Raw genomic sequence first — 43593 nt, forward strand, 5'->3', positions numbered from 1 at the left:
AGTCGGAACGGCCGACTTCCCGCGCCGAGTTGGTGGGCGGAGCGTCAGCCCGCCTTGGGGAAGGCCGCCTTCAGGGCGGAGCCTCGGGTGAGGACGGCGACGGGGACCAGCGCGAGGGCGGAGAGGCCCTGGAGGACCGCGTACCAGATCGGGCAGAGGCCGGGGATCGCGTCGACCGCGATGATGGCGATCGGCATGACGATGGACAGGGTGCGGACCCGGTCGAAGGCCTTGAAGGAGCCGCCGGCGGCACGGGTGGCCAGCCGGTGGAGGAACGGGGCCATGGCGAGGAAGATCACCCCGCGGATCCACATGAACGGGGTCGTCGGGTGGCCGGTGGCCGCCATCACGGCCACTGTGCCGAGGACGACGGCGCCGACGGCGCCGAAGAGCACGATGCACTTCTTCACCGTGGTGAAGGTGTCCTGGTCGGTCGTGGTCGCCATGGTTCTTTCCCCTCCGTGTCGTTGTGGGAACGACGCTACGGAGCGGACGGGCGGCCTGGTATGGGTCCAGCCCCACAACGGGGTGGGGCTGGACCCACCCCCCGGAGGGAACACCGACCGCCCCTTGCGGGAAGCAAGGGGCCGCCGACGCGACTGCCGCGCACAGGAAGTCGGCATGGCCGACTTCCTGTGCATGGAACGACCGTCCAGGTCGCGCTCGGCGCGGCACGGGTGCAACTGCTGGTCGCCGACGACAAGAACGAGTCCTGCCTCGCGGTGCAGGACGTCGAGGGCAACGAGTTCTGCCTCGACCGAGCGTTCCTGCCGGGATCCGGCAAGCAACTCGGCCGGGATCTTGCGGGATTCGGTCGGCGCAGGGCCCTGGGAGGCGTGGCTAGTGTGCTCGGGAGTGGACGTGAACGAACGTCCGTGACCTGGGGGGTGGGGGAATGACTCCACTGGGCTTGAGCGTGGCCACCTGGTGGTGGATCGTCGCACTGACGACGGTGCTGTTCTGGACGCTGGCGGTACCGCCGCAGCCGACGCGGACGTACCGGATCATGGTGTCCCTGGCACCGCTGGCCGGAGCGCTCTTCCTGATCGGCCGCTACCACACGAACGGGATGAACCCGGCCGGTGCGCTGTCCATGTACTCGCTGGCGATGCTGTCGATGGCCCTCGGGACGGCCGGGCACCTCGGGAAGCTCGCTCGCCGGCAGCTCGCGGCCGACAAGGCCGGCGACACGGACGAAGTGCCGCTCACCTGGGGCTTCATGGTGCAGCTCTTCCTGTGCCTGACCGCGGGCATGGTGGTGTACTTCGTGATCCAGCCGTAGGCACCGCCCGCATCGACCGGTGGCCCCTCGCGAGGCGCGAGGGGCCACCGGCACGAACTACCGCTACGTGCGCGGGAAGTCGGACCGGCCGACTTCCCGCGCTTCCCAGGTCTCCTTGAGGAGCTCGTACTCGACTTCGCCGTGCTCGGACCCCGGGATCGACTCCGGCCAGTCCCCGAAGTAGCTGCGGAGGAACGACAGGCCCGACTTCTCCATCACCCGCCGGGAGCCCATGTTCACCGCCATGGTGTTCGCGGTGACCCGCTCCACCCCGAGGTCGGCGAACCCCTTGTCGATCAGGGCCAGCGAACCCTCCGTGGCACAACCCCTGCCCCAGGCCGACCGGTTCAGCCGGTAGCCGAGTTCGACCACGGCGGGATCGCGGTCGTCGAGCGGGCGGAGCTCGAACCAGCCCAGAAACGTGCCGGTGGTCTTCTCCTGGGCCGCCCAGAAGCCCCGGGTACCCGAACACGGGTGGACGTGGAGGAGGCGGGGCAGGGTCCGCGTACGGATCGCCTCGCGGTCCGCCGGCTTGCCGCCGTTGATGAAGCGCATGACCTCGGGATCGTCGTCCAGCGCGAAGAGGTCGTCGACGTCGGCCTCGGTGAACGGCCGCAGCAGGAGACGCTCGGTCTGCAGGAAGGGATGCATCCAGCGATCTTCATCGGGTGCCGCCGAACCGGCCATCGATTTTCCGGCGGCCCCTTGCGGAGGAGCAAGGGGCCGCCGGAACGGTTCACTGGGCGCGGGAGGTGGCCAGGCAGTCGAACTCGCCCGCCTTCGCGCCCTGAAGGAAGGCAGCGAACTTGCGAGCGGTCGTACGGACGATGACGTCGCCCTCGTCGGACTCACGAAGTTCGATCACCCCGCCGGCGGGACGGACCTCGATGCATTGAGAGTTCGCAGCCGAGTAACTTGACTTCTGCCAGGTGGAGTTAGGCATTTTTTCTTTCCATATCCTTCTTGATGGATTGAATGAACTCCCGGGAATCCTCCTCCGAGAGCGCCGCTGAATCGATCCCGTCAAGCAGGGAGCGGAACTGGGCAATATGAGCCGGCGCGTCGAAAATCACACTGTCGAGGCCCGAGTCCATCTGTACGGTGTCAAGCTCGGGGATCGGGCCTTCAACATAGGTGAAGTTCTCATGGTTGACCGGAAGAGTGTCCACCTCGAACAGTACGACTCGGATCGAGATGCTCGACCGTTCGGAGTCCTCAATGAGGCCACCGAGCTGCTCCGCTTGGATCTTGGGCCCACTGAATTGCATACGTAGCGCAGCCTCATGGATGAAGGCCGAGTACGGAGTCTCCCCAGAGCGAACCACGCTCTGCCGCCGTATGCGGAAGGCGGCCCTCAGGTCAACTTCGTGCTGAGGAAGGAGCGGGAATCCTCGGGCAAAGACCGCAGAAGCGTAATCAGTGGTTTGGAGCAGCCCCGGGATGAAGGCCATGGTGTAAGTGGAGAGCGCATGGGCACGATTCTCCATCTCGGCCATCTCAAGGAAGTCCTGCGAGAGGTTTCCGCGGTACTCCTCCCACCAACCGCCCTTGTCCCGGTCCGTGATGATGTCTGCGAGCGCGTCGATCAAGGGCTCGTTGACGCACATGCACAACGCGGCGATCGTACGCAGGCGTTCGACGCTGATGCCGGTCTTGCCGCTCTCCATCTGGGTCACGTGGGCGGGATTGATGCCCAGTGCGCGGGCGAGTTGGCTGCCGCCGAGGCCAGCCTGTTCCCGCATCCTGCGAAGTTCGGCACCCAACCTCAACTGGCGGAGCGTTGGGTTCGATCGAAGGGCCATGGGACCAGTCTGCCAGCCCCGTTCGGGGGAACTTCTCGCCGATCGCCACAAATCTGTGGCGACGCGCGCTATCGTCATCCTCAGAACGATCCGATGGATCGTCAGACACGCTTTGGTTCAGCGCAGTAGGCGCCTGCTGCCCGCCCGCCGAAGAGCAACCACCCCCTGGCCTGGCTCACGGCTTCCCCCTCCACACTCATGCCTCTCGGAGGTTCCTGTGTGCACCCTGAACACCCCCTCCCTCACCCTCACCCGGCAGGCCCTGCGGGACGTCCTGACCCGCGCCGCCTGGGACACCGAGACCATCTTCAACGCCGAACTCGCCCTCGGCGAACTCATCGTCAACGCGTGGCGGCACGCCCACACCGCCTCGCCCGTCGTCTACTTCTCCCTTGACGACCGCACCCTCCGGGTCTGCGTCGCGGACGAGAGCGCCAGCCTCCCCCACGAACGCCCGCTCCCCTCCTCGCCGAGACCGGCCGGGGCCTCCAGCTCGTCTCCGGGCTCACCCACCGCTGGGGCGTCGACCCCCACAAGCGCGGCAAAACGGTCTGGTACGAGCTGGACTCCGTCGCGTGACCCGCGAACCGGTCGCGCCGGACGACCCCCGGATGCGGGACTTCACCGCCGCGCACATCACGGTCCTGCTCGGGGAGCTGCACCGGCGCGGTCTCCCGTACGGGCTGCTCTGGGGTTCGGCCTCCGCCGGTGAGACCATCCTCGACGGGCGTCTCCTGGTGGACTTCGGCAACGCGCCCGTCAGCACTCTCCTCAACCTCCTCCACCTGCTCCGGGACCTGGACCGGGAGTCGGTGTGGAACCGGTGAGGCGCCTCGTACCGCGCTGAGCACATGCGAAGGCCCCCGCCCACCGAAGGGGCGAGGGCCTCGCGGTCGTCCGTCGGCTCCGGGTCAGCCGCCGGACGGGTTCCTGGGAGCGCCGCCACCGGCCCCGGCACCACCGCCACCGCCGAAGCCACCGAAGCCTCCCGCGCCGGCGGCGCCTTCGACGAGCTGGCTGGCCGTGTAGCCACCGCTGGCGTCGGGGGTGCCGACGACGGTCACGCTCTGGCCGGGCTGCAGGTCTCCGACCTTGCCCTCCTTGTTGAGCTGGACCTTCGTCGCGTCGCCGGTGGTGACCTTGATGGTGTTGCCGTTGGTGTCGGTCAGGTACACCGTGTTGCCGTCGACGGCCTTGACCGTGCCCCGGGCGAAGCCGGCCTGCCCGCCCTGGCCCTGCCCGCCCTGGCCCGCACCCTGCCCCTGCCCGCCACGGCGGGAGCCGTTCTGCCCCTGCCCGTAGCCGCCGCCCGGAGCCGCCGCGGCAGCAGCCGGCCGGGCGGAGGACTTCCCGCCGCCCGGGGTCCCGTTGTTCTGCTGGTACCAGGCCCCGCCCGCGAAGGCCCCGCTGGCGATCACGCCGCCCGCCAGCACCAGGCTGAGCCAGGGCAGCTTCCGCCGGGGCGGCGCGGCCAGTTCGGCGCTCACATCGCGGGCGTCCGGCGGGGTGGCGAGCAGGGCGACCTGCTCGGCCGGAGTGCCGGTGTCCGGGCTGACCGTGGCGATCTCTTTGCTCATGACAGTGGAGTCCTACTCGTGCCGGAGGGCGTCGATCGGCCGCAGCGAGGCGGCCCGGTTGGCGGGGTAGCTGCCGAAGAACAGCCCGATGGCGACAGCGATGGCGAACGCGCCGAGCACCGATTCGGGGATCACCACCGGCTTGATGCCGACGATGCTGAAGTGCGAGCCGGCGATCCCGGCCGCCACACCCAGCCCCGCGCCGATCACCGACAGCAGCGTCGACTCGGTGAGGAACTGCCCGAGGATGACCGCGCGCGGCGCGCCGAGCGCCTTGCGGATGCCGATCTCGCGCGTCCGCTCGGTGACCGTCACCAGCATGATGTTGGTGATGCCGATCCCGCCGACCAGCAGCGAGATCGCCGCCACCGCGCCGAGCAGCACGGTGAAGGTCTTGGTGGTGCTCTCCCGCGCCGTGAGCAGCGAGGCCTGGCTGGTGATCCGGAAGTCCGCCTTGGCGGGGTCGGCGATGGCGTGCGTGCCGAGCAGTACCCGGGTGATCTCGGACTGGGCCGCCGTGGTGCTGTCGGCGTTCGAGGCCTGCACCAGGATCTGGTTGACCGAGCCGAAGCCGGTGAAGGCGTTCTGCACCGTCGGGAGCGGGGCGACGACCACGTCGTCCGGGTCGGTGAAGCCGCTGCCGCCCTTGGCCTGGAGCACGCCGACCACGGTGAACGGCGTGCCGCCGAGGACGACGGACTTGCCGACCGGGTTCTCGGTGTCGAACAGCTGCTTGGCGGTCGTCGCGCCGAGCACCGCGACCTTGCGCGAGTTGAGCACGTCGTCGTCGGTGAAGTACTCGCCGTGGGTGACCTTCTGGTTGGCGGTCTCGAAGTACGACGGGTAGGTGCCGACGATCGAGCCGGGGCTGTACGAGATGTTCCCGTACAGCGCCGTCCCGCTGGTGGTGACCACCGGGGCGACCGACTTGATGGCGCCCGAGTCGCCGTCGCTCGCCAGCGCCTTGGCGTCGGCGACCGTGAGCTTCTTGACCGCGGAGGTGGCCCGGGAGCCGCCGTTCGCCGAACCGGAGCTGACCGTCAGCGAGTTGGTGCCGAGCGAGGTGATCGAGTCCTTGACCGCCACGGACGAGCCGTTGCCGACCGCCAGCAGCAGAATCACCGAGGCCACGCCGATCAGCACCCCGAGCATGGTGAGCGCCGAGCGCACCTTGTTGGCGGCCAGGCCGCCGACCGCGAAGCGGAGCGTCTGCCAGAGGATCACGCCGACACCTCCGCGACCGCGGTCTGCGCGAACGCCGCATCCAGGAAGGGCGGCGGCCCCTCCACGGGCGCCTGCCTCAGGTCGCTGACGATCTGCCCGTCGACCAGCCGCAGCACCCGCTTGGCGTGCCGGGCGACCTCGTCCTCGTGGGTGATCAGCACGACCGTGCGGCCGGTGGCGTTGAGCCCGTCGATCAGGGCGAGCACCTCCTCCGTCGAGCGGCTGTCGAGGTTGCCGGTCGGCTCGTCGGCGAGCAGCATCGCGGGCGCCGTCACCAGCGCCCGTGCCACCGCGACGCGCTGCTGCTGGCCGCCGGAGAGCTCGTTGGGCTTGTGCCCGGCCCGCTCGGCGAGCCCGACCAGCGACAGCGCGGCCATCGCCCGGCGGCGCCGTTCGGCGGTGCGGACGCCCGCGTAGGCGAGCGGCAGCTCGACCTGGGCGAGGGCGGTGGTGCGGGGCACCAGGTTGAAGGACTGGAAGACGAAGCCGATCTTGCGGTTGCGCACCAGTGCGAGCTGCTGCTCGTCCAGGTGTCCGACGTCGGTGCCGTCCAGCAGGTAGCGGCCGGCGGTCGGGACGTCCAGGCAGCCGAGGATGTTCATCAGGGTGGACTTGCCGGAGCCGGAGCTGCCCATCACGGCGACGAAGTCGCCCTGCTCGATGTCCAGGTCGACGCCCTGCGGCTCGCCGGTCGCCGGGTCGGAGGGGCCGCGCAGCGCGTGCACGGTGGCGTCGCCGTGCCCGTACGCCTTGGTGAGCCGGCGGATCCGGATCACCGGGACGGGATACGCGGGGACGCGCTTGTCGATGACGTGACGCATGATCGGTCTCAGCCCTTGCCGCCGCGACCGGCCCCGCCACCGGCGCCACCGCCGCCGCCGCCCGGGAAGACCCCGCCGCCCGCGGCCCCGCCGCGGTTGCCGCCGAGGCCCGGGAATGAGGCGTTCGGGAAGCCGTTGCCGCCGCTGGTGGTGGGGAGTTCGACCTTGTCGCCCTCCTTCAGCCCGGAGACCACCTGCACCGTGCTGTCGCCCTCGACCCCGACGCCGACGGTGACCCGCTCGGAGGCGCCGTCCGGCTGCACCAGGGTCGCGGTGCGCGACGTTCCGGTGCCGGACAGGGCGGAGGTGGGCAGCGAGAGCGCGTTGTCGGCCTCGCCGGTGATCACCTGGACGGTGGCGCTGAGGCCGGTGCGCAGCGTGCTGGTGTCGCCGGTGATCTGGAGCGTGGCCGCGTACTGGACGGCGGCGGAGCCGGCCGCGCCGCCGGAGCCGCTGCTGGTGGGCAGCGAACTGACCGACAGGACGGTCGCGTTGAGCTTGGTGTCGGACTGGGCGTTCAGGGTGACGGTGGCCGCCTCGCCCTTCTTCAGCTTGAGCGAGTCGAGCTCGGAGAAGTTCGCGGTGACCTGCATCCCGGTCGGGTTGGTGAGCACGATGAAGCCGCTCGGAGCGGACGTCGAACTCGCGCCGCTGCCGGTTGACTTGGTGGAGGAGGACGAGGAGGAGCCGGAGCCCGTGGCCCCGACGGTGTCGCCGACCTTGCCGGAGACCGAGGCGACCGTGCCGTCCACCGAGGCGGTCAGGGTGGTGCCGGTCAGCGCCGCCTGGGCGTTGGCGAGGCCGGTCTGCGCGGTGGCGACCTGCTGCTGCGCCTGGGCCACGGCCGCGTCGTCGACCTTGGTGGTGGTGATGGTGGTGGTCTGCGGGGCGGGCGTACTGCTCCCGCCCGCCCCGCGGCCACCGCTGCCGGCCCCGGCGCCCGGAGAGGCGGCGGAGGTGGCGCCCGGCAGCTGCTCGGTGGTCGTGGTGGTGACCCCGGCCTGGGCCTTGGTGAGGTTGGCCTGGGCCGTGGTGAGCGCGGACCGGGCCGCGTCCACCTGCTGCTGGGCCGCCGCGGTGTCGACGGTGGCGAGCACCTGGCCCTTCTTCACGGCGTCCCCGACCGCGACCTCGACCGCGGTGAGCCTGCCACCGGTGGTGAAGTCCTGGGCCGCGTCGGTCGGTGAGACCAGGGTGCCGGATCCGGACACGGTGGCCAGGACGGTGCCCTTGGACACCGTCGCGGTACGGGCCACGGGCTTCGCGGAAGCCGGGCCGGAGCTGCCGCTGACCGTGGCGTACACCAGGGCGGCACCGCCCAGCAGGGCCACGCCGAGCGCGGAATTGACGAGGACGGCGCCTCGCCGCCGTGGGAGCACCTTCATGCGGGACAGCTTCCCGGGGCCCTCTTGCGTCGTCCTGGACGCCGGCTGGGAGAAGCCTGACCGGCCGGATCCGGGCATTGCGGACAGAGCGCCCCTCCCGTGCGGGCGCCTTGGCCGCCCCGTGGGCGGCCGTTGGCGCAACTCCCAGCGGGCTCCCAGCGACCTCCAGGCATCCGGCAGGACGTTCTGAGGGCGTTCTCACGGAGTCGGGCCGGGCCTGCGGCAGCCGTGCGGAACGCGGCCGCACGGCCCGCGACACCCCAGGGGTGCGGAAACGCCGCAGGGGCGCACCGGAGGACCGGCACGCCCCTGCGATCACCAACAGGACGTCAGAGCGACTTGCGGAAGGCCTCCGCCACCGACAGGAAGATCGAGTTGCCCTCGGCCTCGCCGATCGACACCCGCACGCCCTCCGGGAACGGCCGCACGATCACGCCGGCCTCGGCGCACGCGGCGGCGAACTCCGGCGAACGCTCGCCGAGCCAGAGCCAGACGAAGTTGGCCTGCGAGTCCGGGATCTCCCAGCCCTGGGCGCGCAGTCCGGCCACCACCCGGGTGCGCTCCTCGACCAGCGCCTCGACCCGCTCCAGCAGCGCCTCCTCGGCGCGCAGCGAGGCGATGGCGGCGTCCTGGGCGATCCGGCTCACGCCGAAGGGGGTGGCGACCTTGCGCAGCGCGGCCGCCACCGGCTCGTGCGCGATGGCGAAGCCGACCCGCAGGCCCGCCAGGCCGTACGCCTTGGAGAAGGTGCGCAGCACGCACACGTTCGGGCGGTCCCGGTAGAGGTCGATGCCGTTGGGCACCTCGGGGTCGCGGATGAACTCGATGTAGGCCTCGTCCACCACGACCAGGACGTCGCCGGGGACGGCGTCCAGGAAGCGCTCCAGCTCGGCGCGGTGGATCACGTTGCCGGTGGGGTTGTTGGGGTTGCAGACGAAGATCAGCCGGGTGTTCGGGGTGACCGCGGCGAGCATCGCGTCCAGGTCGTGGTCGCCGTTCGCCTTGAGCGGCACCGGGACGGGCGTCGCCCCGGACACCGTGGCGACGATCGGGTACGCCTCGAAGGAGCGCCAGGCGAAGACCACCTCGTCGCCCGGGCCCGCCGTGGCGAGCACCAGCGACTGGGCGATGCCGACCGAGCCGGTGCCGGTGGCGATGTGCTCGGCGGGCACCCCGAAGCGCTCGGCCAGCACCGAGGTCAGCTCGGTGACCCCCATGTCGGGGTAGCGGTTGAGCGAACCGGCCGCCTTGACCGCGGTCTCCAGGACACCGGGCAGCGGCTCGTAGGGGTTCTCGTTCGAGGACAGCTTGTAGGCGTCCGCGCCGGCCGGCTTGCCGGGCTTGTACGTGGGGATGCCGTCGAGGGTCGGCCGCAGCCGCGGGCCCTGCGCTGACGTACCACTGCTCACGGTCGTACTCCGTTTCCAGTTGCGGAACTCTCCGGTGCGCTCGCCCGCCACGGACGGGGTCGCCTCCGTGCCCGGACCTCGTGACGCGCCCGGACTCCCCGGTCGGGTGCTTTGCACGATACCGACCGCCCTCACCCGTAGGAGTGAGATGCCCGGTCGGGTTACAGGCGCAGATCAGCCATTCTGCCCGGTTCCTTTGGCACATGTCAGAGGTAAGAGGCCTGGTTTCAGGCGGGTATCGAAGGGGCGCACCCCGGCTCACTCTTGGAGAAACGTATCTCCGGGGGCTTCCGATGCGCCGGTCACAGACCCTTGTCAGGAGCCATACGATCGGTCCGCCATGACAGCAGCAGCCAACCAGAGCGGTCGGCGTCCCACCACCTCACGGCGTCTGGAGCGGGCCGGCATCCGGGATGTGGCAGCAGCCGCCGGAGTGTCGATCACCACTGTCTCCGATGCGCTGAACGGAAAGGGCCGCCTGCCCGACGAGACCCGCAGCCGGGTGCGCGAGGTCGCCGAGCGCCTCGGCTACCGCCCCTCCGCGGCCGCCCGCACCCTGCGCACGGGACGGTCCGGCCTGATCGGCCTGACCGTCACGACCTACGGTGAAGAGCCGTTCACCTTCACCGAGTTCGCGTACTTCGCCGAAATGGCCCGGGCCGCCACCAGCGCCGCCCTGGGCCGCGGCTACGCGCTGGTGGTGCTGCCCGCCTCCTCCCGCCACGACGTCTGGGGCAACATCGCCCTGGACGGCACCGTGGTGATCGACCCGCCCGACCAGGACCCCCTGGTGAGCGAGCTGTACCGGTCCGGCGTGCCGGTGGTCAGCGACGGCAAGCCCGGCAACTGCCCGGTCACCGCCTGGGTCGACAACGACCACGAGGCCGCCGTGCTCGGCATCCTCGACCACCTCTCCGAGGCCGGCGCCCGCCGGATCGGCCTGCTCACCGGCACCAGCACCGACACCTACACCCGGCTCTCCACCGAGGCCTACCTCGGCTGGTGCGCCAAGGTCGGGCAGGAGCCGGTCTACGAGACCTACCCGGCGCACGACCCGGCCGCCGGCGCCGTCGCCGCCGACCGGCTGCTCGCCCGCCCCGACCGGCCGGACGCCGTCTACGGACTGTTCGACCCCAACGGCACCGACCTGCTGGCCGCCGCCCGCCGCTACGGCCTGCGGGTGCCGGACGACCTGCTGCTGGTCTGCTGCAGCGAGAGCGACGTCTACGCGACCACCGAGCCGCCGATCACCACGCTCTCGCTCAAGCCGCGCAAGATCGGCACCACGGTGGTCAACCTGCTCATCGACGCGATCGAGGGCGTGGACTCCGGGACGGGCGTCGACATCGCCCGGCTCTTCCCGCCGCGGTTCCGCACCGCCGGCACCGGGCCGCCGCCCGGCACCCTGATGCCGACCGAGCTGATCGTCCGCGCGTCCTCCCAGCGCCGGAGTCCACGCACCACCGTCAGCCCGCCCCGGGCCCCGGGCGAGGTATAGACCACCACGCCGCAGCGGCCCCGAGGCGGGGCCGCGCAGCCCCGCCACAGCCGACGAGACCATGCCGAGCCGGGACAAAACGGACCTTGCGGGACCGCCCGGCTGACGCTCCGGAGGATTGGATACCCACCAGGTGACGACGCCGGGAGAGTGGTCTTCCTATGATGGGCGAATGACACCCGAGGACCGCTTCCCCGGGCCCGAGCACCCCCACTCGGTCCCCCGCCACCAGCCGGACCTCGACGTGCTGCCGTACGGCACCTATTACGAACCCGACGCCGCCACCGGCTACCCCGCCGCGCCCTACGAGGGGGAAGGCCACGACGGGGAGACCTACAGCGGCTACGGCGGAGCCCGCTACCTGGAGCAGCACTGGCCCGCCGACGGCCAGGGCCACACCGTGCACGCCCAGGGCATCGGCATGGACCAGGCCCCGGCCTTCTCGCACCAGGGGCAGCAGGGACATCAGGAACACCGGGGACAGCAGGAGCACCAGGGACACCAGGGGCAGGGCGGCTACGAGGACGGCCCCGGGTACGAGGAGCGCACGGGCTACGCGGGCGGGGAGCAAGGCGGCTACGAGAGCCGGGAGCAGGCCGGCTACGACGGCCAGGACCAGGGCGGCTACGACGCGCGGGAGCAGGGCGGCTACGACGGCCGGGACCAGGCCGGCTACGAACCCACCCTGCCCGACCAGCCCTCCCCCGCACTCGGGCTCGACGGCCGCGACGACCCGCCGACCATCGAACTCGGCCCGCCGCTGCCCGACCCCGCCGCGCCGACCTACCCGTACCCGGCCCCCGGCCCCGGCGAGCCCCCCGGCCCGGTCTACGTCGTCGGCGACGTGCACGGCTACCTGGAGGAGCTGCGCGCCGCGCTGCACGGCCAGGGCCTGATCGACGCCGACGGCCACTGGTCGGCCGGCCGCGCCCGGATCTGGTTCCTCGGCGACTTCACCGACCGCGGCCCCGACGGCATCGGCGTCATCGACCTGGTCATGCAGCTGGCCGCCGAGGCCGCCGCGGCCGGCGGCTACTGCCGCGCCCTGATGGGCAACCACGAACTGCTCTTCCTCGGCGCCGCCAAGTACGGCGACGAGCCCGTCCAGTCCACCGCCGGCACCGCCTCCTTCCTCGCCGCCTGGCGCCTCAACGGCGGCCAGCAGAGCGACCTGGACCGGCTGGAGGCGCACCACATCAGCTGGCTCTCCCGGCTGCCCGCCATGGCGGTCGAGGACGGCCACCTGCTGCTGCACTCCGACACCACCGCGTACCTGGAGTACGGCGAGTCCATCCCCGACGTCAACGACGCGGTGCACGGCCTGCTCGCCGACGGCAGCGTGGACGAGTGGTGGGACTGCTTCCGCCGCTTCACCAAGCGGTTCGCCTTCCGCGGCGACGCCGGCCCGATGGCCGTCCACGAGCTGCTGGACACCTACGGCGGCAGCCGGATCGTGCACGGGCACAGCCCCATCCCCTACCTCACCGGCGCGGTGCACAACGACGACGGCCAGCCGCCGCACATCCCCGGGCCGTACGTGTACGCGGACGACCTCGCGGTGGCGATGGACGGCGGCGTCACCATGGAGGGGCGGCTGCTGGTCGCCCGGCTGCCCATCGGCTGAGGCGCGCGGCCGTCCATCGGCCGGATCGCTCGCACGGATCGCCCATCGGCTGCCGACCGATCGTCAACCGACCATCGCCGTAGAACAGTTGTTCCCGGCGCTCGGGCGGTCGCACGCACGCGTCCCGGGGCGCGAAATTCCGGAAACCGACTGTCAGCCCGACCGCGCCCGCCCCTACCATGAGGCACACCACACCCGGCCGCCCGTCCGGCGGCCCGCCTCCGCGCCCGTTTCGGCGTCCTGAGGGCCGCGCGCCCCCGGGACGGAGCGAACGGGGTCCGCACGAACGGGGTTCCCATGTCCAACCCCCCGCCACTGCTCGCCGAGGACCGCCCGGAGTACGAGCGCCTCCTCACGGAAGCCCTGCGCGACCGCACCGTCCTCACCGCCCTGCGCACACCCGGCGCACTCACCACCGACCAGCTGCGCATCCGCGCCCTGCGCGACGCCGACCGCGTCAACGCCGCGGCCGCCACCGAGTACACCCACTACACCCGGCTGCGCGAGAGCCTGCACAGCACGCCCCCACCGCCGCCCGGCAGCGAACCGGCCGCCCCCGGGCTGCTCAGCCAGCTGCGCTCCGGGGGCGGCGGCGCCGGACTGTTCCCCGTCCTCACCGTGCTCACCCCGATCCTGGCCTGGGCCGCCGCCCTGTTCCTGCTGCTGATCGGCTACCTGCTGCGCGCCGCCGGTCCGAACCTCGCCCTCGCCCGCTCCCTGGTCACAGCCGGGTGGGTGGCCCTCGCCGCCGGGGTCGCCGCGATGGCCATCGGCGTCATCGGGCTGCTGCTCACCGCCCTGCGCGAAGGCGCCGCGACCGCCCCGGCCGGCACCGACCCGGAGCTCGCCGCCGAACTCGGCGACGCCCACCGCGAGTGGCGCGGCGCGCTGCGCGAGCGCGGAATCCTCCCGTACCTGCTCGACGCGCTGCCGCCGGTGCCGGACCCGGCGGCCCGGCCCGGCTACGACGGCCCCGGCCACGACAGCCCGGGCTACGAGGGCCCCGACTTCAGCAGCCCCGGCTACACCTCGCCCGCGTTCACCAGCCCCGGCCCCGAGGGGCTGACCGACCCCCGGGGCCGCACGACCCGCCCGGCCGCCTTCACCCCGCCCGACTTCACCGGCCCCGGGTACACCCCGCCCGACTTCACCGGGCCCGACGAGGTCCGCTGAGCCCTCCGCGACGCCCCGGGTGCCCGGGGCGCTTCCGGGGGACATCCCCACCCCCGGTCCGGGTGCGACCACCATCGCCCCGGACTCCGCCGCCCGCCAGGCTGGAACCCACAAGTGGAGAACGACCGGGGGAGAGCGGCGATGAGCACCGGACCCGTCCGACCAGCACGCACCGGAGCGGCGCTACTGCTCACCGCCTTACTCGCGGCCCTGCCGGGGCTGCTCCTCACCGGCGGACCGGCGGGCGCCGCGGCCGTGAGCGGCACGGCGGGGAACGGCACGGCGGGGAGCACCACACCCGCGAGCGCCACACCCGCGAACACCACGTCGGCGAACACCACGTCGGCGACGGGCGATCCGGTCGCCGGCCCGGTCGACTTCACCGGCGCCGACGGCACCGTCCTGCACGGCCTGCTGCTGGCCGCCCCCGCCGCGACGGCCGGCACCCGCGGCCCCGGGCTGGTCATGGTCCCCGGGGCCGGGCCGGGCCCGCTGGCCGAACTGCGGGCCGCCGCCGAGGCGTACGCCCGGCACGGCGTCACCACGCTGGTCTTCGACAAGCGCACCGACGGCTACTCGATGACCCACCGGGACTACGGGCAGCTGGCCGAGGACGCCCTGGCCGCCGTCCGGCTGCTGCGCGCCCGGCCGGAGGTCGCGCCGGACCGGGTCGGCCTGTGGGGCCTGTCCGAGGGCGCCTGGGTGGCCTCGCTCGCCGCCACCCGCTCCACCGAGGTGACGTACCTGGTCACCGTCGGCGCGGTCGGCCTCACCCCCGCTCGCCAACAGGCCTGGGCGTACCGGGGCTACCTGCGCCACGCGGGCGTCCACGGCTCGCTGGTCGACGCGCTCTCGGACACCTCCGTCCGACAGCTCACCGCCGCCGGGCTCTTCCCGGAGGCCGACTACGATCCGGTGCCGGTGTGGGAGCGGGTCCGGCAGCCGGTCCTGGCCGAGTGGGGCACCCTCGACCGCGAGGCCGCCCCCGAGGAGAGCGCGGCGATCATCCGCCGGGCCCTCGACCGCGGTGGCAACACCCACTACACGCTGCGGACCGTCCCCGACGTCCGGCACAATCTGCACCTCACCGCGGACGACGGCTACGACCGGCCCGACCGGCTCCCGGCGGACTACGACGAGGCCGAATCCGCCTGGATCCAGCGGCTCGCCACCGGCCTGCCCACCGCCTCCGCCGACCCGGCCCCGCAGCAGGACATCCACAGCCGCGCGCTCGATCCGCTCCCCTGGTACGAGTCCACCTGGGTCGAGGCCGTCGCCACCCTGCTGTGCCTGACCGGCTTCGCGGGCTACGCGCTGACCGGCGCCGCCCGCCGCCTGCGCCGCCGGCCGCACCCCGCCGCCCTGCCCCGGGCCGCCCGCTGGGCCGCCCTCACCGGGACGGCCGCCCTCCTGGGCGCCCTCGGGTACCTGCTCTTCCTGATGGTCACCGCCGCGATGTTCCCCGGCCCGGTCCTGTTCGGCCGCCCGGTGGTCTGGCTGGCCGTCCAGCTGCTCGCGCTGTTCGCGCTCGGGGCGGCCGCCGTCGCCGCGGTCGGCGCCCGGCGGGAGCGGGCGGCCCTGGCCGCCGCCCCGGCGGCCGACCGGGTCCGGCTGGGCGCCCTGCTGCTGGCCGGGGTGGTGTTCCTGCCCTGGGCCCTGTCCTGGGGGCTGTTGCTGCCCTGACCTCGTCACCGCGGCGACCTCCTACCGCCGCGGCCTCCCGACCGCAGCAACCTCCCGCCCCCGCGGCCTCCCACCGCGGCGACCGCCCGCTCCCCCGCCCGGGGGAGCGGGCCCGCCCGGTTTCAGCCCGGGTGAGGACGCCCCCGCCCGCGCGCTCCGGGAAGGTCGGAGCCGGTGGCGGACGGACGGCGTCCGCCCGGGCCGGAGGCGGAACCATGGGCGCACGGACGATCGCGGCACGACTGCACGGCACACCCGCACCGGGCGTACCCCGCTGGGCGGTCCGGACCGGCTACGCGATCACCCTGGCGGTCCTGCCGTCCTGCCTCTGGCGGATCGGCGGCTTCATCCTCGGGCTGCCGCTGCTCGACCACGGCCCGACGCCGCCGGAGCAGGACCCGGCCCCGTTCGACGGCGGCTGGGCGTACATCCTCGCGCTCAGCGTGGTCAGCGAGGCGCTGGCGCTCCTCTGCTTCGGCCTGGTCGCCCGCTGGGGCGAGGTGTGGCCGCGCTGGATCCCCGTCCTCGGCGGCCGCCCGGTCCCGGTGCTCGCCGCCGTGGTCCCGGCCGGGCTGGGCTCGGCGGTGCTGATGGTCTTCCCGTACTCGATGGTGATGTTCTCGCTCGGCCTGACCATCCGGGGCGACCGGAACATCGGGCTGATCACCCACGGCTGGCAGACCGTCGTGTTCTGGGCCGGCTACCTGCCGCTGGCCGCCTGGGGACCGCTGCTCGCCGCGCTCACCGTGCACTACTACCGTCGGCGCAGGGCGGGTTGAGGTGCCTTCCCCGCTCCGGCCCCTTCCCCACTACCTTTCCCCGTTCCGCCCCTTCTCCGCTCCGGTCATGCCGGGTACGGCGCGGCGGCCCGCGCGTTCTTCAACGCGCCCGCCCACCAGGACAGCTGGTCGAGCAGGACCTTGGCGTAGCCGGGAGCCTGCGGGTCGTTCGGGCGGCCGTCCGCCCAGGCAGTGAAGTAGTTCGGGAAGGCCAGGCCGTCCCGGATGGTCACCGCGTGCAGCTCGGTCAGCACGTTCTCCAGGTGCAGCACGGCGTGCCGGCCGCCGGCCGCACCGCCGTAACTGACGAAGGCGACCGGCTTGGCCGTCCACTGGGTGAAGTGCCAGTCGATCGCGGCCTTCAGCGAGGCCGGGTAGCTGTGGTTGTACTCCGGCGTGACGACGACGAAGGCGTCGGCGCCCTCCAGGGCCTCGGTCAGCTTCGCCATCCCGGCCGGACGCGGATAACCGTCACCCGCGAACTTCGGCGAGGCGGCCGGAAGTTCGAGCGGCAGATCGACCTCGGCGAGGTCCACTGCCTCGACCTCGAAGCCGCCGTGCGAGGCGGCCTGCTCGGCCACCCACGAGGACACCACCGGGCCGAACCGGCCCTCCCGGACGCTGCCGAGGATGATCACCAGCTTGTGCGTGTTCGTCTCCATGGCGACCACTCTCCGCCCGCCGCACGGCCGCAACCAGGCCGTGCCCAGGCTGGCCCCCGCAGGGCCACCCTCCGCGCGACGATCAACCGTACGCTCGCCATATGGGCACACCACTGGGGGACTTCATCCGCGCCAAACGGGACAGCATCCAGCCGGAGACGCTCGGCCTGCCCGACCACGGCCGCCGCCGCTCACCCGGCCTGCGCCGCTCCGACCTGGCCGTCCGGGCCGGCATCAGCGTCGAGTACCTGACCCGGCTGGAGCAGGGCCGCGACCGCAACCCCTCCACCGCCGTGGTCAACGCGCTCGCCGACGCCCTCAGCCTCGACCCCGCCGAGCGCAACCACGTTCGCTACCTCACCAAGATCACCGGCGGCGCGTGCACCGGCCACACCCGGCCCGCCCCCGCCCGGCGCGAGCTGCGCCCCACCGTCCGCGAGACCCTGCGCCTGCTCGAACCGGGCATCGCCGCCGTCACCAACCGCCTCGGCGACATCCTCGCCCACACCAGCGGCTACGCGGCCGTCCTCGGCGCCGCCGGACTGCTCGACGCCCCGGCCCCGAACCTCACCCGCTACGTCTTCACCGACCCGCGCGCCCGCACCCTGTTCGCCGACTGGGACGACATCGCCGACGAGCAGGCCTTCGACATCTGGCTCGGGCCCTCGGTCGAGTCCGCCGAATGGCTCAGCACCGAACTCGCCCCGCTCGCCGGCCCCGAGTTCACCCGCCGGGTCGGCAACCACCTCGTCCCCCGCCGCGGCCCGCTCCGCCTCCACCACCCGTCCGGCCCCGAACTCCGGCTCCACCGCGAGACCCTGGAGTTCACCGACGACGCCCAGCAGCTCCTCGTCCTGCTCCCCGCCGACGACGACACCGCCGCCCACCTCGACCGCCTGCTCGCCCCGGAGCGGCCCCGGCTGCGCGCGATCTCCTGAAGCCCCCACCGGCCACTCCGCCGGCACCGATTACCCCGCCGGAACCGGTCACTCCACCGCCACCGTGCACAACGGCGTCGCCCGGTCGACCGACTCCGCGACGGCGTCGGTGGCCGCCCGGACGAAGGCGCGGACCCGGGCAGTGGTGTTGCTCTCCAGCCAGACCGGGCCGCGCTCGATCGGGGGCGCGTCGTGGATCGGCACGTACGCGACGTCCGGGCGCGGGTAGTAGCGGCGGGAGTGTTCGCCGACCGGAAGGACACCGCGGCCCATCGCGACCAGGCTGAGCATCTCGGAGAAGGTGCCGCCGGACGGCCCCTTGGGCACCGGGCGGCCGGACGGGGTCCGGCCGGGGGTGCGGTCGCGCTTGAAGCCCGCCGAGGTGACCTCCGGGTACTGCACCACCGGGTGGTCCGCGAGCACCTCCAGCGACACCGACCGCTCGCCGGCCAAGGGGTGCCCGGCCGCCACCGCGAGGACCCGCCGCTCGGTCAGCAGCACCGGCCCGCGGGCCATGCCGTCGAACGGGTAGGAGGCGATCAGGACGTCGATCGAACTGTCGACCAGGCTCGCCCGGGAGTTGGAGAGCTGCACCTCCCGCACGTCCACCCGGCAGTCCGGATGCCGCTCGCCGAACAGCGCGGCCGCCTTGAGCAGCACCGGCGCCGTCCACTCGCCGAGGAACGCCACCCGCAGCTCCCCGGTGACGCCCCGGTTCGCGTCCTCCGCCCGGCGCAGCGCCGCCTCCATCGCCGCCACCACCGGGGCCAGGTCGTCCGCCAACTGCCGCCCCACCTGGGTGAGTCGGACCGACCGGCTGGTGCGGTCGAACAACTGCCCGCCGATCCGGCGCTCCAGCTTCTTCACCACCTGGCTGACCCGCCCGGTGGTCAGGTGCAGCCGCTCCGCGGTCCGACCGAAGTGCAGCTCCCCGGCGAGCGCGAGGAAGACCTCGATCTCCAACCGCTCCAGCATCCCGCCCCACCCCTCGATCGTTGAATCCGGCTCAACGATCCTACGGCGATCACGCATTGATCACCCGCCCGGCCGAGAGGATCGTTGAACCCGTCCCCGACAGCCCCACCCGAGCGGAGCCGATCACCCATGCGCGTCGTAGCCTTCGACCACCTGGTCCTCAACGTCGCCGACGTCGAGCGTTCGCTGGCCTTCTACGCCGGCCTCCTGGGCCTGGAGCCCGTCCGCGTCGACGAATGGCGCGCCGGCAAGGTGTCCTTCCCGTCGATCCGGGTCAGCGCCGAGACCATCATCGACCTGGCCCACGGCCCCCGGCACGAGTCCAACGTCGACCACTTCTGCCTCACCGTCGAGCCCCTCGACTGGCAGGAGGTCATCGACGCGGGCACCTTCACCGTCCTGGAGGGCCCCGTCCCCCGCTACGGCGCCCGCGGCACCGCCACCTCCGTCTACGTCCAGGACCCGGACGGCAACACCGTCGAGCTCCGCTGGTACCCCCAGGACGCGGCCAACTGACCGTTCACCCCCCGGCGCACGGCCAACGGACAGCGTGCCCGCCCCGGGCCCACGGGGGTGGCCCGGGGCGGGCACGCCGGAAGCGCCGCACCCGTCAGTTCCGGCCGGCGAGGTGCTCGACCAGCCGGTCGAAACTGGAGTTGAGCCCCGCCTCGGCCTCCGGGCCGCGGAACATCTCCGGCACCCCGGTCTGGTGCAGCACCACCCGGGTTCCGCCCCCGTCGAGACCGGTGAAGGTGAGGGTGGAGCGCATGCCCGAGCCCTCCTCCACCATCGCGAAGAACTCGCCGACCCGGATCTCGGTGATCTCGGGATCTCCTCCGTGGTCACGTCCGTCGCTCGCACAGGGGTAGACGCCGGGTGTCCCGGAAACTCATCGCTCGCCGTGAAGGTTTTCGACGACTTCTCCCGACGACCTCTCCCGTTGGTGTTCTCCACCGGCGTTCTCCATCGAGGCCGGGAGGTCTTCATCGAGGACGGCTTCAGCCGTGAATCCGGCCGGGCGCGACGACGACCAGCGGTCGGCCGAGCAGCAGCTCCGCCGCCGGAGTGTGGTTCCCGGTCGCGGAGGCTCCGGCCATCGCCGAGGCGGCCGTTGTCGGGTCGGTGCCGGGCGGCACCACCAGCAGGAGGAAGTGGTCCTGGAGGCCCCGGGTGACGCTGATCGTCGCGTCGCTGCCGGCGAACCAGTTGATCCTCACCACCAGGCCGTTCGCGGCGACGGACCGGGGCACACCGTCCCAGGCCTCGGTGTCGAGGCCGACCCGCAGGATGCGCCCGAAGTGGGCGCCGAGCGCGGTGATCAGGTCCGGCAGTTCGGCGAGGACCTCGTTCGAACGGGGCCACCAGGCCCCGTCGAAGACACCCTCCCGCGACATCGTCGGCTCCAGCTCCAAGCGCGGCAGCAGCGGGGCACCGGGCGCCGTCCACGGCCCGGGGGAGGAAGGAATGGGGAGGGGGATCGGCATCATCTGAGGCCGCCCGTCCGGTCCACGAGGGACCCGTCATGACCCAGGGCGACGTCGACGCTGATGCCGGTGTCCGGAATGTCCTCGGTTACTCCCCACGCTACTCCGCCGTAACCTCCCCCGGGCCGACCACCGCAGGAGTAGCCTCGGAGACATCCAGGGCATCCCGCATCCCGGTCCCCGTTCCGGCTTCGTTCTGGGTGCAGGACAGCCCGGCAGACCCCGCCCCGGCGGGCGGCCGGAGACGGGAACGGTGAATGCCGTGACCACTCGCACGCCCCAGCCCGCACGGCCCGGCCACGGCCTCACGGTCGCCGACGCCATGGAACCCTGCGACTACCAGATCGCCGACGACAGCACCGTCGACCAGGCCGACGACATCCTCCGCGGCGCCCACCTGGACTACCTCCTCGTCCGCGGCCACGACGGCCGGTGCGAAGGGCTGGTCACCCGCACCGGACTCCACCCGTTCCTCACCCGCTCCTGGTACACCGAGCGGACCGCCGTCAGCGCCACCACCCACCAGCGCGGCCCGTTCGCCTGGCCGACCATGGGCCTGACCCTGGCCTCGATCGCCATGCGGATCAAGCACCTGGCGGTCTGGCCCGTCGTCGACGAGGACGGCTACATCCTCGGCGTGCTCACCGCGGACCGCGCCACCGGCCTGCTCACCGCCGCGCCCGCGTGACCCACGGCACCCGGCCGGCCCCGCACCAGGCACCTGCCGACCCTGCTCCGGGAAGCCCGTCCGGCTCCCGGAGCAGGGTCGACGACGCGCATGGTCAGTCGGCGAGCGGAAGATAGACCCGGTTGCCCCGGGCCGCGAACTCGGCCCACTTCTCGGCCATGCCCGCCAGGGCCTCGGCATCGAACCCGCTGGAGACGGCCGTCGATCCGTCACCGTGCTCGTCGCGGATCTTCTGGGAGATCTTCATCGAGCAGAACTTCGGGCCGAGACCAACACCTTGTCGCTGGACCGACGCCCCGATGGGCCCACCCACGCGACCGCAGGACTGGCCTGGCGCGCCGCCGCGACGGACAAGTGCCGGGTCAGGCCGATCAGCCCGCGAACAGGCCGGGAACACCGATCCGACCACCGTTCCGGCCAAGGGCGTGGCGCTGTCTCGAACGGCCTTCCGGCTACCCGGGACAGCGCCACGCGTGGACGAGCGTCAGTCCGTCGGCGGGAAGTGGACCCACTCCTGACGCGCGCCGCCCATCACGGCGAGGGCTAGTGCCGACGGCGAGCTGCGGCTCGTCCGCTGCGCCTCACGAGGATGAGGATTGAGCCTCCCAGCACGACGGCGGCCGCCGAACCGACCGCCATGACGATCGACTTGTCGGAGCCGGTGGCAGCGAGTGCTTGCCCCGACTCGTGCGGACGCACGACCGGCACACCCTGTTCGTGACCGCCATTGCCGTTGCCGTGGTCGGCCGGAACGTTGCCGTGGTTGCCCTGTTCGTGACCGCCATTGCCGTTCCCGTGGTCGGCCGGAACGTTGCCGTGGTTGCCCTGCTCCTTCCCGTGATCACCTTGCTCATGGCCGCCGTGACCCTGACCGCCGTGACCGCCTGGAGACTGGGGCGGTCCGGCCGGACCAGCAGGACCGGCAGGACCGGCCGGACCAGCAGGACCGGCAGGACCGGGTGAGCCGTTGGCACCCGGCGAACCGTTGGCACCCGGGGAGCCATTCGCCCCGGGCGAACCGTTAGCCCCTGGCGAACCGTTGGCACCCGGCGAACCGTTAGCCCCGGGCGAACCGTTGGCACCCGGCGAACCGTTAGCCCCCGGCGAGCCGTTAGCCCCTGGCGAACCATTCGCACCGGGGGCGCCAGGAGCGCCATTGGGACCAGGTGCACCGGGGGCGCCGGGAGCACCGTTGGGCCCGGGGGCGCCCGGAGCGCCCGGAGCGCCCGGAGCGCCCGGGGAGCCCGCCACCCCCGGAGCACCATTGGGACCGGGTGCACCGGGGGCACCGGGCGAACCATTGGCACCGGGGGCACCGGGAGCACCGTTGGGGCCGGGAGCACCCGGAGCACCCGGAGCACCGGGAGCACCGTTGGGGCCAGGAGCACCCGGAGCACCGGGCGAACCATTGGCACCAGGGGCACCGGGAGCACCGTTGGGGCCGGGAGCACCCGGAGCGCCCGGGGAGCCCGCCACCCCCGGAGCACCGTTAGGTCCAGGTGCCCCCGGGGAACCGGCAGCACCGGGAGGACCGGCGGGCCCGCTCGGTCCGGGCGGGCCGCTCGGTCCGGGCGGGCCACTCGGTCCGGGCGGGCCGACGGTGCAGGCCGCCCTCGTGATGGTGTTGTCGTCCAGAGTGACAGCGCCGTTGCGCGCCAGGGCACGGCCTTCGATCACCGAGGCGTGGTTCACGCTGATGGATGTGAGGGCCAGGATGTTGCCCTTGAAGAAGGAGTCGACATCGATGGTGGCGGAGCTGCCGACCTGCCAGAACACATTGCAGGGCTGTGCTCCGTTGACCAGGCTGACGACGCTCGACGGAGCTGTGATGAGGGTGGAGCCGATCTGGAAGATGAAGACGGCGTTCGGGTCGCCCATCGCGTCGAGGGTGACGGTCCCGGTGAGGTTCAGCGACGAACTCGCCTTGTAGACGCCGGGCGTCAGCGTCAGCCCTCCGATGTCGCCGGGCGAGGTCAGGATGGCCGTGGGGGCCCGGCCGGCGGCATCGTTGTAGGCGATGACGAGGTCGGACTGGGCCTGCGCCGCCTGCGCGTCGTTGACGTGCTGAACCCCGTTCACGGCTCCGGGGGGAAAGCCCGTCACGCTGGTGCCCGGGAAGAGTCCCAGGTCGCCGTTGATGACGCTGGGGCCGGTGTTGGTGACGGTTGAGCCCGCCAGGATCGCATAGCTGGTATCAGTCCCCAGCCCCACCGGTGCGGTTGCGGCGTGCGCGGGGCTGGGGACCAGGCCGGCCGTCGCGAGCAACGTCAGTCCGGACAGCAGGACGGACGCCCCCGCGAGTCGAGTGCGTCTACGCCCTCGTCCCGGTGGAGCGGACAACATGGCATCGACTGCCATAGGACAGGACCCTTTCTTGTCGCCGTTGAACTCCGTCACCCGAAGAGGGCATTCGGAGCGCCGCTGGTGGTTTCCGGTCAGGCCTCACGCCCTCGCACTCGCGCCGGAGGGCTTTCGACGATCGGGAGCCGACCAGGGCAGGTGATGGAGAGTCACCAACTCACTACACCGTGCAACAACAACATGAAAAGAAGAGAGTGATAAAGATGCAACGGAGTGACGCACCAGCGCCGATCGGGGAATGGCCCCCATCCCGCAGCGTCATTCGTCTACGTACCAAATGGCGGGTTTGTCCCTCCACTGGCAGCCGACGGCCGGCAGCTGTCGGCCGGGGGGATGGGGGCTACCCGGGTCGCCGCCAACGCCATAGCAGTACCGTTTTTTCCTCTTGGCCGCGCCCGGGCCGGTGAATCACGTATCGCCCCGTGATCCCAATCGTTGGCCCGATCATGAACGACCTAACGAATCCGCAGGAAGAGGCGCTCACTGCGGCCGCCGGCGACGCCGGCACGGTGGCCGAGCGCTGCCGTGCCGCAGGTGGCCTGCTCAGGGTCACCCTCGGTGAACTGCGCGCGGAAGTCGGCTACCGAAGACTCGGCAAGTACGTCCTGGAAGAACTGGCCGAACGCCTTACCAAGAAGGGGCTCGGTTGGTTCCCGGCGTGGCGGCTCTCCCCGAGGGAGAACGGCGAGCCGCGGAAGGAACACGACCTGTGGGTGTTCCTCCGGGACGGCGGCCTGCGCTGCCAGGTCATCGACGCGGTCCAGGCTCCCGACGGCTCCGACGTCCCCGCGGTCCTGAACGGCCTGCTCACCGGCCGTCCCCAGAATCTCTCCCCGGAGCGCAAGCTCGGCCTCATTCGCGAAATCCTCGGGCTCTGACCTACACCCGAGAATCCGCCCACCGGATTCCACCCGCGCACCCGAACGTGCGCGGCGCTGTGCCGGACACCACCGTCGGGGTCCCAGCACAGCGCCTCGGCACCTGCCGTCAGTCGGCCAGCGGGAGGTAGACCCGGTTGCCCTGGGCCGCGAACTCGGCGGACTTCTCGGCCATGCCCGCCAGGGCCTCGGCGTCGAACTCGGTGTCCACGGCGGTGGAACCGTCGCCGTGCTCGTCGCGGATCTTCTGGGAGATCTTCATCGAGCAGAACTTCGGGCCGCACATCGAGCAGAAGTGCGCGGTCTTGGCGGGCTCGGCGGGGAGGGTCTCGTCGTGGAAGGCGCGGGCGGTCTCCGGGTCGAGGGCCAGGTTGAACTGGTCCTCCCAGCGGAACTCGAAGCGGGCGTCGGAGAGGGCGTCGTCCCAGGCCTGGGCGCCGGGGTGGCCCTTGGCCAGGTCGGCGGCGTGGGCGGCGATCTTGTAGGTGATCACACCGGTCTTGACGTCGTCCCGGTTGGGCAGGCCCAGGTGCTCCTTGGGGGTCACGTAGCAGAGCATCGCGGTGCCCCACCAGGCGATCATCGCCGCGCCGATGCCCGAGGTGATGTGGTCGTAGCCGGGGGCGACGTCCGTGGTCAGCGGGCCGAGGGTGTAGAACGGCGCCTCGTCGCAGATCTCCTTCTGGAGATCCATGTTCTCCTTGATCTTGTTCATCGGGACGTGGCCCGGCCCCTCGATCATCACCTGGACGTCGTGCTCGCGGGCGATCCGGCCGAGCTCGCCGAGGGTCTTCAGCTCGGCGAACTGCGCCTCGTCGTTGGCGTCCGCGATCGAGCCCGGGCGCAGGCCGTCGCCGAGCGAGAAGGTGACGTCGTAGCTCGCGAGGATCTCGCAGAGTTCCTCGAAGTTGGTGTAGAGGAAGTTCTCCTGGTGGTGGGCCAGACACCAGGCCGCCATGATCGAGCCGCCGCGCGAGACGATGCCGGTCTTGCGGCGCGCGGTGAGCGGGACGTAGCGCAGCAGCACGCCGGCGTGGACGGTCATGTAGTCGACGCCCTGCTCGCACTGCTCGACGATCGTGTCCCGGTAGACCTCCCAGCTCAGCTCCTCGGCCCTGCCGTCCACCTTCTCCAGGGCCTGGTAGAGCGGCACGGTGCCGATCGGCACCGGGGAGTTGCGCAGGATCCACTCGCGGGTGGTGTGGATGTTGCGGCCGGTGGAGAGGTCCATGACGGTGTCCGCGCCCCAGCGGGTGGCCCAGGTCATCTTCTCCACCTCCTCCTCGATCGAGGAGGTCACGGCGGAGTTGCCGATGTTGGCGTTGATCTTCACCAGGAAGTTGGTGCCGATGACGGCCGGCTCCACCTCCGGGTGGTTCACGTTGACCGGGATGACGGCCCGGCCGCGAGCCACCTCGGCGCGCACGTACTCCGGTGCCAGGCCCTCGCGCAGCGCCACGAACTCCATCTCCGGCGTCACCACGCCCCGCTTGGCGTAGGCGAGTTGGGTGACTGCGGTGCCACCGCGACCGCGCAACGGACGACGCGGCCGGCCGGGGAAGACGGCGTCCAGGTTGCGCAGGTTCCCGCCGCGCGGCGAGGTGTGCTTGATCCCGTCGTCCTCGGGGCGCGGCTCGCGGCCGTCGTACTCCTCGACGTCGCCGCGCTGGCGGATCCAGGCGTCCCGCAGGGCGGGCAGGCCGCGCCGCACATCGGGCTCGAAGGACGGGTCGGTGTACGGGCCGGAGGTGTCGTACAGCGGGACGGACCCGCCGTTGGTGAGCCGCACCTCGCGGTACGGAACGCGCAGGTCGGGGCGCGACCCCTCGCGGTAGGCCTTGCGCCAGGCCGGGGTCGGGTAGCCGGTGCGCTCGCTGCTGGGGGCGCCCTGGGCAGACTGCGGCTGTGCTTCGAACGTGGTCATCTGACCTCTACTCCCTACGCCGGCATTACCCGGTCAGGTTCCTGCGGTCGACGCAGCCGTCGGTCCGTCCGTCGACGTCCCGGTCAGCGTCCTCTCAGCCCGGTGCTCCGAGCTCCCGCGTCGCAGGCGGTGTTGCCTGCACACGACGCCCAACACCGTAGCGAGCCGATCGCCGCAGGTCCAGAGCGCCCCACCCCGCCCGGTCGGCCGCGCCGACCGGGCCCCGCGGCCGGACCTGTCCCACCCCGCCCCCATACCCCCGGGGCTGGACGTCCCCGACCACGCCACCGTCCCGGTCGGCTCCGGGGGCCGGTTCGACATCGCCGACAACGCCGGCACGACCGACGTCGTCGTCGACCTCTTCGGCTACTACCGCAACCAGTAGCCGATCGGACACCGGAGAACGGCCGAGGCCCGGTCCCCCCTCTCGTGGGGGCCGGGCCTCAGGGCGGCGTTACGGGGTGGTGGGTCAGCTCTTGGCGGCCTTCTTCACCAGGACCACCACGGCGGCGGCGATGCCGACCACCACCAGCAGCTTGATCACGATCGAGAGCAGGGCGCCGACGACGCCGAACACGAAGGCGACGATGTTCCAGGCCAGCACCAGGACCAGCACCGGGATGACGATGTTGCGCACCCAGGAGGGCAGCGACTTCCAGAGCTCAGCCATGTCGGTTCCTCTTCTCCCCTCGGGTCGGCCGCCGTCCGGTGCCGCATCCCGCTTGCTTTCGGTACTTCGATCGTACGGTGGCGCGAGTGCCGGAACGAGGCCCAACGGCCCGGAGAGAACCCCGAGATCACCCCGAGCCCGACCCCCCGGGTGACCCCCGAGAATTCCTCCGGCGGCGTACAACCCCCGGCGTTCCCAAGCGTCCAACCAGTGCCGGGAGAACGCCCGTCCGGTGCCATCGACCAGGGGGGAACCTGATCATGCGGGCCAGAACAGCCATGTCCACAGCCGCTCTCGCGGCGCTCAACCTGACCGTCGCGGCCCTCGCCGCGGTCCCGGCGAGCGCGGCACCGGCGGCCGCGACCACCGCCGCCGACATCACCGCACCGGCCGGGTTCGTCGGGATGTCCCCGACCCGGATCCTGGACACCCGCGACTACACCCAGGTCCCGGAGATCCGCACCGTGCGGCCGCTCCAGGAGAGCCAGTACTTCACGACCCCGATCGCCACGTTCTGCCGCAGCCACCCCCCGCGGGACTGCACGTCCGTCGTTCCGACCGACGTCACGGCCGTCGTGGTCAACGTGACCGTGACCAACCCGACCGCCGACAGCTACCTCTCGCTCGGCCCCACCGCCGGTGCACCCGGCACCAGGCCCGCCACCTCCAGCATCAACTTCAAGGCCGGCCAGACCGTTTCGAACCTGGTGACGGTCGCGGTCGGCCCGGTCAGCCGCGCCGCCCCGTGGCTCACCGTCTACAACAACGTGGGCACCGCCGACGTCGTGCTCGACGTGGTCGGCTACTACCGGACCGCGGCGACCGACAAGTACGGCCCGCTGGCCCCGACCCGGATCGCCGACAGCCGCAGCGACGGCACCGGCCGGCTCGGCGGCGACGCGGTGCGCACGTACCAGGTCGCCCGCCCGGAGCTGGGCACCGCGGACGCGAAGGCAGTGGTCCTCAACGTCACCACGACGGACGGTTCCTGGGACAGCTTCGTGACCGCGTACCCGAGCGGAACGCAGCGGCCCGCCAACGGCTCGAACGTCAACTTCCCGGTGGGATCGACGGTCGCGAACCAGGTCGTGGTGCCGGTCGGGGCGGACGGGAAGATCGACATCTACAACCGCGCCGGCTGGGTGCACGTGATCGTGGACGTGGTCGGCTACTACGGCCCGTCCGGCACCGCGCTCTTCAGCGCGCTCAGGACACCGGTCCGCAACCTCGACACCCGGGTCGCCGGCGGCAAGCTCCAGCGGGGGGCGACCACCGCAGTCCGGGCCGTGCCCACGGACGGCTCCGTCCCGAACGTGCTGGGTGTCGAGGCCAACGTCACGGTCACCGACGTCACCGACTCCGGCCACCTCACGGTGTTCCCGGGCGGGGGCCAGCCGCCGAACACCTCCACCGTCAACGTCGAACCCGGGCAGACCGTCGCCAACTCGGTGACCACCGGGGTCACCGGCGGGGGCACCTACTCGGTCTTCAACCACGGCGGCCCGGTGAACGTCGTCGCCGACCTGACCGGCTACTTCGTCACCGGCTGACCCGGCACCGCCCGTCGTCCCGGCAGCGCCCGCCCGTCGTCCGTACGGCACCTGGACGGCGGGCGGACGACCGGCGGACGCACCCGCGCGGCTTCAGACCGGCCAGCGCTCTCCGCGCCAGGCGGCGTCCCAGAACATCCACTCGTAGCGCGAGGTGGTCACGAAGTGCTCGACCACCTTGCGGCGCTCGGCCGCGGACAGCTCCTCACCGAGCCGGTCGGTGAGCGCCAGCACCCGGCGGACCACCGACTGGAAGGCCTCGTCGCCGTAGGTGGCGATCCACTTGGCGTACAGCGGGTCGGGCGAGCCCTGGGCGAGCAGCGTCTCGCCGACCCGGGCGTAGATCCAGTAGCAGGGCAGCACCGCGCCGACCGCCTCGGCGAAGGAGCCGCCGTAGACGGTGGCCAGCAGGTAGCTGGTGTAGGCCCGGGTGGTGGGCAGCAGTGGCTCGGCGGCGGCCTCCTCGGCGCTGCCGCCGAAGGCGGTCAGGAACTCGGCGTGCATGCCCTGCTCGGCGGCGAGTGCGCCGACCGCGTCGTCGGCGAAGGCCCGGACGTCCTGCTCGCCGGGCGCCTTGGCGGCGCAGACGGCGAGCGCGCGGGCGTAGTCGCGCAGGTAGTGCGAGTCCTGGACGACGAAGTGGCGGAAGGCCGCGCGCGGCAGGGTGCCGTCGGTGAGCCCGGCCAGGAAGGGGTGGGCGAGGATCTCGGCGTACACCGGCTCGATGGCCGCCCAGAGTTCTTCGGTCAGCGTCTTGGTGCTCATGACGCCGACCCTAACCGGCAGGACGCTCAGTCCTCCGGCGGGGAGAACACCACCAGGACGCGCAGCTCCTCGGTGATGTGGTGGAACCGGTGCGGGGTGCCGGCCGGCACGTACACCACGGTGCCGCGACCGACCGTGGCGGTCTCGGCGCCGACGGTCAGCTCGGCCCGGCCGCTGATCACCTGGTAGATCTCGTCCTGGTCGTGCGCGGTCTGGGTGTCGGTGTCGCCGGGGGCGAGCGCGTACAGCCCGGCGGACATCCGCGGTTCGCGCAGGAACCGCAGGTACGCACCGTCGTTGGCCGCCCGTTCGGCGTCCAGTCCGTCCAGCCGGAAGATCTTCACCGCCGCCGTCCTCCCTCGTTCTCGGGCCCGTCCGTCCACCTCCCGGACCAGGGGCATTCAACACCACCCCGCCGTCCGGTGGTTCCGCCGGGACGGGGGTACCTGCCAGGCTTGGGCGGCATGAAGGGTTTCGTCATCAAGACACTGATCAACGCGGCGGCCATCTGGGTCGCCGCCTGGATCGTCAGCGGCATCCAACTCGCCGAGGGCAACGCGGACTGGCAGCACAAGGCACTGACGGTGCTCGGCGTCGCCGTCGTGTTCGGCGTGGTGAACTGGCTGATCAAGCCGGTGGTCAAGCTGTTCTCACTCCCGCTGTTCATCCTCACGCTGGGTCTGATCACCTTCGTGATCAACGCCCTGATGCTCCTGCTCACCTCCTGGGCCTCCGGGAAGCTGAGCCTGGACTTCCATGTGACCAACTTCGTTTCCGCACTGGTCGGTTCGCTGATCATCAGCCTGGTCTCGTGGGGCCTGCACCTGGCCCTGGACGACGACTGACCGGCGGCGCGCGGACAGCCGAAAGGGGCCCGCACCCGGGTGTTCCACCGGGTACGGGCCCCTTCGCCGTTCTCGCCGCGCGGCCTGCCCGCGCCGGACCGCTCACCCCGCGTTCTCACGCCCCTTGAGCAGGTCGGCGAGCTGGGCGTCGATGTCCCGCCCGGTGAACTCCTGTCCCATCGGCACCAGCCGGTCGGTGCGCGCCAGGAAGGCGATCAGCGGCGCGGACGACGCGCACAGCAGGGCGTCGCCGTCGGGGGAGCGCAGCACGATGCGGACCTCCGAGAGCTCCTCGCCGACCGGGCGGATGTGCACGTCGCCCTCGCCCGCCGGCCCGCTGATCCCGTCGAGCAGCAGCTCCCGCGCGAAGTACCAGGTGACCGGGGCGTCTCCGGGGAGGTGGAAGGTGAGCCGGACGGCGTACGGATCGTCGGCCTCGTACGCCAGGTCCACCGGGAGGCGGAAGGAGAGCTCGTGCGAGACCACGAGGTTCATCACCAGGTGACCCTGGACTGTGCTGTGCTGCATGGCGCCAGTACCTCTCGTTCTGCCCGCGCCGTCGGTCTGCTGGTCCGATGGCGGCCGGACATGTTTTCGACGGTTTTTGTGACGGTTTATGCAACCAATCCACGTTCGATCATCATCGTCCCGTTTGGGGATGTAGCGGACAAGGTGTGCTTTTTCAAATGGTGAACGAGCCGGAGCTGGTCCAGACCAAGTGATGTCAGGAGATGAACGCCGGGCTCATCGCCCCCACCCCGCGCCGCAGTTGACGGGCGACGGGCCCCAGCCGGTCGGCCCGGCCGACCGGGAGCGACAGGGCCGTGGTGGCGACCACCGGGCCGATGGCGATCGGGACGGCCGCCCCGGACTCCCGCGCGATCCCGGGCACCCGGGCGATCCCGAACGGCCGCGTCCGCTCGGACGGCCGCGAATTCCCGCAGGGGCTGCGCCTTCCCGAACGGCTGCGTCTTCCCGAGAGGCCGTGCGCTCCGATCCATGCCACCCAACCCCCAGCCCGAGTCCCTCGTACAGGTCCGTGCCCAGAACGGGCATGCGGAGCGAAACCTCCGATTTGCCCGATAGCTGCTCATTGCAGCACAGCGGGGCCCCGAACGGACGCACCCGACCGGTCGGCGTTTCGACCCGTTCCCGGTGCGTTTCGCCCTGTTCCCCGGGTTTCGCCCCCGCCCGGGCGCGGGAGAATCCCGCACAACGCGCCAGTCCCGGAGGTGGCCATGGGCCCCGAGAACCGCACTCCGCCACCGCGCCCCGTCGTGAAGCGCACCGCGCGGGCGATCCTGCTGGAGCTCGACCCGGACGATCCGTACGGCCCGGCGTCGATCGTGCTGATCCGGCGGGTCCGGCCGGACTCGCCGCACCCGTACTGGATCACCCCCGGCGGCGGGGTCGAGCGCGAGGACCGGACGGTGGTCGAGGCGCTGCACCGCGAGGTGGACGAGGAACTCGGCGGCAAGGTCGTGGACGTGGTGCCCGCCTTCGTCGACACCATCAGCCACACCCTGCCCCAGCCACCGGCCGGGGGGACCGCCGTCGACGACGGCACCCTGCCGCACCCGCACGGGGTCAAGGTGCAGCACTTCTTCGTCTGCCGGCTCGCCTCGATGGACCTCAGCCGGCGGCACGGGCCCGAAGTGACCGACCCCAACGGCGAGTACGAGGTGGTCCGGCTGCCGTTCACCCGCGAGGGCGTCACCTCGGTCAACGTGGTCCCGCCCCGGCTGCGGGCGTACCTGGCGGCCAACATCGAGGGCATCCGCGCGCTCCTCGCACCCGACCTCGGGTGATCAACCCGCGGTCGGGTCGCCGACCGGGTCGTGCCGGATCCGCTCGGCCGGCACCCCGGCCCGCAGCAGTGCCCCGACGCCCGTGCGCACCATCGCGGGAGGCCCGCTGAGCACCGCCTCGCGCCCGGTCCACGGGCCGAACCGGCTCACCACCTCGGGCAGTTCGCCGGTCAGCGGCCCGCCGGGCAGCAGACCCCCGGGCAGCAGGACACCCGCCGGGGCGCCGCCGGACAGTACCGGACGGACCGTCAGCCACCGGTTGCGCGCTGCCAGTTCGCGCAGCTCGCCCAGCGCGTACAGCTCCTCGGCCCGACGGGCGCCGTAGAACACCTCGACCCGGCGGCCGGGCACGCCGTGCTCGACCGCCTCCTCGACCAGGGCACGGATCGGCGCGATGCCGGTGCCCCCGCCGAGGCAGAGCAGGTCCGGTCCCGCCGTGTGGTCGACGGTCATCGAGCCAGCCGCCGGGCCGAGCCGCAGCACGTCCCCGGGCGCGGCCCGGTGGACCAGCGCGTTGCTCACCCAGCCCGCCTGGACGGCCTTGACGTGGAAGGTCAGCAGCCCGTCCGGGCGGGGCGCACCGGCGAAGGAGTACTGCCGCCAGACCCTCGGCCACCAGGGCGTCTCCAGAGCGGCGTACTGCCCGGCCCGGAACGGGTACGCCTGGTCCGGGCGGACGGTGATCGCCGCGACGTCCCGGGTGCGGCGATCGTGCCGGACGATCTCGCCCTGCCACCAGGGCGGCGAGGTGCGGGCGTCCTCCTCGGCGGCCTCGATCACGGCCGAGGAGATCATCCGGTAGGCGCGGCGCCAGGCCGATTCGGCCTCGGCGTCCCAGTGGCCGCCCGCGTACCGGGCCAGCGTCGCCACCAGGCACTCCTCCACCGCGGCGTCGTGCCCGGTCAGCGTGCCGTACCGACGGTGGTCTCGGCCGAGCCCGGTCAGCGTGGCGCGCAGGGCCACCGGCTGGTCGATCTCGCGCACGACGGCCAGCAGGACGCGGAACAGCCGGTCGCGGTGGACGTCCATGGCGGCGGGGAAGGAGGGGCGGAGCTCGGGGTGGCGCAGGAAGAGCAGCGCGAAGAAGTGCGCGGTGGCCCGGTCGGCGTCCGGCTCGACGGCGGCGAGGCCGGCCCGGACCAGCGCGACCTCCCGGCCGGTGAGCGGCGGTCGGCAGGCGGTCCCGTCCTGGCCGGCAGCCGGGAGAGCGGCGGCGGGCGGTGCGGCCGGGAGCTGCCCGGCGGGGGTCCGCACGCCCCAGGCCTCGCTCCACCGGTCGCCCGGACCGGCCCAGTTGAGGCCGGGCGCGTCGGCGAACAGCGGGCGGAAGGGGGTGGGGTCCGGAGCGAGGACGGGGCCGGTGGCGGGCGCGGCGCCGGAACCGGGGCCGGTGGCGGGCACGGCCGGGGGGTGCGGCGGCCGGGCCGGAATCACCGGCCGGACGGGCTCCAGCAGCGACACCGGAGGCAGCACCGTCGTCGGCGCCTCCGCGGCCGCCAGGTCCGGCAGGTCCGGCAGGTCCGACAGGCCCAGCGGCGTCGGCGGCCGGACGGCCACCTCCCGTGCCACCTCCCGCGCCGGGGCGCGCCCGGACGCGCCCGTCGGCAGGCCCGGGACGGAGGCGGCCCCCGCCGAGCCGTGTCCGGTGCGGACCAGGACTGTCCCGCGGGACTTCACCGCTACGTTTCGAGTACCCAAGAGAATCGTTTCGCCTCCGGCCGGCTGCGCCACCACTCGGCTTGTCCCTACTGGCGCCAGGGCAGCGTGGCACGGCCGGAGCGCTCCTCCGACGAATCGCGCGAAGCCCGGACATCCGGGCCGGGGACGCGCTACTCTCCCCGGTCCGCGGTCGCCCTGGGTGCCCATCCGCACACCCGGGGCGACCGTGCCCACCCTTTCGGCGGCCGGGATCAGAGCTGTCGCAGCAGCATCCCCGGCTGCTCCACGCAGTCGGCGACGAACCGCAGGAATCCGCCCGCCGTCCCGCCGTCGCAGACCCGGTGGTCGAAGGTGAACGACAGCTGGGTCACCTCGCGCACCGCCAACTCCCCCTGGTGGACCCAGGGTTTGGCCACGATCCGGCCGACCCCGAGCATCGCCGCCTCCGGGTGGTTGAGGATCGGCGTGGAGCCGTCCACGCCGAACACCCCGTAGTTGTTCAACGTGAAGGTTCCGCCCGTCAGTTCGGCCGGGGTGAGCGCACCGCCGCGCGCCGCCCCGGTCAACCGGGCCAGCTCCTCGCCGAGTTGTTCGGTGCTGCGGTTCTGCGCGTCCCGGACCACCGGGACGACCAGCCCGCGCTCGCCCTGCGCGGCGAAGCCCAGGTGCACCGCCGGATGCCGGACGATGCCCGAACCATCCTCGGTCACCGAGGAGTTGAGCTCCGGGAAGCGCGCCAGCGCGACGGTGCAGATCCGCGCCAGCAGCGCCAGCACGCTCACCTTCGGCCCCGGCGTGGCGTTCAACTGCCTTCGCAGCGCCATGAGTTCGGTGGCATCCGCATCCACCCAGCAGGTCGCCGCCGGGATCTCCCGGTGGCTGCGGCTCAGCTTCTCGGCCACCGCCTTGCGCAGTCCGCGCAGCGGGACCACACCGTCCCGCACGGCCGGCCCGGCGGGCGCCGGAGCGGCCACCCTGGCCGCGACCGCCCGTTCGACGTCCGCACGCATGATCAGTCCGTCCGGCCCGCTCCCGGCGAGCGCGGTCAGGTCGACCCCCTGCTCCCGGGCCAGCCGCCGCACCAGCGGCGAGATCACCGGCACCACCGCGGGCCCGGTCGGCACCGCCGGAGCCCGCACGGCCACCGCACCGGCCACAGCACCCGCCGGCGTACCGGCAGCGGCACCCGCCGGAGCACCAGCAGCGACACCGCCACCGGCCACGACCGCTGCCGGCACCGCGGCCGGCCCCCCGACCCGGCGCCGGCGCCCGCCCCGGCCCGGCTCGGCGACGCCGAACCCGACCAGCGGCCGCTCCACCTCGGAGGCCGCGGGAGCGGCGACGACGCCCGGCTCGTCCGGAGCCAGCGGACCGCTCCCCGACGACGGCCCCACCGCGACCGTCACCAGCGGCGCGCCCACGGCGATCTCCTCGCCCACCTCGCCGTACCGCGCGGTGACCACCCCGCCGTACGGGCAGGGCACCTCCACCACGGCCTTGGCGGTCTCCACCTCCACCACCGGCTGGTCGACGGCGATCACCTCGCCGACCTCGACCATCCAGCGCACCACCTCCGCCCCGGTGAGACCCTCACCGAGGTCGGGCAGCCGGAACTCGCGCACGACGGGCATCATCCTCGGTCCTCCCACTGGAGCCGGGCGACCGCGTCCAGGATCCGGTCCACCCCGGGCAGGTGGTGGTGCTCCAGCATCGGCGGCGGGTACGGGATGTCGAAGCCGGTGACCCGCAGCACGGGCGCGGCCAGGTGGTGGAAGCAGCGCTCGGTGACCCGGGCGGCGATCTCCGCGCCGGTGCCGCCGAAGCCGCTCGCCTCGTGCACCACCACGGCCCGGCCGAGCGAGCGCACCACCCGGCAGACCGTCTCGTCGTCGAAGGGCACCAGGGTGCGCAGGTCCAGCACCGCGAGGTCCCAGCCCTCGGCCTTCGCCGTCTCGGCCGCCTCCAGGCAGACCGGCAGCGAGGGGCCGTAGGTGATCAGCACGGCGGAGGTGCCGGTGCGCCGCAGCACCGCCCGGCCGATCGGCTCGACCGGCGTCGCCGGGTCGAAGTCGGCCTTGCCCCAGTAGAGCCGCTTGGGCTCCAGGAAGACCACCGGGTCGTCGGAGGCGATCGAGGCGCGCAGCAGCCCGTACGCGTCGGCCACCGTCCCCGGCGTGACCACGTGCAGGCCGGGGGTGCTGGTGTAGTACGCCTCGGAGGCGTCGCTGTGGTGCTCGACGCCTCCGATGCCGCCGCCGTACGGGATGCGGACGGTGATCGGCAGCGGCAGCCTGCCGGCCGTGCGGTTGCGCATCTTGGCGACGTGCGAGAACAGCTGCTCCAGCGCCGGGTAGGCGAAGGCGTCGAACTGCATCTCGACGACCGGGCGCAGCCCGTACATCGCCATGCCGATCGCGGTGCCGAGGATGCCGGCCTCGGCCAGCGGGGTGTCCAGGCAGCGCTCCGGGCCGAACTCGGCGGTGAGCCCGTCGGTGATCCGGAAGACGCCGCCGAGCGCGCCGACGTCCTCGCCGAGCACGTGCACCGCCGGGTCCTCGCGCATGGCGTCCCGCAGCGCGGAGTTGAGCGCCTGGGCCATGCTCGACGGGCGGGCGTCGGAGGGGCGCCGCGATGGGGGTCCCCCCGGCCGGAGGCTGGGGGAGGCCCCGCCGAGGGTGGGCGCGGGCGACGGGTGGGAGGTGCTCACCGGTCCGCCACCTCCGCCTCGGCGGCCAGCTCTTCGGCCAACTGGGCTGCCTGCTCTCGTAGCTGTGGGGTGGGTTCGGCGAAGACGTGGGCGAACAGCGCCATCGGGTCCAGGGCCGGGTCGGCGTGGAACTCGGCCCGCATCCGGGCCGCCAGCGCCTCGGCCTCGTCGGCCGCCTCCCGCACCAGCCGGTCGTCCAGCACGCCGAGCCCGCGCAGCGCGCGCTCCATCAGCAGGATCGGGTCGTGCTCGCGCCAGGCGGCCACCTCGGGCTCGGTGCGGTAGCGGGTGGCGTCGTCGGCGTTGGTGTGGGCGTCGATCCGGTAGGTCAGCGCCTCGACCAGAGTCGGGCCGCCGCCGGCCCGGGCCCGCTCGACCGCCTCGGTCAGCACCGAGTGCACGGCGGGCGCGTCGTTGCCGTCCACCAGCCGGCCCGCCATGCCGTAGCCGACGGCCTTGTGGGCCAGGCTCGGTGCGGCGGACTGGGCGCTGAGCGGGACGGAGATCGCGTAGCCGTTGTTCTGCACCAGGAAGACCACCGGGGCGCCGAGCACGGCCGCGAAGTTCAGCGCCTCGTGGAAGTCGCCCTCGCTGGTGCCGCCGTCGCCGAGCATCGCCAGCGCAACCACCGGCTCGCCGCGCAGCCGGGCGGCGTGCGCCAGCCCGACGGCGTGCGGGGCCTGGGTGGCGAGCGGGGTGCAGAGCGGGGCGGTGCGGCTGGCCCGCGGGTCGTAGCCGGTGTGGGCGCTGCCGCGCAGCAGGGTCAGCGCCTCCAGCGGGTCGACGCCCCGGGAGACCACCGCGAGGGTGTCGCGGTAGCTGGGGAAGAGCCAGTCGTGCTCGCCGAGCACCAGCGCGGCGGCGACCTGGCAGGCCTCCTGGCCGGTGGACGCCGGGTAGACGGCGAGCCTGCCCTGCTTGGTCAGGGTGGTGGCCTGCTGGTTGTAGCGGCGGCCGACGACCAGCCGGCGGTAGAGCTCGCGCAGCAGGGCCGGGTCGTACTTCTCCATGGCCGGGGTGCCGAGCGCCCGGACGGGGGACGGGTCCGGGAGGAGGGGCGCCGGGTCGGTGCGCGGAGCGGTGGCCCCGGGCAGCCAGCCGGGCACGCTCGTGTGGTGTCTGTGGTCGAGAACGGTCATCTCGGGGCACCTCCAGGGGTGGCGGGGGCTCCCTACCGATTGTTCGGTCGTCTGTTCATCTTGACCAGAAGCGTGACAAGGTGGTGGACATTCGGCCTGTTCGGCGGTCGACTGGTGGCAGTGTGTCCAATCGGTGGGGGTGGGGGGTCATGTCTGCTGAACAGATGTCCAGACTCGATCAGGTCGACCGGTCGATCCTTCGGCTGCTGCAGCAGGACGGTCGCGCCTCCATCCGCTCGGTGGCCGAGCGGGTGCACGTGTCCCGGGCCAACGCGTACGCCCGGATCTCCAGAATGGTCGAGGACGGCATCATCCGCGGCTTCACTGCCAGGGTGGACCACGAACGGGCCGGTCAGACCGCGTCCGCGTACGTCACCCTGAAAATCGTCCAGAACTCCTGGCGGACGGTGCGCGAACGGCTGCTGGAGCTGCCCGGGGTGGCGCACATCGCGCTGGTCGGCGGGGACTTCGACGTCCTGCTGCTGGTGCACACCGCCGACACCCAGGCCCTGCGGGAGCTGGTGCTGGGCAGCATCCAGTCCATTCCCCAGGTGCTCGGCACCCGGACCATGCTGGTCTTCGAGGAGACCGACCAGGTGCCGCCGATCTGACCGGTCGGGCCGCCGATCCGACCGGCCGGCCCGCCGGTCCCACCGATCGGCCCACCGGTCGGCCCACCGCGGCGGGCCGGTCCGGTCAGCGCGCCCGCAGCCCGTCGAAGGCCAGGTGGACCACCGCGTCGGCGACCCCGTCGGCGGCCTTGAGCCCCGGCCGGTACCACTCCACGATCGAGTTGATCATCCCGAACAGCAGCCGGGTGGCCAGCCTGGGCTCCACGTCCGCGCGCAGCGCGCCGTCCGCGACCGCCGCCCGCAGCAGCTCGGCCACCTGGTGGTCGAAGTCCCGCCGGCGCTCCAGCGCCCACTGCTCGGTGGCCGTGTTGCCGCGCACCCGCAGCAGCAGCGTCACGTACGGCAGTTCCTCCAGCAGCACCTCTGCGGTGCGCCGCACCACGTGCTCCAGCCGCTCCACCGCCGGGCCCCGGACCGCGGCCGGCTCGACCAGGATCGCGAACAGCCCGTCCAGCGCCCGCCCGACCGCCAGCCGCAGCAGTTCCTCCTTGCCGCGCACGTGGTGGTAGATGGATGACTTGGAGATCCCGGCCGCCCGGGACAGGTCCTCCATGGAAGTGCCGTCGTAGCCGCGCTCGTTGAACACGTCGACGGTCACCGCGAGCAGTGACTCCACGGTGTAGGCGGTGCGCGTGGTGTGATCGGCCATCCTCCGAGTATCCCCGGCCGCCCCCCGCGTTACGCGATCGGGTCCGACTGGTCCACACCAACCCGGAAAAGCAGGCCCTAGAATCTCCGGACGATCCGTCCACGTCCAGAGCACTGGGGTCCACGGCTGATGAACGCAATACCGGCAGTCGCCTCCGACATGCCAGAGCAGCGCAGCGAGGAGCCGGCGGACACCGGGCGCACCTGGCAGGAACGCGGCCGCCACCTGGTGGTCCGCTACGGACCGGCCGTGTGGTGCTACGCGGTGCTGAAGCTGATCGGCTTCACCGTCTTCATGAAGCTGCTCTCCTTCGCCGGTGACTACGCCAAGAAGCCGGCCCGGTTCGGCGGCGGCGCCAACCCCTGGGACGTGCTGGCCACCTGGGACGGCTGGTGGTACCAGCAGGTGGCGCAGTTCGGCTACCACCCGGCGCTCGTACCGATCCCCAACGGTCCGATCGGCTACACCATCGAGCAGAACTCGGCCGCCTTCTTCCCGCTCTACCCGGGCCTGATGCGGATGGTCTCGGAGACCACCGGCCTCGGCCTGTACGGCGCCGGGATGCTCGTCTCGGTGGTGTCCTCGCTGTTCGCCGCGGCCGGCATCTACGCCGTCGTGGAGAAGCTCACCGGAGACGCGCGCTCGGGCGTGATCGCGGCCGGCATCTGGGCGATCGTCCCGGGGTCGGGAGCCGAGTGGGCCGTCTACTCGGACTCGCTGTTCGTCGCGCTGGCCGCCTGGGCCTGCTACTGCGTGATGACCAAGCAGTGGATCGCGGCCGGGGTGATCACCCTGGTCGCCGGGCTCAACCGGCCCACCTCCGCGGCCCTGATCGGTGCCGTCGGCCTGGCCGCGATCGTCGAGCTGTACCGCCGGGAGAGCGGCGTCCTGCGCCCGCTGACCGCGATGGTGCTGGCCCCGGTCGGCCTGCTCGGCTACGTCGGCTGGGTGGGCTGGCGGACGGGCGAGTGGGGCGGCTACTTCCGGATCCAGCAGGACGCCTGGATGCACTACTTCGACTGGGGCCAGGGCACCTGGCACGCGATCCGCGGGGTGATGCTGGGCCGCAGCGACTACCCCTACGGCTTCCCGGTGCCGGACCTCCTCGCCACCCTGATCGTGTTCAGCCTGCCGGTGCTGATCGTGCTGCTGGTCCGGCTGCGCCCGCCGCTGGTGCTGACCGCCTACACGCTGGCCACGATCGTCTCGGTGCTCGGCAGCCTCGGCATCTTCGGCAACGTCTCGCGCTACCTGATGCCCGTGTTCCCGCTGTTCATCGCGCTGGCGGTGGCGATGCGCAAGCTGAGCCTGCCGGTGCTGGCCACCGTCCTGGGGACCGGGGCGGTCGCCTCCGGCTGGTACGCCGGGTACATCCTCTTCGAGCTCGGCGTGCCGTAGACCCGGATCACCCGAGCCCACGGGGGCGCGTCCGCCAGGGACGCGCCCCCTGTGCGTTCCCGCCGGATTCCCCCGCTGCACCCCCTTGAGCCGACCGATCGTTCGGTTACTCTGTGACGTGTCCCGTCCTGCTTTTCGAGGCCCTCCGAGGAGCGCACAGATGTCCGCAGCGGTCACCCACCCCCTCGTCAGCGAGCTGGTCGAGCGCCACCAGGCCACCCTGGACGCCGCGCTCACCGCCGCCACCGAGCGCGACTACTGGTCGCCCTACCCCGAGTTCCCGAAGGCCTACGGCGAGAGCGGCCCGGCGGACGGCAAGGCCGCCTTCGACGCCCTGCTCGGCAAGCCCTTCGCCCTCGACGGCCACCCCACCGACGGCGACCAGGTCGGCGGCGAGGCCTCCCCGTACGGCGTCGAGCTGGGCATCACCTACCCGCACGCCGCCCCGGACGCGCTGATCGCCGCGCTCACCGCCGCCCGCCCCGGCTGGGCCGCCGCGACCCCGCTGGAGCGCGCCGCCGTCTGCCTGGAGATCCTGCACCGGATCAACGCCCGCTCCCACGAGTTCGCCCAGGCCGTCATGCACACCACCGGCCAGGCCTACGGCATGGCCTTCCAGGCCGGCGGCCCGCACGCCCAGGACCGCGGCCTGGAGGCCGTCGCCTACGCCTACGCCGAGCAGACCCGGCTGCCCCGGCAGGCCGGCTGGACCAAGCCGCAGGGCAAGCGCGACCCGCTGGTGATGACCAAGGAGTTCACCGTCGTCCCGCGCGGCCTCGCGCTGCTGATCGGCTGCAACACCTTCCCCACCTGGAACGGCTACCCGGGCCTGTTCGCCTCGCTGGCCACCGGCAACCCGGTGCTGGTCAAGCCGCACCCGCGGGCCGTGCTGCCGCTCGCACTCACCGTGCGGATCGCCCGCGAGGTGCTCGCCGAGGCCGGCTTCGACGCCGATCTGGTCTGCCTGGCCGCCGAGCACGAGGGCGGCACCGTCGCCCAGACGCTCGCCGTCCACCCGGCGATCAAGCTGATCGACTACACCGGCTCCACCGCCTTCGGCGACTGGCTGGAGGAGCACGCCAAGCAGGCGCAGGTGTACACCGAGAAGGCCGGCGTCAACGCGGTGGTGATCGACTCCACCGACGACTACAAGGGCATGCTGGGCAACCTGGCCTTCGCGCTCTCGCTCTACAGCGGCCAGATGTGCACCACCCCGCAGAACGTGCTGATCCCGCGCGGCGGCATCGCCACCGACCAGGGCGACAAGTCCTACGACCAGGTGGTCTCCGACCTGGCCGGCGCCATCGAGGGCCTGCTGTCCGACGACGCCCGCGCCGCGGCGATCCTCGGCGCCGTGGTCAACCCCGGGGTGCTCCAGCGCTCGGCCGCCGCGGCCGGCGGCGAGTACGGCGAACTCGCCCTCGCCCCGCGCGCGGTGACCTCGCCGGACTTCCCCGGCGCGACCGTCCGCACCCCCGCTCTGGTCAAGCTGGACGCCGACAAGCCGGACGACCGCGCGGTCTTCCGCAGCGAGTGCTTCGGCCCGGTCTCCTTCGCCGTCGCCGTCGAATCCACCGCCGCCGCCGTCGAGTTGCTGCGCACGACGGTCCGCGAGAAGGGCGCCATGACCGCCTCCGGCTACACCACCTCGCCCGCGGTGGAGGCGCTGCTGGTCGAGGCCGCGCTGGACTCCGGCGTCTCGCTCTCGCTCAACCTCACCGGCGGGGTCTACCCCAACCAGACCGCCGCCTTCTCCGACCTGCACGGCACCGGCGCCAACCCGGCCGCCAACGCGGCCTACTGCGACGGCGCGTTCGTCGCCAACCGGTTCCGCACGGTGGAGATCCGCCGGCACGCCTGAGCCGTTCGACGCGCACCCGGGTCCCGGCGGTCACCCACCGCCGGGACCCGGCGGTTCACAGCCCCGACGGCGCCCGCGATGATGGAGGCTGGGAGAACGCCGGGAACGGCGTCCGACCGCCCTCCGAGGAACGGGAGCTGAATACATGGCCGTGAAGCCGACGACCGAAACCGACGTCCTGATCGTCGGTGCCGGACCGACCGGACTGCTGCTGGCCGGCGACCTCGCCGCCGCCGGGGTCGGCGTCACGGTGCTGGAGAAGCGGGCCGCCGAGTCCAACCTCACCCGGGCCTTCGCCGTGCACGCCCGCAGCCTGGAGCTGCTGGACGCCCGGGGCCTGGCCGAGGAGCTGATCGCCACCGGCCGTCCGCTCGCCGAACTGAGGATGTTCGACCGCTTCGGCATCGACCTCGGCTCGCTGCCCACCCGCTTCCCGTTCGTCCTGATCACCCCGCAGTACAACGTCGAGCGGGTGCTGCTGGAGCGCGCGGAGCACGCCGGCGCGACCGTGCTGCGCGGCGCCGAGGTCACCGGGCTGCACCAGGACGCCGAGGGCGTGACGCTGGAGACCCGGGACGGGCACAGCCACCGCGCCGCGTACGCGGTCGCCACCGACGGCGTCCACTCCACCGTCCGCGACCTGCTGGGCATCCCGTTCCCCGGGGAGTCCGTGGTCGACTCGGTGGTGCTGGCCGACGTCCGGCTGGACCGCGAGCCCGCCCAGGCGATCACCGTCGGCGCCAACCAGGCCGGCTTCGCCTTCATCGCCCCGTTCGGCGACGGCTGGTTCCGGATCATCGCCTGGGACCGCGAGGAGCGGTACCCGGACGGCACCACCCCCACCACCGAGCAGCTCACCGACCTCACCCGGGCCATCCTCGGCGAGGACTACGGCCTGCACGAGGTGCGCTGGAGCTCCACCTTCCACAGCGACGAGCGACAGGCCCCCAACTACCGCTCCGGCCGGGTCTTCCTGGCCGGCGACGCCGCGCACTGCCACTCCCCGGCCGGCGGCCAGGGCATGAACACCGGCCTCCAGGACGCCGCCAACCTGTCCTGGAAGCTCGCCGCCGCGCTCCGGGGCCACGCCACCGACGCCCTGCTGGACACCTACCAGACCGAGCGGCACCCGGTCGGCCGGACGGTGCTGCGCACCTCCGGCGCGCTGATCCGGCTGGCGCTCGCCGAGTCCGCCCCCACCCGCGCCCTGCGCGGGGCGCTGACCGCGCTGGGCGGCCACCTCGACCCGGTCACCGAGCGCGGCGCCAGGCTGGTCTCCGGCATCGGCATCTCCTACCCCGCCCCCAAGGACGCCCACCCGCAGGTCGGCAAGCGCGTCCCGGACCTGCGGCTGACCGCCCTGAGCAAGCCCGTCGAGGGCGCCCCCGCCGCCCCGGAGCGGCTCTACGAGGCGCTGCGCGCCGGGAAGTTCGTCCTGGTCAGCAATGACGAGCTGGCCGCCGCCGAGCCCTGGACCGACCGCGTGGTCTGCGCCGCCCCCGCCGACCCGCACGGCAAGCTGCGTGACACCGTCCTGCTGATCCGCCCGGACGGCTACGTCGCCTGGGGCGCCGTCGACCCCGGCCAGGGCGAGCTCCGCACCGCCCTCACCGACTGGCTGGGCAACCCGGCCTGACCGTCCTGCGGGGGGGGGGGGCGGGGGGCGCCGGGCCCCCCCCCCCCGCCCCGCCCCCCCCCCCCCCGCCCCCCCCCCCCCCCCCCCCCCCCCCCCGGGCGATAAAA

Annotated in this window: 43 protein-coding genes and 4 pseudogenes; 21 read left to right on the forward strand and 26 right to left on the reverse strand. The window is 72.7% G+C overall.

What is annotated here, in order from left to right; genetic code table 11:
• Window positions 1–44 precede the first annotated feature (44 nt).
• Window positions 45–446 carry a hypothetical protein gene (locus tag ACWGJO_RS21925; protein ID WP_452186061.1) on the reverse strand — a complete coding sequence of 134 codons (402 nt, stop codon included), beginning with the start codon at window positions 444–446 and terminating at the stop codon, window positions 45–47.
• Window positions 447–656: 210 nt separating this feature from the next.
• Here ACWGJO_RS21925 and ACWGJO_RS21930 point away from each other — a divergent pair.
• Together ACWGJO_RS21930 and ACWGJO_RS21935 are read left to right on the forward strand one after the other, a co-directional pair.
• Window positions 657–758 (forward strand): annotated as a pseudogene (locus ACWGJO_RS21930) (VOC family protein); the annotation flags it as partial.
• A gap of 137 nt (window positions 759–895) precedes the next feature.
• Window positions 896–1282: a hypothetical protein gene (locus ACWGJO_RS21935; RefSeq protein ID WP_452186062.1), complete on the forward strand. Its 387-nt coding sequence runs from the start codon at window positions 896–898 to the stop codon at window positions 1280–1282.
• Window positions 1283–1345: 63 nt separating this feature from the next.
• Here ACWGJO_RS21935 and ACWGJO_RS21940 read toward each other — a convergent pair whose 3' ends face one another.
• The 3 genes from ACWGJO_RS21940 to ACWGJO_RS21950 all read right to left on the reverse strand — a co-directional run bounded on the left by ACWGJO_RS21940 (window position 1346) and on the right by ACWGJO_RS21950 (window position 3084).
• Window positions 1346–1933: a GNAT family N-acetyltransferase gene (locus ACWGJO_RS21940; protein ID WP_452186064.1), complete on the reverse strand. Its 588-nt coding sequence runs from the start codon at window positions 1931–1933 to the stop codon at window positions 1346–1348.
• 85 nt (window positions 1934–2018) lie between these two features.
• On the reverse strand, window positions 2019–2225 hold the full coding sequence (locus ACWGJO_RS21945) for a DUF397 domain-containing protein (RefSeq protein WP_452186066.1): 207 nt from the start codon (window positions 2223–2225) through the stop codon (window positions 2019–2021).
• Window positions 2218–3084: a helix-turn-helix domain-containing protein gene (locus ACWGJO_RS21950; RefSeq protein WP_452186068.1), complete on the reverse strand. Its 867-nt coding sequence runs from the start codon at window positions 3082–3084 to the stop codon at window positions 2218–2220. Before ACWGJO_RS21950 ends, ACWGJO_RS21945 begins: the two co-directional genes overlap by 8 nt.
• On the opposite strand from ACWGJO_RS21950, the pseudogene ACWGJO_RS21955 reads away from it, so the two are divergent.
• A pseudogene (locus ACWGJO_RS21955) lies at window positions 3083–3544 on the forward strand (ATP-binding protein); the annotation flags it as partial. The gene ACWGJO_RS21950 and the pseudogene ACWGJO_RS21955 overlap by 2 nt on opposite strands.
• 115 nt (window positions 3545–3659) lie before the next feature.
• Entirely contained in the window at window positions 3660–3911 is a 252-nt protein-coding gene (locus tag ACWGJO_RS21960; protein ID WP_380353909.1) for a hypothetical protein, read from the forward strand.
• Window positions 3912–3995: 84 nt separating this feature from the next.
• On the opposite strand, the gene ACWGJO_RS21965 is transcribed toward ACWGJO_RS21960, so the two are convergent.
• The 5 genes from ACWGJO_RS21965 to hisC all read right to left on the reverse strand — a co-directional run bounded on the left by ACWGJO_RS21965 (window position 3996) and on the right by hisC (window position 9500).
• On the reverse strand, window positions 3996–4661 hold the full coding sequence (locus ACWGJO_RS21965) for a hypothetical protein (protein ID WP_452186070.1): 666 nt from the start codon (window positions 4659–4661) through the stop codon (window positions 3996–3998).
• A 12-nt stretch (window positions 4662–4673) separates the two neighbouring features.
• On the reverse strand, window positions 4674–5885 hold the full coding sequence (locus ACWGJO_RS21970) for an ABC transporter permease (protein WP_452186072.1): 1212 nt from the start codon (window positions 5883–5885) through the stop codon (window positions 4674–4676).
• Window positions 5882–6706: an ABC transporter ATP-binding protein gene (locus ACWGJO_RS21975; protein WP_452186074.1), complete on the reverse strand. Its 825-nt coding sequence runs from the start codon at window positions 6704–6706 to the stop codon at window positions 5882–5884. The genes ACWGJO_RS21970 and ACWGJO_RS21975 overlap by 4 nt, the downstream gene beginning before the upstream one ends.
• Before the next feature lie 8 nt (window positions 6707–6714).
• Window positions 6715–8091 carry an efflux RND transporter periplasmic adaptor subunit gene (locus ACWGJO_RS21980; RefSeq protein ID WP_452186076.1) on the reverse strand — a complete coding sequence of 459 codons (1377 nt, stop codon included), beginning with the start codon at window positions 8089–8091 and terminating at the stop codon, window positions 6715–6717.
• Window positions 8092–8420: 329 nt separating this feature from the next.
• Window positions 8421–9500 (reverse strand): histidinol-phosphate transaminase, encoded by a 1080-nt coding sequence (gene hisC, locus ACWGJO_RS21985; protein ID WP_359905131.1) that lies wholly within the window; start codon window positions 9498–9500, stop codon window positions 8421–8423.
• 340 nt (window positions 9501–9840) lie between these two features.
• Between hisC and ACWGJO_RS21990 the strand changes: the two genes are divergently transcribed.
• From ACWGJO_RS21990 to ACWGJO_RS22010, 5 genes are all read left to right on the forward strand, one after another.
• On the forward strand, window positions 9841–10998 hold the full coding sequence (locus ACWGJO_RS21990; RefSeq protein ID WP_359905133.1) for a LacI family DNA-binding transcriptional regulator: 1158 nt from the start codon (window positions 9841–9843) through the stop codon (window positions 10996–10998).
• 172 nt (window positions 10999–11170) lie between these two features.
• A complete protein-coding gene (locus tag ACWGJO_RS21995; RefSeq protein WP_452186078.1) occupies window positions 11171–12622 on the forward strand; it encodes a metallophosphoesterase in 1452 nt (483 codons plus the stop codon).
• Between the two features lie 297 nt (window positions 12623–12919).
• Entirely contained in the window at window positions 12920–13795 is an 876-nt protein-coding gene (locus ACWGJO_RS22000; protein ID WP_452186080.1) for a hypothetical protein, read from the forward strand.
• 141 nt (window positions 13796–13936) lie between these two features.
• On the forward strand, window positions 13937–15478 hold the full coding sequence (locus tag ACWGJO_RS22005; protein WP_452186082.1) for an alpha/beta hydrolase family protein: 1542 nt from the start codon (window positions 13937–13939) through the stop codon (window positions 15476–15478).
• A gap of 215 nt (window positions 15479–15693) precedes the next feature.
• Window positions 15694–16257, forward strand: a complete 564-nt coding sequence (locus ACWGJO_RS22010) for a hypothetical protein (RefSeq protein ID WP_452186084.1) — start codon at window positions 15694–15696, stop codon at window positions 16255–16257.
• A 65-nt stretch (window positions 16258–16322) separates the two neighbouring features.
• On the opposite strand, the gene ACWGJO_RS22015 is transcribed toward ACWGJO_RS22010, so the two are convergent.
• Window positions 16323–16919 (reverse strand): NADPH-dependent FMN reductase, encoded by a 597-nt coding sequence (locus ACWGJO_RS22015; protein ID WP_452186086.1) that lies wholly within the window; start codon window positions 16917–16919, stop codon window positions 16323–16325.
• Between the two features lie 101 nt (window positions 16920–17020).
• Here ACWGJO_RS22015 and ACWGJO_RS22020 point away from each other — a divergent pair, with 101 nt between their 5' ends.
• Window positions 17021–17857, forward strand: a complete 837-nt coding sequence (locus ACWGJO_RS22020; RefSeq protein WP_452186087.1) for a helix-turn-helix domain-containing protein — start codon at window positions 17021–17023, stop codon at window positions 17855–17857.
• A gap of 48 nt (window positions 17858–17905) precedes the next feature.
• Here ACWGJO_RS22020 and ACWGJO_RS22025 read toward each other — a convergent pair whose 3' ends face one another.
• Window positions 17906–18832 (reverse strand): LysR family transcriptional regulator, encoded by a 927-nt coding sequence (locus ACWGJO_RS22025; protein ID WP_452186089.1) that lies wholly within the window; start codon window positions 18830–18832, stop codon window positions 17906–17908.
• Window positions 18833–18961: 129 nt separating this feature from the next.
• Between ACWGJO_RS22025 and ACWGJO_RS22030 the strand changes: the two genes are divergently transcribed.
• Window positions 18962–19348, forward strand: a complete 387-nt coding sequence (locus ACWGJO_RS22030; RefSeq protein ID WP_359905153.1) for a VOC family protein — start codon at window positions 18962–18964, stop codon at window positions 19346–19348.
• A 94-nt stretch (window positions 19349–19442) separates the two neighbouring features.
• Here the strand turns inward: ACWGJO_RS22030 and ACWGJO_RS22035 are convergent.
• Both ACWGJO_RS22035 and ACWGJO_RS22040 read right to left on the reverse strand, forming a co-directional pair.
• A pseudogene (locus tag ACWGJO_RS22035) lies at window positions 19443–19676 on the reverse strand (SRPBCC domain-containing protein); the annotation flags it as partial.
• Between the two features lie 154 nt (window positions 19677–19830).
• On the reverse strand, window positions 19831–20319 hold the full coding sequence (locus ACWGJO_RS22040; protein ID WP_452186092.1) for a DUF5994 family protein: 489 nt from the start codon (window positions 20317–20319) through the stop codon (window positions 19831–19833).
• Between the two features lie 259 nt (window positions 20320–20578).
• Here ACWGJO_RS22040 and ACWGJO_RS22045 point away from each other — a divergent pair, with 259 nt between their 5' ends.
• Window positions 20579–21004 (forward strand): CBS domain-containing protein, encoded by a 426-nt coding sequence (locus ACWGJO_RS22045; RefSeq protein WP_452178383.1) that lies wholly within the window; start codon window positions 20579–20581, stop codon window positions 21002–21004.
• A gap of 94 nt (window positions 21005–21098) precedes the next feature.
• Here ACWGJO_RS22045 and ACWGJO_RS22050 read toward each other — a convergent pair whose 3' ends face one another.
• Window positions 21099–21251: a thiamine biosynthesis protein ThiC gene (locus ACWGJO_RS22050; protein ID WP_401056382.1), complete on the reverse strand. Its 153-nt coding sequence runs from the start codon at window positions 21249–21251 to the stop codon at window positions 21099–21101.
• 470 nt (window positions 21252–21721) lie between these two features.
• On the opposite strand from ACWGJO_RS22050, the gene ACWGJO_RS22055 reads away from it, so the two are divergent.
• On the forward strand, window positions 21722–21967 hold the full coding sequence (locus ACWGJO_RS22055; RefSeq protein ID WP_452186130.1) for a hypothetical protein: 246 nt from the start codon (window positions 21722–21724) through the stop codon (window positions 21965–21967).
• Window positions 21968–22678: 711 nt separating this feature from the next.
• Here ACWGJO_RS22055 and ACWGJO_RS22060 read toward each other — a convergent pair.
• Window positions 22679–23362 (reverse strand): annotated as a pseudogene (locus tag ACWGJO_RS22060) (ice-binding family protein); the annotation flags it as partial.
• Window positions 23363–23811: 449 nt separating this feature from the next.
• Here ACWGJO_RS22060 and ACWGJO_RS22065 point away from each other — a divergent pair.
• Window positions 23812–24243 (forward strand): hypothetical protein, encoded by a 432-nt coding sequence (locus ACWGJO_RS22065; RefSeq protein ID WP_452186094.1) that lies wholly within the window; start codon window positions 23812–23814, stop codon window positions 24241–24243.
• 109 nt (window positions 24244–24352) lie between these two features.
• Here ACWGJO_RS22065 and thiC read toward each other — a convergent pair whose 3' ends face one another.
• The gene (gene thiC / locus ACWGJO_RS22070; RefSeq protein WP_452186096.1) at window positions 24353–26167 is read right to left on the reverse strand and encodes a phosphomethylpyrimidine synthase ThiC; all 1815 of its coding nucleotides are present in this window, start codon (window positions 26165–26167) and stop codon (window positions 24353–24355) included.
• Between the two features lie 469 nt (window positions 26168–26636).
• Window positions 26637–26837: a DUF5326 family protein gene (locus ACWGJO_RS22075; RefSeq protein ID WP_049653234.1), complete on the reverse strand. Its 201-nt coding sequence runs from the start codon at window positions 26835–26837 to the stop codon at window positions 26637–26639.
• A 278-nt stretch (window positions 26838–27115) separates the two neighbouring features.
• On the opposite strand from ACWGJO_RS22075, the gene ACWGJO_RS22080 reads away from it, so the two are divergent.
• Window positions 27116–28387, forward strand: coding sequence for a hypothetical protein (locus tag ACWGJO_RS22080; RefSeq protein WP_452186098.1), 1272 nt, complete (start codon window positions 27116–27118; stop codon window positions 28385–28387).
• A 93-nt stretch (window positions 28388–28480) separates the two neighbouring features.
• Here ACWGJO_RS22080 and tenA read toward each other — a convergent pair whose 3' ends face one another.
• Both tenA and ACWGJO_RS22090 read right to left on the reverse strand, forming a co-directional pair.
• The gene (tenA, locus tag ACWGJO_RS22085) at window positions 28481–29152 is read right to left on the reverse strand and encodes a thiaminase II (RefSeq protein ID WP_452186100.1); all 672 of its coding nucleotides are present in this window, start codon (window positions 29150–29152) and stop codon (window positions 28481–28483) included.
• A gap of 26 nt (window positions 29153–29178) precedes the next feature.
• Window positions 29179–29496, reverse strand: a complete 318-nt coding sequence (locus ACWGJO_RS22090) for a cupin domain-containing protein (protein ID WP_387694046.1) — start codon at window positions 29494–29496, stop codon at window positions 29179–29181.
• A 120-nt stretch (window positions 29497–29616) separates the two neighbouring features.
• On the opposite strand from ACWGJO_RS22090, the gene ACWGJO_RS22095 reads away from it, so the two are divergent.
• Window positions 29617–29997: a phage holin family protein gene (locus tag ACWGJO_RS22095; protein ID WP_359905187.1), complete on the forward strand. Its 381-nt coding sequence runs from the start codon at window positions 29617–29619 to the stop codon at window positions 29995–29997.
• Between the two features lie 102 nt (window positions 29998–30099).
• On the opposite strand, the gene ACWGJO_RS22100 is transcribed toward ACWGJO_RS22095, so the two are convergent.
• Together ACWGJO_RS22100 and ACWGJO_RS22105 are read right to left on the reverse strand one after the other, a co-directional pair.
• Window positions 30100–30525, reverse strand: coding sequence for an SsgA family sporulation/cell division regulator (locus tag ACWGJO_RS22100; RefSeq protein ID WP_387726507.1), 426 nt, complete (start codon window positions 30523–30525; stop codon window positions 30100–30102).
• A gap of 196 nt (window positions 30526–30721) precedes the next feature.
• A complete protein-coding gene (locus tag ACWGJO_RS22105; protein ID WP_452186102.1) occupies window positions 30722–30889 on the reverse strand; it encodes a hypothetical protein in 168 nt (55 codons plus the stop codon).
• A 346-nt stretch (window positions 30890–31235) separates the two neighbouring features.
• Here ACWGJO_RS22105 and ACWGJO_RS22110 point away from each other — a divergent pair, with 346 nt between their 5' ends.
• Window positions 31236–31805 carry an NUDIX domain-containing protein gene (locus tag ACWGJO_RS22110; protein ID WP_452186104.1) on the forward strand — a complete coding sequence of 190 codons (570 nt, stop codon included), beginning with the start codon at window positions 31236–31238 and terminating at the stop codon, window positions 31803–31805.
• On the opposite strand, the gene ACWGJO_RS22115 is transcribed toward ACWGJO_RS22110, so the two are convergent.
• The 4 genes from ACWGJO_RS22115 to ACWGJO_RS22130 all read right to left on the reverse strand — a co-directional run bounded on the left by ACWGJO_RS22115 (window position 31806) and on the right by ACWGJO_RS22130 (window position 37310).
• Complete coding sequence (locus ACWGJO_RS22115; protein WP_452186106.1) at window positions 31806–33482, reverse strand: globin domain-containing protein; 1677 nt, start codon at window positions 33480–33482, stop codon at window positions 31806–31808.
• A gap of 233 nt (window positions 33483–33715) precedes the next feature.
• The gene (locus ACWGJO_RS22120; protein WP_452186128.1) at window positions 33716–35095 is read right to left on the reverse strand and encodes a dihydrolipoamide acetyltransferase family protein; all 1380 of its coding nucleotides are present in this window, start codon (window positions 35093–35095) and stop codon (window positions 33716–33718) included.
• Window positions 35095–36063, reverse strand: coding sequence for an alpha-ketoacid dehydrogenase subunit beta (locus tag ACWGJO_RS22125; protein ID WP_452186108.1), 969 nt, complete (start codon window positions 36061–36063; stop codon window positions 35095–35097). The genes ACWGJO_RS22120 and ACWGJO_RS22125 overlap by 1 nt, the downstream gene beginning before the upstream one ends.
• Before the next feature lie 104 nt (window positions 36064–36167).
• Complete coding sequence (locus tag ACWGJO_RS22130) at window positions 36168–37310, reverse strand: thiamine pyrophosphate-dependent dehydrogenase E1 component subunit alpha (protein ID WP_387694026.1); 1143 nt, start codon at window positions 37308–37310, stop codon at window positions 36168–36170.
• A 164-nt stretch (window positions 37311–37474) separates the two neighbouring features.
• Between ACWGJO_RS22130 and ACWGJO_RS22135 the strand changes: the two genes are divergently transcribed.
• Window positions 37475–37921: an Lrp/AsnC family transcriptional regulator gene (locus ACWGJO_RS22135; RefSeq protein ID WP_452186109.1), complete on the forward strand. Its 447-nt coding sequence runs from the start codon at window positions 37475–37477 to the stop codon at window positions 37919–37921.
• Window positions 37922–38006: 85 nt separating this feature from the next.
• Here ACWGJO_RS22135 and ACWGJO_RS22140 read toward each other — a convergent pair whose 3' ends face one another.
• Window positions 38007–38591: a TetR/AcrR family transcriptional regulator gene (locus ACWGJO_RS22140; protein WP_359905207.1), complete on the reverse strand. Its 585-nt coding sequence runs from the start codon at window positions 38589–38591 to the stop codon at window positions 38007–38009.
• A 159-nt stretch (window positions 38592–38750) separates the two neighbouring features.
• On the opposite strand from ACWGJO_RS22140, the gene ACWGJO_RS22145 reads away from it, so the two are divergent.
• From ACWGJO_RS22145 to ACWGJO_RS22155, 3 genes are all read left to right on the forward strand, one after another.
• Window positions 38751–39989, forward strand: a complete 1239-nt coding sequence (locus ACWGJO_RS22145) for a hypothetical protein (protein WP_452186111.1) — start codon at window positions 38751–38753, stop codon at window positions 39987–39989.
• A gap of 160 nt (window positions 39990–40149) precedes the next feature.
• Window positions 40150–41850 (forward strand): phenylacetic acid degradation protein PaaN, encoded by a 1701-nt coding sequence (paaN, locus tag ACWGJO_RS22150; protein ID WP_452186113.1) that lies wholly within the window; start codon window positions 40150–40152, stop codon window positions 41848–41850.
• A gap of 145 nt (window positions 41851–41995) precedes the next feature.
• Window positions 41996–43486, forward strand: coding sequence for an FAD-dependent monooxygenase (locus tag ACWGJO_RS22155; protein ID WP_452186115.1), 1491 nt, complete (start codon window positions 41996–41998; stop codon window positions 43484–43486).
• Window positions 43487–43593 lie beyond the last annotated feature (107 nt).

The organism is Kitasatospora sp. NPDC054795 (genome assembly GCF_053611565.1).

Coding starts and splice junctions, on each gene's coding strand:
- ACWGJO_RS21925 (WP_452186061.1), bottom strand. CDS start 446: ATGGCGACCACGACCGACCAGGACACCTTCACCACGGTGAAGAAGTGC.
- ACWGJO_RS21935 (WP_452186062.1), top strand. CDS start 896: ATGACTCCACTGGGCTTGAGCGTGGCCACCTGGTGGTGGATCGTCGCA.
- ACWGJO_RS21940 (WP_452186064.1), bottom strand. CDS start 1,933: ATGCATCCCTTCCTGCAGACCGAGCGTCTCCTGCTGCGGCCGTTCACC.
- ACWGJO_RS21945 (WP_452186066.1), bottom strand. CDS start 2,225: ATGCCTAACTCCACCTGGCAGAAGTCAAGTTACTCGGCTGCGAACTCT.
- ACWGJO_RS21950 (WP_452186068.1), bottom strand. CDS start 3,084: ATGGCCCTTCGATCGAACCCAACGCTCCGCCAGTTGAGGTTGGGTGCC.
- ACWGJO_RS21965 (WP_452186070.1), bottom strand. CDS start 4,661: ATGAGCAAAGAGATCGCCACGGTCAGCCCGGACACCGGCACTCCGGCC.
- ACWGJO_RS21975 (WP_452186074.1), bottom strand. CDS start 6,706: ATGCGTCACGTCATCGACAAGCGCGTCCCCGCGTATCCCGTCCCGGTG.
- ACWGJO_RS21980 (WP_452186076.1), bottom strand. CDS start 8,091: ATGAAGGTGCTCCCACGGCGGCGAGGCGCCGTCCTCGTCAATTCCGCG.
- ACWGJO_RS21990 (WP_359905133.1), top strand. CDS start 9,841: ATGACAGCAGCAGCCAACCAGAGCGGTCGGCGTCCCACCACCTCACGG.
- ACWGJO_RS21995 (WP_452186078.1), top strand. CDS start 11,171: ATGACACCCGAGGACCGCTTCCCCGGGCCCGAGCACCCCCACTCGGTC.
- ACWGJO_RS22000 (WP_452186080.1), top strand. CDS start 12,920: ATGTCCAACCCCCCGCCACTGCTCGCCGAGGACCGCCCGGAGTACGAG.
- ACWGJO_RS22005 (WP_452186082.1), top strand. CDS start 13,937: ATGAGCACCGGACCCGTCCGACCAGCACGCACCGGAGCGGCGCTACTG.
- ACWGJO_RS22010 (WP_452186084.1), top strand. CDS start 15,694: ATGGGCGCACGGACGATCGCGGCACGACTGCACGGCACACCCGCACCG.
- ACWGJO_RS22015 (WP_452186086.1), bottom strand. CDS start 16,919: ATGGAGACGAACACGCACAAGCTGGTGATCATCCTCGGCAGCGTCCGG.
- ACWGJO_RS22020 (WP_452186087.1), top strand. CDS start 17,021: ATGGGCACACCACTGGGGGACTTCATCCGCGCCAAACGGGACAGCATC.
- ACWGJO_RS22025 (WP_452186089.1), bottom strand. CDS start 18,832: ATGCTGGAGCGGTTGGAGATCGAGGTCTTCCTCGCGCTCGCCGGGGAG.
- ACWGJO_RS22030 (WP_359905153.1), top strand. CDS start 18,962: ATGCGCGTCGTAGCCTTCGACCACCTGGTCCTCAACGTCGCCGACGTC.
- ACWGJO_RS22040 (WP_452186092.1), bottom strand. CDS start 20,319: ATGATGCCGATCCCCCTCCCCATTCCTTCCTCCCCCGGGCCGTGGACG.
- ACWGJO_RS22050 (WP_401056382.1), bottom strand. CDS start 21,251: ATGAAGATCTCCCAGAAGATCCGCGACGAGCACGGTGACGGATCGACG.
- ACWGJO_RS22065 (WP_452186094.1), top strand. CDS start 23,812: ATGAACGACCTAACGAATCCGCAGGAAGAGGCGCTCACTGCGGCCGCC.
- thiC (WP_452186096.1), bottom strand. CDS start 26,167: ATGACCACGTTCGAAGCACAGCCGCAGTCTGCCCAGGGCGCCCCCAGC.
- ACWGJO_RS22075 (WP_049653234.1), bottom strand. CDS start 26,837: ATGGCTGAGCTCTGGAAGTCGCTGCCCTCCTGGGTGCGCAACATCGTC.
- ACWGJO_RS22080 (WP_452186098.1), top strand. CDS start 27,116: ATGTCCACAGCCGCTCTCGCGGCGCTCAACCTGACCGTCGCGGCCCTC.
- tenA (WP_452186100.1), bottom strand. CDS start 29,152: ATGAGCACCAAGACGCTGACCGAAGAACTCTGGGCGGCCATCGAGCCG.
- ACWGJO_RS22095 (WP_359905187.1), top strand. CDS start 29,617: ATGAAGGGTTTCGTCATCAAGACACTGATCAACGCGGCGGCCATCTGG.
- ACWGJO_RS22100 (WP_387726507.1), bottom strand. CDS start 30,525: ATGCAGCACAGCACAGTCCAGGGTCACCTGGTGATGAACCTCGTGGTC.
- ACWGJO_RS22110 (WP_452186104.1), top strand. CDS start 31,236: ATGGGCCCCGAGAACCGCACTCCGCCACCGCGCCCCGTCGTGAAGCGC.
- ACWGJO_RS22120 (WP_452186128.1), bottom strand. CDS start 35,095: ATGCCCGTCGTGCGCGAGTTCCGGCTGCCCGACCTCGGTGAGGGTCTC.
- ACWGJO_RS22125 (WP_452186108.1), bottom strand. CDS start 36,063: ATGGCCCAGGCGCTCAACTCCGCGCTGCGGGACGCCATGCGCGAGGAC.
- ACWGJO_RS22130 (WP_387694026.1), bottom strand. CDS start 37,310: ATGACCGTTCTCGACCACAGACACCACACGAGCGTGCCCGGCTGGCTG.
- ACWGJO_RS22135 (WP_452186109.1), top strand. CDS start 37,475: ATGTCCAGACTCGATCAGGTCGACCGGTCGATCCTTCGGCTGCTGCAG.
- ACWGJO_RS22140 (WP_359905207.1), bottom strand. CDS start 38,591: ATGGCCGATCACACCACGCGCACCGCCTACACCGTGGAGTCACTGCTC.
- ACWGJO_RS22145 (WP_452186111.1), top strand. CDS start 38,751: ATGCCAGAGCAGCGCAGCGAGGAGCCGGCGGACACCGGGCGCACCTGG.
- paaN (WP_452186113.1), top strand. CDS start 40,150: ATGTCCGCAGCGGTCACCCACCCCCTCGTCAGCGAGCTGGTCGAGCGC.
- ACWGJO_RS22155 (WP_452186115.1), top strand. CDS start 41,996: ATGGCCGTGAAGCCGACGACCGAAACCGACGTCCTGATCGTCGGTGCC.